The 57671-nt window shown below is 65.9% G+C and carries 44 protein-coding genes (1 of these 44 running past the window's edge); 15 read left to right on the top strand and 29 right to left on the bottom strand.

The window, feature by feature from the left end; all coding sequences use genetic code 11:
• A protein-coding gene (locus NS355_RS04705; protein ID WP_058744633.1) for an SDR family oxidoreductase crosses the window boundary here: on the bottom strand, positions 1–213 show its 5' portion. It extends 849 nt beyond the left edge of the window; only the first 213 of its 1062 coding nucleotides appear in the window; its start codon is at positions 211–213; its stop codon lies beyond the left edge, outside the window.
• A gap of 94 nt (positions 214–307) precedes the next feature.
• On the opposite strand from NS355_RS04705, the gene NS355_RS04700 reads away from it, so the two are divergent.
• Both NS355_RS04700 and NS355_RS04695 read left to right on the top strand, forming a co-directional pair.
• Positions 308–688, top strand: a complete 381-nt coding sequence (locus tag NS355_RS04700; protein WP_058744632.1) for a winged helix-turn-helix transcriptional regulator — start codon at positions 308–310, stop codon at positions 686–688.
• Between the two features lie 45 nt (positions 689–733).
• A complete protein-coding gene (locus NS355_RS04695) occupies positions 734–1006 on the top strand; it encodes a hypothetical protein (RefSeq protein ID WP_058744631.1) in 273 nt (90 codons plus the stop codon).
• Positions 1007–1020: 14 nt separating this feature from the next.
• On the opposite strand, the gene NS355_RS04690 is transcribed toward NS355_RS04695, so the two are convergent.
• Positions 1021–4260 (bottom strand): PAS domain S-box protein, encoded by a 3240-nt coding sequence (locus NS355_RS04690; protein ID WP_058744630.1) that lies wholly within the window; start codon positions 4258–4260, stop codon positions 1021–1023.
• A 198-nt stretch (positions 4261–4458) separates the two neighbouring features.
• Between NS355_RS04690 and NS355_RS04685 the strand changes: the two genes are divergently transcribed.
• Complete coding sequence (locus tag NS355_RS04685) at positions 4459–6294, top strand: cation:proton antiporter (protein ID WP_058744629.1); 1836 nt, start codon at positions 4459–4461, stop codon at positions 6292–6294.
• Positions 6291–6935 carry an OmpA family protein gene (locus tag NS355_RS04680; protein ID WP_058744628.1) on the top strand — a complete coding sequence of 215 codons (645 nt, stop codon included), beginning with the start codon at positions 6291–6293 and terminating at the stop codon, positions 6933–6935. The genes NS355_RS04685 and NS355_RS04680 overlap by 4 nt, the downstream gene beginning before the upstream one ends.
• On the opposite strand, the gene NS355_RS04675 is transcribed toward NS355_RS04680, so the two are convergent.
• The 3 genes from NS355_RS04675 to NS355_RS04665 all read right to left on the bottom strand — a co-directional run bounded on the left by NS355_RS04675 (position 6936) and on the right by NS355_RS04665 (position 12688).
• Positions 6936–7910 carry a DUF6607 family protein gene (locus tag NS355_RS04675; protein WP_058744627.1) on the bottom strand — a complete coding sequence of 325 codons (975 nt, stop codon included), beginning with the start codon at positions 7908–7910 and terminating at the stop codon, positions 6936–6938.
• Positions 7911–7923: 13 nt separating this feature from the next.
• The gene (locus NS355_RS04670) at positions 7924–10095 is read right to left on the bottom strand and encodes a TonB-dependent hemoglobin/transferrin/lactoferrin family receptor (RefSeq protein WP_058744626.1); all 2172 of its coding nucleotides are present in this window, start codon (positions 10093–10095) and stop codon (positions 7924–7926) included.
• Positions 10096–10432: 337 nt separating this feature from the next.
• On the bottom strand, positions 10433–12688 hold the full coding sequence (locus NS355_RS04665; RefSeq protein WP_058744625.1) for a glycoside hydrolase family 3 N-terminal domain-containing protein: 2256 nt from the start codon (positions 12686–12688) through the stop codon (positions 10433–10435).
• Positions 12689–12869: 181 nt separating this feature from the next.
• On the opposite strand from NS355_RS04665, the gene NS355_RS04660 reads away from it, so the two are divergent.
• The 4 genes from NS355_RS04660 (at position 12870) to NS355_RS04645 (ending at position 20566) form a co-directional block, all read left to right on the top strand.
• Positions 12870–13922 carry a LacI family DNA-binding transcriptional regulator gene (locus NS355_RS04660; RefSeq protein WP_058744624.1) on the top strand — a complete coding sequence of 351 codons (1053 nt, stop codon included), beginning with the start codon at positions 12870–12872 and terminating at the stop codon, positions 13920–13922.
• Between the two features lie 4 nt (positions 13923–13926).
• Positions 13927–17010 carry a TonB-dependent receptor gene (locus NS355_RS04655; RefSeq protein ID WP_244489557.1) on the top strand — a complete coding sequence of 1028 codons (3084 nt, stop codon included), beginning with the start codon at positions 13927–13929 and terminating at the stop codon, positions 17008–17010.
• Between the two features lie 62 nt (positions 17011–17072).
• The gene (locus NS355_RS04650; protein ID WP_084787514.1) at positions 17073–18548 is read left to right on the top strand and encodes a glucoamylase family protein; all 1476 of its coding nucleotides are present in this window, start codon (positions 17073–17075) and stop codon (positions 18546–18548) included.
• 164 nt (positions 18549–18712) lie between these two features.
• Entirely contained in the window at positions 18713–20566 is a 1854-nt protein-coding gene (locus NS355_RS04645; protein ID WP_058744623.1) for a PAS domain-containing sensor histidine kinase, read from the top strand.
• Between the two features lie 24 nt (positions 20567–20590).
• On the opposite strand, the gene NS355_RS04640 is transcribed toward NS355_RS04645, so the two are convergent.
• From NS355_RS04640 to NS355_RS04620, 5 genes are all read right to left on the bottom strand, one after another.
• The gene (locus NS355_RS04640; RefSeq protein ID WP_058744622.1) at positions 20591–22027 is read right to left on the bottom strand and encodes an efflux transporter outer membrane subunit; all 1437 of its coding nucleotides are present in this window, start codon (positions 22025–22027) and stop codon (positions 20591–20593) included.
• Complete coding sequence (locus NS355_RS04635; RefSeq protein ID WP_058744621.1) at positions 22020–23195, bottom strand: efflux RND transporter periplasmic adaptor subunit; 1176 nt, start codon at positions 23193–23195, stop codon at positions 22020–22022. The genes NS355_RS04640 and NS355_RS04635 overlap by 8 nt, the downstream gene beginning before the upstream one ends.
• Positions 23188–26409: an efflux RND transporter permease subunit gene (locus NS355_RS04630; RefSeq protein WP_058744620.1), complete on the bottom strand. Its 3222-nt coding sequence runs from the start codon at positions 26407–26409 to the stop codon at positions 23188–23190. Before NS355_RS04630 ends, NS355_RS04635 begins: the two co-directional genes overlap by 8 nt.
• Before the next feature lie 133 nt (positions 26410–26542).
• Positions 26543–27880 (bottom strand): sensor histidine kinase, encoded by a 1338-nt coding sequence (locus tag NS355_RS04625; RefSeq protein ID WP_058744619.1) that lies wholly within the window; start codon positions 27878–27880, stop codon positions 26543–26545.
• A 7-nt stretch (positions 27881–27887) separates the two neighbouring features.
• Complete coding sequence (locus tag NS355_RS04620) at positions 27888–28559, bottom strand: response regulator transcription factor (protein ID WP_058744618.1); 672 nt, start codon at positions 28557–28559, stop codon at positions 27888–27890.
• Between the two features lie 520 nt (positions 28560–29079).
• Between NS355_RS04620 and NS355_RS04615 the strand changes: the two genes are divergently transcribed.
• Genes NS355_RS04615 through NS355_RS04605 form a run of 3 tightly spaced genes read left to right on the top strand, consistent with a single transcriptional unit; the run spans position 29080 to position 32149 of the window.
• Positions 29080–30783: a pilus assembly protein gene (locus NS355_RS04615; RefSeq protein WP_430726994.1), complete on the top strand. Its 1704-nt coding sequence runs from the start codon at positions 29080–29082 to the stop codon at positions 30781–30783.
• Positions 30780–31376, top strand: a complete 597-nt coding sequence (locus NS355_RS04610; RefSeq protein WP_084787510.1) for a TadE/TadG family type IV pilus assembly protein — start codon at positions 30780–30782, stop codon at positions 31374–31376. Before NS355_RS04615 ends, NS355_RS04610 begins: the two co-directional genes overlap by 4 nt.
• 26 nt (positions 31377–31402) lie before the next feature.
• Complete coding sequence (locus tag NS355_RS04605) at positions 31403–32149, top strand: TadE/TadG family type IV pilus assembly protein (RefSeq protein WP_244489556.1); 747 nt, start codon at positions 31403–31405, stop codon at positions 32147–32149.
• Between the two features lie 70 nt (positions 32150–32219).
• Here NS355_RS04605 and NS355_RS04600 read toward each other — a convergent pair whose 3' ends face one another.
• The 4 genes from NS355_RS04600 to NS355_RS04585 form a co-directional block, all read right to left on the bottom strand.
• Positions 32220–34562: a bifunctional diguanylate cyclase/phosphodiesterase gene (locus tag NS355_RS04600; protein ID WP_058744614.1), complete on the bottom strand. Its 2343-nt coding sequence runs from the start codon at positions 34560–34562 to the stop codon at positions 32220–32222.
• Between the two features lie 283 nt (positions 34563–34845).
• Complete coding sequence (locus tag NS355_RS04595; protein WP_058744613.1) at positions 34846–35046, bottom strand: hypothetical protein; 201 nt, start codon at positions 35044–35046, stop codon at positions 34846–34848.
• 9 nt (positions 35047–35055) lie between these two features.
• Positions 35056–35280 carry a hypothetical protein gene (locus NS355_RS04590; RefSeq protein ID WP_058744612.1) on the bottom strand — a complete coding sequence of 75 codons (225 nt, stop codon included), beginning with the start codon at positions 35278–35280 and terminating at the stop codon, positions 35056–35058.
• A gap of 151 nt (positions 35281–35431) precedes the next feature.
• Complete coding sequence (locus NS355_RS04585) at positions 35432–36238, bottom strand: transporter (RefSeq protein WP_058744611.1); 807 nt, start codon at positions 36236–36238, stop codon at positions 35432–35434.
• Between the two features lie 296 nt (positions 36239–36534).
• On the opposite strand from NS355_RS04585, the gene NS355_RS04580 reads away from it, so the two are divergent.
• Together NS355_RS04580 and NS355_RS04575 are read left to right on the top strand one after the other, a co-directional pair.
• Positions 36535–37773, top strand: coding sequence for a DUF2254 domain-containing protein (locus NS355_RS04580; protein ID WP_084787526.1), 1239 nt, complete (start codon positions 36535–36537; stop codon positions 37771–37773).
• A gap of 332 nt (positions 37774–38105) precedes the next feature.
• Positions 38106–39938 carry a methyl-accepting chemotaxis protein gene (locus tag NS355_RS04575; RefSeq protein WP_345938789.1) on the top strand — a complete coding sequence of 611 codons (1833 nt, stop codon included), beginning with the start codon at positions 38106–38108 and terminating at the stop codon, positions 39936–39938.
• Between the two features lie 135 nt (positions 39939–40073).
• Here the strand turns inward: NS355_RS04575 and NS355_RS04570 are convergent, their stop codons facing one another.
• From NS355_RS04570 to adh, 11 genes are all read right to left on the bottom strand, one after another.
• Positions 40074–40841: an outer membrane protein gene (locus tag NS355_RS04570; RefSeq protein WP_058744609.1), complete on the bottom strand. Its 768-nt coding sequence runs from the start codon at positions 40839–40841 to the stop codon at positions 40074–40076.
• 223 nt (positions 40842–41064) lie between these two features.
• Positions 41065–41478, bottom strand: a complete 414-nt coding sequence (locus NS355_RS18910; protein WP_167345401.1) for a DUF333 domain-containing protein — start codon at positions 41476–41478, stop codon at positions 41065–41067.
• A gap of 186 nt (positions 41479–41664) precedes the next feature.
• Complete coding sequence (locus NS355_RS04560) at positions 41665–44055, bottom strand: TonB-dependent receptor (RefSeq protein WP_244489555.1); 2391 nt, start codon at positions 44053–44055, stop codon at positions 41665–41667.
• Complete coding sequence (locus tag NS355_RS04555; RefSeq protein ID WP_058744607.1) at positions 44052–44975, bottom strand: FecR family protein; 924 nt, start codon at positions 44973–44975, stop codon at positions 44052–44054. The genes NS355_RS04560 and NS355_RS04555 overlap by 4 nt, the downstream gene beginning before the upstream one ends.
• The gene (locus NS355_RS04550) at positions 44972–45490 is read right to left on the bottom strand and encodes an RNA polymerase sigma factor (RefSeq protein WP_244489554.1); all 519 of its coding nucleotides are present in this window, start codon (positions 45488–45490) and stop codon (positions 44972–44974) included. Before NS355_RS04550 ends, NS355_RS04555 begins: the two co-directional genes overlap by 4 nt.
• Before the next feature lie 136 nt (positions 45491–45626).
• Positions 45627–45956 (bottom strand): putative hemolysin, encoded by a 330-nt coding sequence (locus NS355_RS19275; RefSeq protein WP_244489553.1) that lies wholly within the window; start codon positions 45954–45956, stop codon positions 45627–45629.
• Between the two features lie 377 nt (positions 45957–46333).
• Positions 46334–46603 carry a hypothetical protein gene (locus tag NS355_RS04540; RefSeq protein ID WP_058744605.1) on the bottom strand — a complete coding sequence of 90 codons (270 nt, stop codon included), beginning with the start codon at positions 46601–46603 and terminating at the stop codon, positions 46334–46336.
• A 617-nt stretch (positions 46604–47220) separates the two neighbouring features.
• Entirely contained in the window at positions 47221–47733 is a 513-nt protein-coding gene (locus NS355_RS04535) for a GNAT family N-acetyltransferase (protein WP_058744604.1), read from the bottom strand.
• A gap of 60 nt (positions 47734–47793) precedes the next feature.
• Positions 47794–49308, bottom strand: coding sequence for an acetyl-CoA hydrolase/transferase family protein (locus NS355_RS04530; protein WP_058744603.1), 1515 nt, complete (start codon positions 49306–49308; stop codon positions 47794–47796).
• A gap of 50 nt (positions 49309–49358) precedes the next feature.
• Complete coding sequence (adhP, locus tag NS355_RS04525; protein WP_058744602.1) at positions 49359–50393, bottom strand: alcohol dehydrogenase AdhP; 1035 nt, start codon at positions 50391–50393, stop codon at positions 49359–49361.
• A gap of 68 nt (positions 50394–50461) precedes the next feature.
• Positions 50462–51973 (bottom strand): aldehyde dehydrogenase, encoded by a 1512-nt coding sequence (gene adh / locus NS355_RS04520; protein ID WP_058744601.1) that lies wholly within the window; start codon positions 51971–51973, stop codon positions 50462–50464.
• A gap of 186 nt (positions 51974–52159) precedes the next feature.
• On the opposite strand from adh, the gene NS355_RS04515 reads away from it, so the two are divergent.
• On the top strand, positions 52160–53197 hold the full coding sequence (locus tag NS355_RS04515) for a sigma-54-dependent Fis family transcriptional regulator (protein WP_017978493.1): 1038 nt from the start codon (positions 52160–52162) through the stop codon (positions 53195–53197).
• Between the two features lie 83 nt (positions 53198–53280).
• Complete coding sequence (locus NS355_RS04510; protein ID WP_017978494.1) at positions 53281–53817, top strand: hypothetical protein; 537 nt, start codon at positions 53281–53283, stop codon at positions 53815–53817.
• Here NS355_RS04510 and NS355_RS04505 read toward each other — a convergent pair.
• The 4 genes from NS355_RS04505 to NS355_RS04495 are packed head-to-tail and all read right to left on the bottom strand — an operon-like array spanning position 53814 to position 57434.
• Positions 53814–54524 carry a Crp/Fnr family transcriptional regulator gene (locus tag NS355_RS04505; RefSeq protein WP_058744600.1) on the bottom strand — a complete coding sequence of 237 codons (711 nt, stop codon included), beginning with the start codon at positions 54522–54524 and terminating at the stop codon, positions 53814–53816. The genes NS355_RS04510 and NS355_RS04505 overlap by 4 nt on opposite strands.
• Positions 54525–54581: 57 nt before the next feature.
• Positions 54582–54698, bottom strand: a complete 117-nt coding sequence (gene cydX / locus NS355_RS18115; protein ID WP_017978496.1) for a cytochrome bd-I oxidase subunit CydX — start codon at positions 54696–54698, stop codon at positions 54582–54584.
• A 14-nt stretch (positions 54699–54712) separates the two neighbouring features.
• Positions 54713–55852: a cytochrome d ubiquinol oxidase subunit II gene (gene cydB, locus NS355_RS04500; RefSeq protein WP_058744599.1), complete on the bottom strand. Its 1140-nt coding sequence runs from the start codon at positions 55850–55852 to the stop codon at positions 54713–54715.
• Between the two features lie 13 nt (positions 55853–55865).
• Positions 55866–57434 carry a cytochrome ubiquinol oxidase subunit I gene (locus NS355_RS04495; protein WP_058744598.1) on the bottom strand — a complete coding sequence of 523 codons (1569 nt, stop codon included), beginning with the start codon at positions 57432–57434 and terminating at the stop codon, positions 55866–55868.
• Positions 57435–57671 lie beyond the last annotated feature (237 nt).

Here is a 57671-nt window from a genome sequence, read left to right as displayed (position 1 = left end):
GGTGGTGATGAAGACCGCATCGGGGTTCACATCGCGCAGCGCCGCCGTCGTCGCGCTCGGGTCCTGAAGATCGGCGGCGACCGGATGCACGCCCGCCTGTGCGGTCGGCCGGCGGGCCAGGCCATGGACGGTCCAGCCCTGTTCCACCAGCAGCGCCGTCGTCGCGCTGCCGACGATCCCGCTCGCGCCCACCACCAATGCCGTCTTCGCCATAAAAGCCTCCTTTGTCAGGGGTTTCAGCTAGGCATGGGTGGACAGCACTTCCAGACGGCACCATCTGGGGCCCCAGGCACCAGAAGGTAACCATATGCAGCCGGGATCACGCGACGAGGAATGGCGGGAGGATTGCGCCCCGCGCCGCGTGCTGGAGCTGTTCGCGACGAAGTGGACCAGCATGGTGTTGCATACGCTGCATGCCCGCCATGGCGGCGTCGCCCGGACGGGCGTTCTCCAGCGCAGCCTGCCGGGCATCTCGAAGAAGATGCTGACCCAGACGCTGCGCGACATGGAGGGCAGCGGGCTGCTGACCCGCCATGTCCAGAGCAGCATGCCGCCGATGGTCGAGTACCGCCTGAGCGATCTGGGTCAGCGCTTCGTCGAGCCGGTGGAATTGCTCTATGGCTGGGGCCGCAACAATGCCGATGCGCTGGACAAGTTGGTGCCCCGCCCGCGTTCGCGCCGGGCCTGAGCGCCGATTTGCCTCGAGCCGGGATCGGGGGCAGCGTGCAGGGCGATGGAGAAAGCTGAGAAATCCGACGATTATGCACGCGGGCGGCGCGACGGCCTGCGGCTGGCGCTGTCGATCCTCGAGGCGGAGGAGGCCAAGTGGGAGGCGTTGCTCGGGGAAAGCCCGTCCTGGCGAACCAATGCGACCCGATCGATCCGGCACAAGGCGTATCAGGTCGCGCGCAAGCGGGTGCAGACGGCCCTGAACCGGCTGCTCCCCAAGGGTGACAGCGCGCTTCCGGTCGAGATCGCGACGATGATCGAGCGGGTCGGGCTATAGGGGCAGGGCGCGGTTCAGCCCGACAGCATCTCGCCGACGCGGCGTTCCAGTTCCAACACGTTGAACGGCTTGGTCAGCACCTCCATGCCCTCGTCCAGATGGCCAGCGCCGACCGCGGCATTGGCGGCATAGCCGGTGACGAACAGGATCTTGAGTGTTGGGCGAACCGCCCGGCCCGCATCGGCGACCTGACGGCCGTTCAGTCCACCGGGCAAGCCGACATCGGTGACGAGCAGGTCGATCCGTTCGTCCGATCGGAGCAGCGAGACGCCCATCGGACCGTTATCGGCGGTCAGCACGCGATATCCGGCATCGCGCAATACCTCGCCGACCAGATCGCGGATCGCGCCTTCATCCTCGACGAGAAGGACCGTCTCCCCGTCGTGCGCGCGGTGCCGGTTCGTGGCGGTTTCGTTTCGATCGGCCAGTTCATGCTCACCGGGCAGGCGGGGCAGGTATAGTCGCATGGTGGTGCCGGTGCCGACTTCCGAATGGAAGCGGACCTGGCCGCCCGACTGGCGGACGAAACCATAGATCATCGACAGGCCCAGCCCGGTGCCCTCGCCGATCGGCTTGGTGGTGAAGAAGGGGTCGAAGACACGCGCCATCACCTCGGGCGTCATGCCGGTGCCGGTATCGGTGACGCAGAGCGAGACATAGTCGCCTGCGGGCAGGTCCTGCGCCGCCGCCGCGCGGGCGTCAAGCGTCCTGTTGGCGGTCTCGATGGTCAGCCTGCCGCCCTCGGGCATGGCGTCGCGTGCGTTGATGCACAGGTTCAGCAGCGCGCTTTCCAGTTGCGGTGCGTCGACCAGGATCGGCCATACGCCCGGCGCGGAAACGAACTTTACTTCGATGGCCGGACCGATGGTGCGGACGATGATGTCCTCCATCCCTGCGATCAGGCGATCGACATCGGTGGGCTTGGGCGCCAGCGTCTGTCGCCGCGAAAAGGCGAGCAGACGCTGGGTCAGCGCGGCGGCCCGGTGCGCCCCGTTCTGCGCCATGGAGATATAGCGGTCGAGCTGGTCGTGCTGCCCCCTGGCGATCCGCATGGCGAGCAGTTCGAGGCCGCCCGTCACCGCCGTCAGCAGATTGTTGAAGTCATGCGCCAGGCCGCCGGTCAGCTGGCCTACCGCCTCCATCTTCTGCGCCTGGCGGAGCTGTTCCTCGGCCTGCGCCAGCGCGAGCGCCTGTTCCTTCTGCGCGGTCACGTCGCGGCCGGTGGCATAGGTCATGTCGCCGGCAGGCGCTGCGTTCCAGGAAATCCAGCGGATCGAGCCGTCCTTGTGACGATACCGGTTCTGCACCACCGGCTTGCCGCCGTTCGCCGCCAGTTCATAGGCATATACCGTGTCGTCATGATCCTCGGACACGACGAATTCGTTGACGTGACGGCCGACCAGTTCGGCCTGATCATAGCCCAGAAGATTGGTCCAGGCCGGATTGACCCGCCGGACCACGCCGTGGAAATCGATGACCAGCATCAGGTCGGGCGAGGTATCCCACATGCGGTCGCGCTCGGCGGTGCGTTCGGCGACCTCGTCCTCCAGCGTCTCGTTCATCCGCTGCAGCGCTTCCTCGGCCCGCTTGCGCTCGGTGATGTCGATCGACGAGCCGACCAGTCCGACGACATGGCCCGCCGCATCGCGGAACGGGGCCTTGGTCGACAGCCATGTCGCGTGCGTTCCGTCCGGGAAGTCGACCTGTTCCTCCAGGACTTCGGTCCGACCTTCGGCCATGACCCGCTGGTCATTGGCCATGACGATCTCCGCCTGCGCCCGGTCGTCCAGGAATTCCAGATCGGTATGCCCGATGATCGCCTCGATCGGCTTGCCGACCAGTTCGACGGTCCCGCGATTGGCGGCGAGCATCCGCCCGCTGCTGTCCTTGGCATAGACGACGCCCGGCACCGCCTCCATGACCGCCGCGAGCATGGCATTGGCGTGACGCAGGGCATCCTCGGCCTCGCGCCGGTCGGCGATGTCGATGACCGAGCCGATATAGCCCAGAAACTCGCCATCCGGGCCGAAACGCGGCGAGGCGGCATCGATCGCCCAGCCATAGGACCCGTCCGCCCGGCGCAGGCGATAGTCGATGCGGAACGAGGTATGCGTCGTATTGGCCTGGCCGAAGATACGCTCCGCCTCGGCCCGGTCGTCGGGGTGGGTGGCGTCGAGCCAGCCATAGCCCAGCGCTTCGTCACATGTCTGACCGGTATATTCGTACCAGCGTCGGTTGAGATAGGTGCAGACACCGTCCGCATCGGTGATCCACATCATCACCGGCGCATGGTCCGCCATGTTGCGGAACCGGTCCTCGCTGTCGACCAGCTCGACCCGCGCCCGCGCCAGCTCGGCGTCCCGGGCGCGGTCCTCGGTCTCGTTCCGGCCGATCTTCAGATAGCCGATGATCCGGTCGCCGCCGTCCCTGATCGGATGGGTCGTGCCGTTGAGCAGCACGAGCGCGCCGTCCGGTTTGCGGTGCCAGCGCAGGTCCGGCGCGCAACCCTCCGCGGCGGCACGGGCCATGTGCCGGACCGGAATGCCGTCGGCACGGTCCTGGGGGCCGTAAATCTCGTCGATGGAGCGGCCGATCGCGTCCCCGTCGCGCCAGTCGAAGATGGCCTGCGCCCCCGCCGACCAGCTGGTGATCCGCCGATCGGTGTCGGTCGCGATGATCGCATAGTCTCGCGCGCTGTCGAGGATCAGACGCATCCGTTCCTCACTGGCCCGCAGGGCCTCATTCTGTCGGTCGAGGTCCTGGACGGAGCGGCGCAGATCGAGTTGCGCCATCACCTGCCGCGCCAGCACGCGCAGCGTTTCCTGCTGCACATCGGTGAAGGCACGCGGCCGATGGTCGAGGACGCAGAGCGTGCCGATCGCCAAACCGTCCCCGGTCTTCAGCAAGGCGCCCGCATAGGCCCGGATATGCGGGGACCCCGTGACCAGCGGATTGCAGGCGAACCGCGCATCCTCGCGCAGGTCGGGCACGATCAGGAAATCCTCCTCCAGCAGCGCATGCGCGCAGAAGGAGCTGTGCAGCGGCGTCTCGCGCACGCCCAGGCCAACCTCCGCCTTGAAGAACTGGCGTCCTTCGCCGACCAGGTTCACGACCGCGATCGGCGTATCGCACAGCCTGGCGGTCAGCGCAGCGAGTTCGTCGAAAGTCGGCTCGCGCGGCGTGTCCATCACGCCATAGCGATCCAACGCCGCAAGCCTGCGTCTCTCGGGCGCGTCGCTGTCGTTACGGTCCATCGATGATCCGGCCATGGCGTTGAGGTGAAAGGGGCGCCGAAACTACCGTCTTGCGACGCCGGCGCAACTGTAGGCGGCGGACCAGCCCTTGGATATGCTTCAGGTCAAGCGCGCTCCCTTTTCGGCGGATCGTGCCCGGCGTGCCGCATTTGGCGGGGCGGCGGTTACCTTTGGTGGGCCCATGAGTTACACGGCACCATGGAACAACAAGCACTTGTTTTCGCGCTGATCGGTGTTCTGGGGATCGGTGCGCAGTGGATTGCGTGGCGGACGGGGTGGCCCGCCATCGCCCTGATGCTGGCCGCAGGCGTCATCGCCGGGCCGATCACCGGCCTCATCATTCCCGAACACACCTTCGGCGATCTGCTGGAGCCGATGATCTCGGTGGCGGTCGCGCTGATCCTGTTCGAGGGGGGGCTGAGCCTCAATTTCCGCGAGTTGCGCAAGACCGAAGGGGCCGTCACGCGGTTGATGGCGATCGGCATCCCGCTGGGCTGGGTATTGGGGTCGCTGGCCTGTTATTATGTCGCGGGGCTGGTGTGGCCGGTGGCGATCCTGTTCGCCGGTATCCTCGTCGTGACGGGGCCGACCGTCGTCATTCCCCTGCTACGCCAGAGCAATATCGCGGCTCGCCCGCGTGCGATCCTGAAATGGGAAGCGATCGTCAACGATCCCTTCGGCGCGCTGTGCGCCGTCATTACCTATGAATATCTGCGCCGCGTCGACGAGGGCGGCACGCTGGCGTCGGTCGTCATCGCGCTGCTGGGCGCGGCGGTGGTGTCGGGGCTGATCGGCTATGGCATGGCGCGCGCCATCGCCTGGGCCTTTCCGCGCGGCCATGTGCCCGAATATCTGAAAGCCCCTGTGCTGCTGGTGGCGGTGATCGGCACCTTCGTCCTGTCCAACCTGATCCAGCAGGAAACCGGGCTGCTGGCGGTGACGGTGATGGGCATCGCGATCGCCAATATGCGACTGGACTCGCTGCGCGACATTCATCCGTTTAAGGAGAATGTGACGGTCCTGCTGATCTCCGGCGTGTTCGTGCTGCTGTCCGCCTCGCTGGATTTCGAGGTGCTGCGCCTGTTCGAATGGCGCTTCGCCGCCTTCCTGTTCGCGCTGATGTTCCTGGTCCGCCCGGCGACCGTGCTGATCGCGTTGGCCTTCAGCAAGCTGCCCTGGAACGAACGGCTGCTGATCGCGTGGATCGCGCCGCGCGGCGTCGTCGCGGTGGCGGTGTCGGGTCTGTTCGCGCTGCGCCTCGACCAGCTGGGCTATGGCAACGGCAATATCCTCGTGACCCTGTCCTTTGCGGTGGTGGTCGCGACGATCATCGCGCACGGTTTCAGTATCCGCCATGTCGCGCGCTGGCTGAAGGTGACGGGGGCCACGCAAAAGGGGCTGCTGATCGTCGGCAGCACGCCGTGGAGCATCTCGCTCGCCCGCCAGATCCATTCGCTGGGCCTGCCCGTGATGATCGTCGACACCAGCTGGCAGCGTCTATCGGCTGCACGTCAGGCGGGGATCGAGACCTATCATGGCGAGATCCTGGCCGAGACGACCGAGGAGCGGCTCGACCTCACCCAGTTCCAGGTGCTGGTCGCGACGACCGAGAACGAGGCGTATAACGCGCTGGTCTGTAGCGAGTTCGCCCACGATATCGGCCGGGATTCGGTCTACCAGCTCGGCGGCAGCGGCGACCATGAGGATCATCGCCGCCTGCCCGAAGCCCTTCGCGGCCGCGCGATGTTCACCGCCGGGCACGGCGTCGAGGACATTCTGCGGCGCGAGGCGGCGGGCTGGACCTTCCGCAAGACGCGGATCAGCGAGCAGTTCAAGTTCGACCATGCCCGGTCGATCCTGCCGGACGAGGCCGACATGCTGCTCGTGCTGCGCAAGGACGGGGTGATCCGCTTCTTCACCCATGCCGCCCGGCCGGTGCCGCAAAATGGTGATATCGTCATATCCTACGGCCCCTCGCGTCACGGCGATCCGGACGCTAATCAGGTCCTCGAAACGGGAGAGGTAGTCGCATGACGATACCGACAGGAACCATCCGGTCCGCGCGCGCCGTCGCGACGGCCCTGATCGCGCTGGGCATCACCGCCTGTCAGCCAAGCCGCGAACCGGCCGCGAATGAAGTCGCCGAAGCCCCGGCCAATGTCGAGGCCGAGAGCAATATGACTGTGCCGGGCAACGCTGCGACAGCGGCCGAACCCGAAGAGGCCAAGAAATCGATCATCCGCCCGGATGTCGAACCTTCGCCCACCCCGACCCCGCCCGCCGAGCCGGTCGAACTGACCGTTCCGTTCCCGGCCAAGGGCGCCCAGCCGGATCCGGCGGGAATGGCCTTGCTCGACACGCTGGCCGCCGATCCCGTGCTCGCACTGGGCGGGCCGATCACCATCTGGGGACATAGCGACTCCTCCGGCTCGGATGCTTCCAACCTGATCGCCTCGCGCAAGCGGGCCGAGGCGGCGCGGGACTATCTGGTCAAGAAGGGCGTCGCGGCGGAGCGGATCACCGTCATCGCGCTAGGCGAAGCGCGGCCGATCGCTCCCAACCGCAAGCTCGACGGATCGGACGATCCCGAGGGGCGCGACAAGAACCGCCGGGTCGAGATCAAGGTGGACCTGCCCAAGGCCGCACCGGCGGCCGAGGGCAGTGATCCGTCCTGATCATCCAATCCGTCTGGTGTTCCGATCGATCAGCGCGGTCGCCTCGGCCGTTCCGGCCGCGCTGGTCATCTTGCCCGACCGGATGTCGTCGGCGATAGTCAGCAGACGACCGCTGATGACCGTCCCGGTTTCCGCCTGCTCCTGAATCGCGATGCCGCCCTTCGTGTCGGCCACCCGGCTCCAGGCCGCGCGCACGGCGGACCAGTAATCCTTCGTCTTGGCCCAGTAATTGTCGGCCGCCTTCCCATCAAAGCCATCGAAGCGATCATAGGTGTTCAGCACCGATTCCTGGACGATGGGGACGAGCTTGCCGTCCTTCAGGCCCATCTTCATATTGTCCTGCCAATGCACCCAGCCGGTCGGCGTCGGCTGGTGCCGGTTGATCGCGTAATAGCGGTCATAGACCGGATGGCGCACGGCATCGCGGCGGGCCAACGGCCGCCACGTCCAGTTGGATCGCCAGCGGCGGACACCGCCTTGCGTCTCGAACTGGCCCCATCCGGCATAACGCGGGCTGTCATCGACCTGATAGACCGTCTGCGACCAGCGCCCGGCGCGCATCCGTTCGGGCACGGCCTCCCACACCCATTTGCCCTGGCCCGCATAGACCAGCACGCGCGAGGGCTGGTAATCCCAGTCCTGTCGCCAATGCTTGATGACATGGGTTTCGCCGCCATGCTCGACCACCAGCAGATGCTGGAGCGCGATATGGTCGGGCGTGTCCTCGATCACGCGAACGACCTCGTTTCCGCCCGAAATCTTGCGGTCGAGGGGCGTATAGCCTGCCGCCCAGGGCGTCGTTTCCTGCATGTCGAAGCGGACCTTATAGGTTCCGGCCATCGCCAGGATGTCGGCGCGGTCGGCGGCCTTGGCGGCCTGTGCCTCGACGGCGGTCTGGCGGAGAGGGCCGTCAGCCAGGGCGGGGGCGGGCAGCAGCGCGAGCGCCGCGACGATCAGCATCGAACGGTTCTTCATCGGACAGACCTTTTCAGAAACGGAGGGTGAGCGAGGCGCTGGCATTGCGGCCAGGCTGGGTGAAGGCGATGGGCGGCACGTCGGAGGCGCCTGTGGGCAGGGGGCGCGGCACGCCGAGGCCCCGCACGTCGGACCACCAGGCATAGGTGGCGTTGGTCAGGTTGAAGATGCCTGCACGCAGCGTCAGCGCGTCCGTCACCCGGGCGAACAGCGTCGCGTCCAGGATCGTGAAGGCGGCGGGTCGGAAACATTCCGTACTGCACAAGCCGGTGGTGTCCCGGGCCGCCTTGCGCGTGCTGTGCGTCATGATGACCTGGCCGCCGAAGCGCCCATGATCCGGCTCGCGCCAGCCGATGCCCATCACCAGCTTGAGCGGATCGACGGTGGCGAGCGGCCTGCGGCTGTCATTGGCGGCGATCTGTTCGCCCTCGGCATAGGACAGGGCGATCTGCCCGGTCAGGCCGTTGCGCGCCCGCCCCTCGAAGCGGGCCTCCGCCCCCTTCACCTTGGCGCGGTCGAGATTGACGAACTGGTACAAGGCGGGGTCGGCGGGCGTGAAAGTGCCGCCCACGACCTCCTGGCTGATAAAGTCGCGATAATCGGCCCGGAAGACGCTGGCCGACAGGTCGACGGCCTCGCTGTTCAGGCGCAGTCCCGCCTCGATCGCCTCGCTGGTTTCCGGGCGAAGGTTCGGGTTGGGGATCGAGGTATAGCCAAAGGCCAGGTTCGAGAAGAACTGGTTGATCTGCCCCGGCTCGGGCGCGCGGAAACCGCGCGCATAGCTGGCGAACAGGCGCAAGGCGGGGGCGAGGGTCAGGACCGCGCCGATGCGCGGGCTCAACCGGTCCGCCGACTGCGCGGCGCCGACAAATCGGGGCAACAGCGGATCGCGATCGGGCGACAGGCGATACCAGTCGTAGCGTAGGGCGGGATGCAGCGTCAGCGGCCCGATTCCGATCTCATCCCCGACAAAGGCCCCGGCCAAGGTGAAGTCGGTCGTCGGAAAGGCGCGTGTCGGGAAGGTCTCGCCTGCCGGCGGGACCGTGCCGTCGCGCAGCCCCCGCTGGCGCAGCACGCTGATATCGGCACCCGTCACCAGCCGGTGGGTGACCGGGCCGGTCGAAAAGCCCAGCCGTATCTCGCCCGATCCGCCATAGACGCGGTTTTCCAGCGTATTGAGCCGGGTGCGGTCGGCCAGAGTCACCCGGTCCTCGGCGCTGAACTGGCGGTTGTCCGCGTCCTGTACATAGGCGGCCGCGCGCGCGGACTGGACGAGCCCGGCCCCGTCATAGGTCCAGTCCAGCCCGGCGCGCCACCGCCTGCCCGTGTCGCGCGCCTGCAATCCCGCGACATTGCGGTTGATGCCGGTCAGCACATCGGTTTCGATGCGGTTGTCGAGATACTCGCCGGTGGCGCGCAGGCGATGTCCGGGCGCGACGTCCCAAACCAGCTTGCCGAGCAGCGCATTGGCGCGGCCATCCTGCGGATTGGGCGCGGTCCGGGTGACGCCGGTCCCTTCGACATCGCCCTTGTTCTTCAATTCGGAAAAGTCGCGCCGCGTATAGGCCAGCATCGCCGACACCGCGCCCGAGCGCCCCGCGACGACCCCCGAATGGGCAAATTCCTCGTCCGCCGAACTATACTGCGTCCGCAGCGAGCCGCCGAACGCCTTGTCGCCCAAAATGTCGGCGGGATCGCTGGTGGTGAAACTCATCGCCCCCGCCAGACCATCGCTGCCGTACAAGGCGGAGGCAGGCCCCCGCAGGAACTCGACCGACTTGATCAGGCCCAGATCGACATAGTCGCCGCGCCCGACATCCTGCGCGCCGAAGCTGAAGCCATAGGGGACACGGACGCCGTCGACCTGGATCAGGACGCGGTTGCCACCGATGCCACGAACGACGAAGCCCTCATTTCCCGCGCGCCCCGTCGTACCCTGCGCCGCGCCGAAGCGGGTGGGTGCACGCCGGACGCTGATCCCCGGTTCGAAGCGGACCAGATCCTTGATGTCGGTCGCGAGTTCATCCGCCATCTCATCGGCGTTCTTGACCGAGACAGTCACCGGAGCATCCTGCACCTGGATCGGTATGCGGGTTGCGGTGACGACGACATCACGCTGCTCCGTCGCGTCTTCGTCGCGCACAGGCTGTCCCAGCGCTGCCATCGCGGCCAGCGTCAAAAACATGAATTACCCCTTTAGATATTAACAATCATTCGCATTAATCGGCGGCGGTGCAGCTGCGCAATCAAAATATGCGAATGAGTTGCATTATTCTTTGTGGGTTGTCGTTCTGCTTGGGTCGATATGCGGGGGCGAGCAAGACGACATGAAATGAACGCCCCCCCCGTCAGGGGAGGGGCTCGCGTCGGTTTTATGCAATGTCATCACGATCGGACTGGCGTCGGCTACGGCGTCTCGGGACGCGCTTCGGCGCATGGCGGCGGAGTGCCGCAGCGATCCGGCCCCTCTCCAACGCGGAGCGGCAAGCCAGCCCAGCGTTGGAGAGGGGAGGGCGACGCAATCACGCCAAGGTGAACATGCCCGCAAGCCCCTCGGCCTCGGCGGATGGCGCGACCCAGAGGCGGAAGACGCCGGGTTCGGTGGTCGGCTTCAGGTCGCGACCGGTGAAGGACAGGTCGGCGCGGGTAAGGGTGAAGGTCACCTCCTGTCGCGCGCCCGGCGCCAAGGTGACGCGGGTAAAGGCCTTCATCACGCGCACCGGCTGGGTCACGCTGGCCACGACGTCATGGATATAGAGCTGCACCACTTCGGTCGCCGTCATGCGACCGGTATTGGTGACGGTCGCGCGGATCGTCAGGGGAGTATCGCCCATTGTCGGGCTGCTGAGGCGCAGGTCCGAATAGGCCATGGCGCCATAGGTCAGGCCGTGCCCGAACGGGAACAATGCGCTGTTCGGATGATCGCGGAAGTGCGCTTTATAGGGCTGCAAGGCGCCCGGCGGATTGGGGCGGCCGGTGCTGTGGTGCGCATAATAATAGGGCACCTGCCCGTTGGCGCGCGGGAAGGATACGGGCAGCCGCGCCGAGGGCGACACCGCGCCGAACAGGATGTCGGCGATGGCGGGGCCGTCCTGCGACCCCAGAAACCATGTCACCAGCAGGGCAGGGGCCTTCGCCACCGCGCCGGTCAGCGCCAGCGCGCGCCCGGTGCGCAGCAGGACCACATAGGGCTTGCCCGTCGCTGCGATCGCCTCGGCCAGTGCCTGTTGCTCAGGGGGTACGGTGATCTCGGTGCGCGACTGCGCCTCGCCCGACATATTCTGTGTCTCGCCGATCGCGAGAACCACGATGTCGGCGGCCCGCGCCGTGGCGACGGCACGCGCCACATCGCTGCCATCGTCCAGGGTCGCACCGGGAAGCGCCTCACGCACCGCCGTGACCAGATCGACGGCCTCGCGGTCGGTGCCATAGACGTTCCATGGCCCGATCAGGTCATGCCCGCCGCCCGCAAAGGGTCCGATCAATGCGATCCTCTTGCCGGAGCGGGGCAGGGGGAGCAGGTCGCCCTCGTTACGCAGCATGACGATGCTGCGCGCGCCCGCCTCGCGCGCCAGCGCTAGTGTCGCGGGGGTGCGAATCTGCGTCTTTTCGCGCGCCGGGTCGATGCGGCGGAACGGGTCGTCGAATAGCCCGAGTGCGACCTTGAGCGCGAGCACGCGGCGCACCGCCTCGTCCAGTCGGGCCAGCGGCACTTCGCCCTTCTCGACCAGATCGGGCAGATATTTGAGATACAGGCCGCTCTGCATCGACATGTCGACCCCGGCCAGGAAGGCCAGCCGCGCCGCGTCGCGTCCGTCCTTGGCAAAGCCGTGCGCGATCAGTTCCTCGTCGCCGGTATAGTCGGAGACGACGAGCCCGCCGAACCCCCATTCCTTGCGCAGGACGGTATCGAGCAGCCATGGGTTGCCGGTGGCGGGTATCCCCGACAGATCGTTGAACGAGGCCATCACGGTCGGCGCTCCGGCCGCGAACGCCGCCTGGAAGGGCGGGAAATAAATGTCACGCAGCGTCCGTTCCGACACGTCGACGCTGTTGTAATCGAGCCCGGCCTCGCCCGCGCCGTAAGCCACGAAATGCTTGGCGCAGGCGGCGACGGCATCCGGCGCGGCGAGGCCGCTGCCCTGAAACCCCTGGACGCGCGCCGCCGCCATCAACCGGCCGAGCAGCACATCCTCGCCCGCTCCCTCTACGCCCCGCCCCCAGCGGGCATCGCGGGCGATATCGACCATGGGGGCAAAGGTCCAGTCGATCCCCGACGCCGCCGCCTCGACGGCCGCCGCGCGGGCGGTCCGGCGCGCCAGATCGGGATCGAAGCTGGCCGCGTCGGCGAGCGGCACCGGGAAGACGGTGCGCAGACCGTGAATGACGTCAGCGGCGAACAGCAGCGGGATCTTCAACCGCGATCGGCGCACCGCCTCGGTCTGCATCCGACGCGCCATTTCCGCGCCATTGCCGTTGAACACGCCGGTCAGTTCACCCCGGCGCACCATGCGCAATTGCGTGTCGAAGCTCGACGCCGCACCCGCCGGGTTGAGCGAGGTCGCCGCGCCCCCCGCCCAGGCGGCGGCCAGCAGATTGAGCTGTCCCGCCTTTTCGGCGAGCGTCATGCGCGGGATCAGCGCCTCGACCGTCGCGGGAAGCGGTCGTTCGGCAACGAGGGAGAGCAGGGCGCGGGCCGGACTGGCCGACCATGCCAGCGTCGCGCCCGCCCCGGCCAGCCATGCGCGCCGTGAAATCCGCCGATCCTGCCCGTCCATCCTGCTCCCTTTCCCTGTCATTTCCATGCCGTCTACGCCGTTGCCCGGATCATATTCCAGGCCGCCATCCAGATTTCGTTACGCCGGCCAATCGACCGATTGATTGTCATCTCCGCTTCATGTAAGCGGTTTCTGTAAGCGGTTACAAGCCTGCGATACAGAGAGGATGCTTCCAACGGCCATGTCGCCTGCCCGACCTGATTCTGCCCCGGCGACGCGCGGTGCCCATGCGACGATCCATGACGTCGCGCGGGTGGCGGGCGTTTCGGTCGCGTCGGTGTCGCGGGTGTTCAACGGGCGCGACCATGTCCGCGCGGAGATGCGGACACGGGTCGAGGACGCGGCGGCGCAACTGGGTTATGTCCCCCATGCCGGAGCACGCAGCCTGAGCATGGCGCGGACCGGCGCGATCGGCGTGGTGCTGCCCGATCTGCACGGCGAATTCTTCTCCGAACTGCTACGCGGCATGGACCGGGAGGCCAGCACGCGCCGGTTGGGGCTGCTGCTGACCGTGCTCCATGACGGGCGCGGGCTCGACACGCTGACGGCGCTGCGCGGGCAGGTCGACGGGCTGGTGGTGATGGCCCCCGAACTCGATCCGGATGTCCTGGCGCGGCATATGCCGCGCGGGCTGGCGGCAGTGTTCCTGGCCTGCGCGCCGCAGGTCGGCAGCCTGAACCTGCGCATCGACAATCGCGCCGGGGCCGCCGCCGCCGTGAGGCATCTGGCGGCGGGCGGGGCGAAGCGGATCGTCCATATCTCCGGCCCGGCAGGCAATCTCGATGCGCAGGAGCGCCGCGCGGGCGCCGAGGCCGCCGCCGCCGAAGCAGGTGCGACCCTGAGCGTGATCGAGGGCGACTTTCTGGAGGCCAGCGGCACCATGGTCGGCGAACGCGTCGCGGCGGGAACGCTGGAGGCGGATGCGATCTTCGCGGCCAACGACATGATGGCGATCGGCGCGATGATGGCGCTGAAGCGCCACGGCGTCGCGGTGCCGGAACAGGTGGCGGTCGCCGGGTTCGACGACATTCCATTGGCAAGGCTGGTGAGCCCGGCGCTGACCAGCGTCGCGATCGATATCGCGGCGATGGGTGCGCGCGCCGTGGCGCAGCTTGCCGCACGGATCGCGGGCGCGCGCGAGCAACCTTCGGGAGACGCATCCACCGGGGCGGACGAGGTCATCGTCCCGCATCTGATGGTGCGTGAGACAACAAGAGAAACGGACAGGGGATAGGTTTATGACACGGAACGCTTTCAGGCTGGCGCTTGCCGGGGCGACGATGCTGGCGGGGCTGGGGACCGCGATGATCTGGAGCGCGCCCGCCATGGCGCAGGCCGGGCAGGCGGCGCTGCGCGGCGTGATCCGCACCGCGCCCGACAACCCGCTGCAGGACGTGACCCTGGTCGAAGTCGACACCGGCTTCCGCCGCACGGTCGTGCCCGGCGCGGACGGCAGCTATAATTTCCCTTCGCTGCGGGCGGGCGCGTACCGGCTGGAGATCCGCCTTCAGAAGGGCACGCGCAATTCTGATCAGTTCACCCTGCGCGTCGGGCAGAATGCCGGGCTCGACCTCGACCTGACGACCGCCCCGGCACAGGCCCAGCCCGCGCCCGGCGACAACACTGCCGGTGAAACCGCGCCGCCGCCTGCCGAGGCGCAGCAGGGCGATATCATCGTCACCGGTAGCCGCATCCGTTCGCTGTCGGGTGGTCAGGTCGGCATCAACATCACGCCGCGCCTGATCGAGCAGCTGCCGCAGAACAGCCGCAACTTCCTGGCCTTCGCCGATCTCGCACCCGGCGTGCGCTTTATCGAAAGCTCGGACGGCAGCTCGCGCATCCAGGGCGGGGCGCAAGGGTCCAACTCGGTCAACGTCTTCATCGATGGCGTCAGCCAGAAGGATTATGTGCTGCGCGGCGGCCTGACCGGCCAGGACAGCTCGCCCGGCAACCCGTTCCCGCAGCTCGCGATCGGTGAGTATCAGGTGCTGTCGTCCAACTATAAGGCCGAACTGGACCAGGTCAGCTCGGTCGCGATCATCGCGGGCACCAAGTCGGGCACCAACGAATTCCATGGCGAGGGCTTTTTCGACTTCACCAATCAGAATCTGCGCGACCGTCGCCCGACCGAAATCTATCCCGCCAAGATCGCCAAGATCCCCTCGGAGGACAAGCAGTTCGGCGTCGCGCTGGGCGGCCCGATCGTCAAGGACGTCGCGCATTTCTTCGTCAGCTATGAGGGCAAGCGGCGGCAGGTGCCGATCGACATCCTGCCGACCAACGGCGTCGCGGTGTCCAGCCTGCCCGCGCAATATCGCGACATTTTCGGGTCGTTCAACTCGAGCTTCCGCCAGGACCTGTATTTCGGCAAGATCGACCTCGAGCCGACCGACAAGGATCTGGTCGAGCTGACCGGCAAGTATCGCAACGAGACCGGCGTGCAGATCGGCAACGGCAATGCCGCCTTCTCGACCCGCACCCTGAGCAAGGTGAACGAGAAGCGCGGCATGCTGCGCTGGCAGCATAGCGAGGACTCGTGGATCAACGACGTGCGCGTCTCCTATGAGGATGTCGCCTGGTCGCCGCAGCCCGCCGAGAACGGCATCGGCCAGCAGTTCCGCACCACGACACGCAACGGCAGCAGCGTGTCGACCTTCGACCTGTTCCGCACCGGGGCCGGGCTGGGCTTCCAGGACAAGGGGCAGAAGGGCTGGACCGTCCAGGACGACTTCACCTGGACCGGGGTCGAGAACCACACGTTCAAGGTCGGCGCGAAGGCGAAGTGGGTGACGCTCAACTCGCTGGAGCAGAATCTGATTAATCCGCTCTATCTCTATGACACGACCTTGCCCTCGGCGAGCGGGTTCAACGACCAGATTCCCTACAGCCTGCAATTCGGCGCGAACGGGAGTCTCGGCGATCCGCGCATCCGGTCCAAGAACTTCCAGCTCGGCCTCTATGCGCAGGACGATTGGGACGTGACCGACCGGTTGACGCTGAACCTCGGCCTTCGCTGGGATTATGAGCGGACCCCGGCCTTCCTGAACTATGTGACCTCCGCCGAGAACGTCAACGCGGTGTCGCCCGCCAACTATCCGAACCTCGTCAACGCCGATTACAAGATCAGCGATTATATCTCGACCGGTAGCAACCGGAAGGCGTTCAAGGGCGCATGGCAGCCGCGCGTCGGCTTCACCTATCGCCTGGACGAGCAGGGCCGGTTCGCGGTGTTCGGCGGCTATGGCCGGTCGTACGACCGCAACCAGTTCGACTTCCTCCAGCAGGAACTGTCGAATGGCCGTTTCCAGCGCCGCGAGTTCCTGTTCCAGGGTGCCGACACGATCAATCCGTGCACGCCCGGACCGAACTGCATCCCCTGGAACCCGATCTACCTGACCGAGGCGGGTCGCCAGCAGCTGATCGGCAATGGCAGCCCGGGCGGGCGCGAGTTCCGCTTCATCAACAACGACCTGAAGGTCCCTTATTCGGATCAGTTCAGCCTGGGGCTACGCGGGCGGTTCAATCCGGTCGAGCTGGAGGTCGGCTATACGCGGATCGTCAGCAAGGACGGCTTCGTCTATCTGCTCGGCACGCGTCGCGCCGACGGGTCCTTCTTCGCGCCGTCGCCGACCACCGGCGCGCCGCAGGGGCCGAACACCAGCTTCGCGCCCAGCGGTTACGGCGCGATCATCCTGGGCGACAACGGGCTGGAGACGCGTGCGGACTCGGCCTATGCCAAGCTGACCAAGGCCTATTCGGCGGCCTCGCCGTGGAGCATCGACGCCACCTATACCTTCACCGCGGCGGTGGATAACCGGCCGAACAACGACCAGTCGTCCTACTTCCTGCTCGATTTCCCCAAGGCGTCGGATTACCCGATGCTGCGCTCGGGCGTGGTGCCGCGTCACCGCTTCGTGGTGGCGGGCAGCGTCGACACGCCGCTGGGCGTGACGATGTCGGCGAAGTTCCAGATCGAGAGCCCGACCTTCCAGCGTGCATTGCTCGACACGGCGACCCCGTATCAGCGGACGCTGGTCGGCTCGGAAGTGTTCGGGCTGGGCGATCGCTGGGGCCGTCGCCAGCTGGACCTGGCGTTCACCAAATATGTGCCTCTGAAGTTCATTAGCGACGCAACGCGCATCCGCTTCCGCGTCGACATCATCAACGCGATGAACGACCGCAATTACGTCGACTACAACAACGACCCGAGCGACACGACGCGGACCCCGGGCTCGCCAAGCATCTACCGGGAAAGGTCGACCTACAGCATCGGCGGCAATCCGCCGCGTACGGTAAAGCTGTCGGCAGGCTTCAACTTCTGATGCGTCCTCCGCCGTCACCCCGGCCAGTGCCGGGGTGACGGTACAGATTCGAGAATAACCGCATGACGTTCGATCGACGGGATATCCTGCGCGCCACGGCGCTGGGCGGGGCGGGGTGGCTGGCGGGGTGCACCGCCGGGCCGCTTGCGCCGAAGCGGGCGCCGCTGCTGGCTTTTCCGGGAGAGCTGCCCAGGGTCGGCACTACGCCGGCAAGCGCCAGCGACCCGTTGATGGACGATATCCAGCGTCGGACCGTCAGCTATTTCTGGAACACCACCGATCAGGTGACGGGCCTCGCCCCCGATCGCTGGCCGACCCCCAGTTTCGCCTCGATCGCGGCGGTAGGCTTTGCGCTGACCACCTATCCGATCGCGGCGACGCGCGGCTGGATTACCCGAGCCGCCGCCGCGCAGCGCACGCTGGCCACGCTGCGCTTCTTCGCGAACGCCCCGCAAGGGCCGGACAAGGAGGGGATGACCGGCTATAAAGGGTTCTTCTATCATTTCCTCGGCGTCACCAAGGGGCATCGTTTCGCCAGGACCGAGCTGTCGACGATCGATACCGCGCTGTTGCTGGGCGGCGTCCTGTTCGCGCAGACCTGGTTCGATGACGAGGCCGATCCCGCCGAGCGGGAAATCCGTGGGCTCGCCGACCAGCTCTATCGCGCGGTCGAATGGGACTGGATCACGCCGCGCAAGCCGTTCGTCTCGATGGGCTGGCATCCCGAGAGCGGGTTCATCGGCTCCGACTGGAATATCTATAACGAAAGCCTGATCCTATACGTCCTGGCGCTGGGCTCGCCGACCCATGCGCTACCGCCGACGACCTGGGACGCGTGGACGGCCAAGTTCGACCCGTCCTGGGACGAGAAATACGACAATCCCTTCACCGCCTTCCCGCCGCTGTTCGGGCATCAGTACAGCCAGGTCTGGATCGACTTTCGCGGGCTGATGGACACCTATTCCAAGCGGCGCGGGTTCGATTATTTCGAGAATAGCCGCCGCGCGACCTATGCGCAGCGCCGTTATGCGATCAACAATCCGGCGGGTTGGCGCGGCTATGGCGAGAATGTCTGGGGGCTGACCGCGTGCGATGGGCCGGGGGATTTCGTCCGGGAAATCAACGGCCGCAAGCGTGAGTTCTTCTCCTATTCGGCGCGCGGTCCCGGCGATCGCGACGACGGCACGATCGCGCCCACCGCCGCGCTGGGCTCGGTGGCCTTCGCACCCGAAATCGTGCTGCCTGCCGCGCGGGCGATGTATTCGACCTATGGCACCGCCATCTACGACCGCTACGGTTTTCGCGACAGCTTCAACCCGACGCTGACCCTGACCGACGTCAAGCTGCAGCATGGCAAGGTGGTGCCCTATATCGGCTGGGTCGCGGACGACTTCCTCGGTATCGACCAGGGGCCGATCGCCTGCATGATCGAAAACTGGCGCAGCGGCCTGATCTGGAAGACGATGCAGAAGAACCCCTATATCCGCGCCGGGCTGGAACGGGCCGGGTTCAAGGGTGGCTGGCTTTCCCCGGCATAGCCGGTGTCTTTTTAGCGACCCCGGGCCCCCGTGGAGGCATCGGCGTGCCTGGCGGGTCGGTCGGGTTGCTTTATCTCTGGCCTGGGTTGGGTTAGTCCGTTCCCCCATAGGGTGGCAGCAAGCGCATGACGGCTTTCTGATCAACAGCCGGGGGCGGACGACATATGGATTTTGGCAAGGACGAAGGCAGACCGCCCGAGCATGGCCCGATGATGACGGAGCGGGTGCGCGCCCATGACTGGGCCGCCTCGTCGGTCGGTGCCATGGCGGACTGGCCGCAGAGCCTGTGCACCGCTGTCGACCTCATGCTCCATGCCGGTCAGGCGATGTGTCTGATCTGGGGGGCGGATCGGATCCAGATCTATAATGATGAATATACACGGATTTTGGGCGACCGCCATCCTGCCGCCCTGGGGCGGCCCGCCAGCGAGACATGGCCCGAGCGATGGGACGTCCTCCACCCGTTGATCGACCGCGCCCTTTCCGGCGAGCGTGTCGCCGTCCGCGATCAGCCGGTCACCATGACCCGGGACGGCGTCGACGAGCAAAGCTGGTGGGATTTCGCCTATTCGCCGGTTCACGATGAAAGCGGGCGAATCGCGGGGCTGTTGAACATCTGTTCGGACGCCACCGAGCGAGTTCGCGCCTTGCGCGATCGAGACATGGCGTTCGAGAATCTGCGGGAACGCGAATCCTTCACCGGCAGCGTCCTTGCCAGCTCGACCGATTGCATCAAGGTCCTCGATCTGGAGGGCAGGCTGGCCTTCATGAGCGATGGCGGGCAGCGGGTGATGGAAGTCAGCGACTTCAATGCCATCGTCGGCTGTCCGTGGCCCGATTTCTGGACGGGTAACGGCAATCGGGATGCCAAGGCTGCCCTGGAGGCTGCGCGCGCGGGCCAGTCCTCCAGCTTCATCGGTCGCGCCAGCACCATGAAAGGCAACTGGAAATGGTGGCATGTTGCGGTCAGCCCCATTTTCGACGCCGATGGGCGTTGGGACCGTATCCTGTCGGTCTCGCGCGACATCACCGAATTGCGCGAGAGCGAGGAAGAGCGCGACCGCTTCGTCCGGCTGGTGGAGAACAGCACCGATTTCGTGGCAATGGCCCATCTCGACGGGCGCATATTCTACATGAACGACGCCGCCCGCGGCATCGTCGGGCTGGAGGACGTGGACTATACCACGCTCTCGATCGCCGATTTCTTCCTGCCTGACGCCCTCGAAATCGTGATGCACGAAGCGCTCCCGGCCGTGGCCGAGCGGGGAAGCTGGTCGGGTGACGTGCTCTTCCGGCATTTCGGAACCGGCGAGCTGATCCCGATGCTCTATTCGGTTTTCCCCATCACGGATGCGAGCGGCGAAATGGTCGGATACGGGACGGTCACCCGCGACATTCGCGAGCGTAAGCAGGCCGAGGAGGATATGCGGTACCTCAACGGCGAACTGGCCCATCGCCTGAAGAACGTGCTCACCGTCATCCAGTCGATCGCGCAGCAGACGTTGCGCAATTCGCCCGATACCCAAACCGCCGGAAAGGCCCTGTCGGCACGCCTCGTCGCGCTGGGCGGCGCGACGGATATCCTGACCGGCAAGTCGTGGCGATCCGCCGACCTGCGCGAATTGGCGGAACGCACGCTGGCCCCGCATGGCGGCATCGGGGAACGGATCATCATCGACGGTCCGCCGATCGTCCTGCAACCGGAAGCCAGCATGGCCTTTGCCCTGGCGCTGCACGAGCTGGCGACGAACGCCGCCAAATATGGTGCCCTGTCGAACGATATGGGCATCGCGACGCTGCACTGGTGGGTGGAGGGACCGGACGACGACGCACGGCTGTCCGTGCAATGGTCGGAGCGTGGCGGGCCGCCTGTCATTCCGCCGCAGCGCAAAGGCTTCGGTTCCGTCCTGATCGAACGATCGCTCCGTTCCTATTTCAAGGAATTGTCCGCGACGGATTACCGTCCCGATGGATTGATCCTGAACCTGAGGGGGCGCCTGGCCGACGCCGCCCTCTGAACCGGGAGGTGAGCGACGCGCGGCCTATGCCGGTCGCGCGAACGACGATCCTCCCCCCAGCGCGCGGGCCAGGGCGACGGTGGCGGTCAGGCGTCGGGTCTGCAGGGACAGGGCGCTTTGCTGGTCGCGGAGCAGGCTTTCCTGGGCGGTGGCGACGTCCAGATAGGTCGCGGCGCCCTTGATATAGCGGTCCAGCGCGATGGCACTGGTGCTGGCGGCGGATCGTACCGCCTGATCCTGCGCGGCCTGGGCCTGGTCGAGGTGACGCAGCGTAGCGAGGGCGTCCTCGACATCCTGGAAGGCCCCCAGGGCACGCGTTCGATAGTCGGCGGCGGCGGCGTTCCAGTCCGCCCGCGCGGCGGCGACATCGGCGCGACGCTTGCCGCCGTCGAACAGGTTCAGGATCGCGCCCGGTCCGATCGCCCAAAAGATGTTGGGGGCCGCGACCAGTCCCGCCAGCGCCGTGCCCTGCAAACCGGCCGTGCCGCCCAGCGTGATCTGGGGGAAGAAGGCCGCCTTGGCGACGCCGATCCGCGCATTGGCCGCCGCCATGCGCCGCTCGGCCGCCGCGACATCGGGACGCTGGGCGAGCAGCGCCGAGGGGACGCCGACCGGAATGCGCGGCAGATGGAGCGGGGTCTCGCGATGCGGGATGGAGAAGACCGAGGCGGGCTGGCCGACCAGGCTGGCGATCGCATGTTCGGTCACGGCGCGGTCCGCCTGCAACGCGGCATATTGGGCGCGGGCTTCACCGAGCAGCGCACCGGCCCGACCGACATCCATCCCCGTCGCGATGCCGCCGCGAAAGCGGTTGCGGGTCAGCGCATCGGCCCTGGCCAAGGCATCGATGGTCTGGGCAAGCAGCGTAAGCTGCTGGTCCTGCCCGCGCAAACGCACGAAGTCGGCCGCAAGCTGGCCTTGCAGGGCGAGCTTGACCGCCGCCAGATCGTCGCGGCTGGCCTCGGCCAGTGCGCGGCCGGAGGCGACCGAATTGCGCACACGCCCCCACAGATCGGCCTCATAGGACAGGTCGCCACCCAGCGTCGCGGCGGTATAGAAATCCGGCTGGGAACCGCCCCGCAACGGACGCTCGTCCGACTGCCGGTTGCGCGAAAGGCCGGGCGTTAGTTCGACACGGGGAAACAGCCCCGAACGCGCGCCTGCGAGCGTGGCCTTCGCCATGTCATAGCGCGCCAGCGCCCCCGCCAGCGTGGGATTGTCGTTATCGATCCGGGCCTCCAGCCGGTCGAGCAGCGGATCGCCGAAGCCTGCCCACCAGTTGCCGGGCAGGGCGGTGGTCGCGGCGTCGACCGGCTTCCACACGGAGTCTGCGGCGGTCGGCATCTCCTTATAGGCGACGGGCGCGGGCAGGATCGGCGGGCGATAGGCGGGGGCCATCGAACAGCCGCCCAGCAGCGCGAGTGTCGCGCCTGCGACGCAGCGGCGGAGCGGTTTAGCCATGACGCGTCTGCCCCACCCGGACCAGCTCGCCCTGCGCCAGCGAGTCCGGCGGATTGTCGACGATCCGTTCGCCGGGGCTGATGCCCGACAGGATTTGCACGGTCGGGCCATTGTCCTGCCCGATATGGACCTGATGCATCACGACATGGCCGCGCGGGTCGACCGTGGCGACCTGTGGTCCGCCGGCACCGAACAGGATCGCGCTGGACGGCACCTGCGCCGCGCCCGGCTGTCCGGGCAGGGCGAACCGGGCCTGGGCATAGCCGCCGGGCTTCAACAGCCCATCGGGATTGTCGGCGAGCAATTGGACCCGGAAGGCGCCGGACTGCGGATCGACCGCGCTCGACAGGCCCGCGACCGTTGCGGTGAATGAGCGGCCCGGAAAGGCGGGGACGGTCAGCGTCGCGGTCATGCCCGGCTTGATCGTGGCCGACAGCGATTGCGGCACGTTGACATAGACGCGGATGCGGTGCGTGTCGGCCACGCCGAACATCGGCGCCTGTGCCGCCGCGCCGGGGCCCACCAGATCGCCGACCTCGGCATTGCGTGCGGTCACGACCCCGGCGAAAGGCGCGCGTATCACGGCATAGCGCTTCATCGTCTCCAGCCGCGACAGGGCGGCACGCGCCTCGGCGACGCCTGCCGCCTTGACCGCGAGATCGCCGTTCTTCTCGTCGACCTCCTGCCTGGACACCGAAGAGGTAGTCAGCAGGTCGCTCCAGCGGGCCGCCGTACTGCGCGCCAGCGTCTCGCGCGCGACGGCACTGGCCAGCGCGGCGCGCGCCTGGCCGATCTGCTGGTCGAGTTCGGGCGTATCGATCACGCCCAAGGCCTGTCCGGCCGCGACATGCGCACCAATATCCTGCGACCAGCTGCGCACATAGCCGCCGACACGGGGGAAAAGCCGCGCGGCTTCCCAGGCCTCCAGCGTGGCGGGCAGGTCGAGCGCGTCGCGCGCTGCACCACCCTTGACGGGGATCAGGTGGACGGTCGGGATGGCGTTGGTCGTGGACCAGCTGGCCGCCGCCGCGACGTCATGGCTTCGGGCCAGGGTTCCCACACTCACGGTGCCGATCGCCAGGACGGCGGCGGCAAGGCCTGCGATCTTCAGGCCCTTGGGCGTGGGCGTGTCGGCCGACACAGCGGGGGCCGGGGCGGCGTCATGCATGGATGGCTTCTCCGATGGGCATCAGGGGGGAGGGCACGGTCGCCTTCCGGCGGCGGTGCGCGATGGCGAAGACGACGGGAACGAAGACCAGGGTGGCGAGCGTGGCGCACAGCAGCCCGCCGATGACGGCGCGGCCGAGCGGCGCATTCTGCTCGCCGCCTTCGCCCAGGCCCAGCGCCATCGGGGCCATGCCGATCATCATCGACAGGGCGGTCATCAGCACCGGCCGGAAGCGGGTGGCGCCCGCCTCCATCGCGGCCTGTATCGCGTCGCCGCACACCGCCAGTCGCTCTCGGGCGAAGCTGACCACCAATACGCTGTTGGCGGTCGCCACGCCCATGCACATGATGGCCCCGGTCAGCGCGGGCACGCTGAGCGGCGTGTGCGTCGCGAACAGCATCCACACGATCCCGGCGAGCGCGGCGGGCAGGGCCGAGACGATCACCAGCGGATCGATCCAGCTCTGGAAGTTCACGACGATCAGCAGATAGATCAGGACGACCGCGCCCGCGAGGCCGAGGATCAGGCCGGTGAAGGCGGTGTTCATCGTCTCCACCTGTCCGCGCATCGCGACCGTGGCGCCCTTGGGCAACTGGCTCTTGGTCTGGGCGAGCACCCGGTCGATGTCGGCGGCGACCGCGCCCAGATCGCGCCCCTGCGGAGTCGCATAGACGTCGAACACCGGCTGCACCGCATAATGCGAAACCAGCGCGGGGCTGGGTTCGCGGTGCAGCGTGCCCAGCGCCTGAAGCGTCTGGAAACTGCCCGGCGTCGTGCCGGTGATCGGCAGATTGTCGAGCTGTTCGATGGTGCCGGCGCGATATTGCGGCGACTGCACCACGATCGGATAGGATACGCCGTTCTTGGGGTTGAGCCAGAAAGTCGGCGCGACTTGCGAACTGCCCGCCAGATTGACCGACAGGCTGCGGGTCACGTCATTTTCGGTGATGCCCAGTCGGCTGGCCTGCGCCCGGTCCACGTCCACGGCGTATTCGGGATAGTTGGATGCCTGTTGCAGGCGGACATCGGCCAGCCCCGGCACCTTCGACAGGCGGGCGACGAGCAGCCGGGCATAGGCCTCGTTCCCCTTCATGTCTGGCCCGGCCACCTGCACGTCGATGGGGGCGGGCGAGCCGAAGTTCAGGATCTGGCTGACGATGTCGGCGGGCAGGAAGGCGAAGGACGAACCGGGGAAGTCCCGGGGCAATTGTTCGCGCAGCGCCTTGGCGAAACCGGCGGTCGGGCGGTGGCCTTCCTTCAGCGTGACCAGGATATCGCCGTCCTGCGGGCCGACGCCGCCGGTGTTGGAATAGGCGCGGTTGATGCCGCTGACCGGCAGGCCGATATTGTCGACGATGGTGTCCAGCTGGTCGGCGGGAATGACCTGTCGGATGCGGTTCTCGATATGGTCGAACAGCGCCGCCGTCTCCTCGATCCGGGTGCCGACGGGCGCGCGGACGTGGAGGCTGATCTGCCCCGCATCGACCGCGGGGAAGAAATTGCGGCCCAGCATCGGCACCAGCGCGAACGACATCAGCACCACGATCATGAAGCCGATGACGAAGGGCCGCCGCCGGGCGAGGGCGAAGGCGAGCAGCCCGGTATAATAGCGCCGCACCGCCTCGAACCGGCGCTCGAAACCATGCTGGAACCGGCGCAGCGGATTGCGGCTCTCCGGGCGTCCGGCCTGTGCGTCGTGGCTGACCATCACCTCGGCGGTGTGCGGTCCGGCGTGATCGCGCAGCAGATAATTGCCCATGGTCGGCACCAAAGTGCGCGACAGGACGAACGAGGCGATCATCGCGAACACCACCGCCATCGCCATCGGCGCGAACAGGAAGCCCGCGACCCCCGGCAGGAAGAACATCGGCACGAAGGCGATACAGATGCACAGCAGCGAGACGAAGGCGGGGCCGACGATCTGTTTGGCGCCGTCCAGGATCGCGTCGCGCACCGACTTGCCCTGTTCGAGATGCCAGTTGATGTTCTCGATCGTGACGGTCGCGTCGTCGACCAGGATGCCGACCGCCAGCGCCAGCCCGCCCAGCGTCATGATGTTGAGCGTCTGCCCGGCCAGCGCCAGTCCGGCGATGGCGGCCAGGATGGCGAGCGGGATCGAGGCGGCGATGATGACGGTCGACCGCCAAGAACCGAGGAACAGCAGGATCATCAGGCTGGTCAGCGCGGCGGCGATCACGCCTTCGCGCATCACGCCCGACACCGCCGCCTTCACGAAGACCGACTGGTCGGAAAGCGGCTTGACGCTCAGGCCCGGCGGCAGCGTCGCCTCCAGCCTGGGCATCAGCGCCTTCACCTGATCGACGATGGCGATGGTCGAGGCCGACCCGCTCTTCAGCACGGTCATCAGGACCGAGCGCGCGCCGTCGACGCGCACCTCATTCCGCTGCGGCGGCGAACCGTCGCGGACATGCGCCACGTCGCGCATCATGACGGTGGTCCCGTCAATCGTCCTGATCGGCAGGTCGTTGAGCGCGTCGATCGCGTCGGGGCTGTTGTTCAAGCGGAGATTATATTCGTACTGGCCGATTTTGGCGGTCCCGGCGGGCACGATCTGGTTCTGCTGCGCCAGTGCGTTCGCGACATCGGTCGCCGACAGCCGATGCGCCTGGAGCGCGGCGGGATCGAGGTCGATCTGGATCTGGCGTTCCTTGCCGCCATAGGGGGAGGGGATCGCCGCGCCCTGTACCGAGGCCAGCGCCGGGCGGATCATGTTCTGCCCCAGGTCATAGATCTTCTGCTCGGACAGCCCCTTTCCCGACAATGCGAGCTGGAGGATCGGCACGGTCGAGGCGTTGTAGTTCAGGATCAGCGGCGGGGTGATGCCCGGCGGCATTTGCTTCAGCACGGTCTGTGAGGCGGACGTGACCTGCGCGGTGGCGGTGCGGATGTCGACGCCGGGACGGAAGAAGATTTTCACGATGCCGACGCCGGACAGCGACTGGCTCTCGATATGGTCGATGTCCCCGACCGTCGAGGATAGCGAGCGCTCATAATAATAGATGACGCGCCCCGACATGTCGCGCGGCGGCAGGCCGCGATAGGTCCATACCGCGGCGATCACGGGGATGCGGATGTCGGGAAAGATGTCGGTCGGTGTCTCGACCGCCGCGATCCCGCCCCCCAGCACGATCAGGATCGCGAGGACGACGAAGGTATAGGGCTTGCTGAGGGCGAGCTTGACGAGCTGAAGCATGGGCGTCCCGGTGACCGTCAGGGATGGGCGGTGTCGGCGACGGCGCGGGGATCGAGGGGGTGGGGAACCCGCTGCGCGCCGCCGACGGGGGCTCCATCGCGCCGATCGTCGGCGCAGGCGACTTAAATGAATTTCACGCCGACGCCGGGGGCAACGAGATGCGCACGCACAGGCCCGGCGTCGCATCGGACAGGCTGAGGCGGAAGCCGTGCAGGTGCAGGATCGCCACGACCAGGCTGAGGCCCAGGCCGCTGCCGGGAATGCCCTGCATATCCTGTCCCCGGTGGAACCGGCGCAGCACCGCATCGCGTTCGTCGGGCGGGATGCCGGGGCCGTCGTCACGAACCTCGATCGCGCGTCCTCGGGCGTCCTCGACCAGGGCGATCGCGACGTGACCGCCGGGGCGGCCGAACTTGATGCCATTGTCGAGCAGGTTGCTCAGCGCCTCGAACAACAGCTTGTCGTCACCGTTCACCGACCATGGCCGGGGCGCGACCGACAAGGTGATGCCGCGATCCTCGGCCAGCGGTTCGTAGAGCTCGGCAATCTGCGCGACGAGGGTGCCCAGGTCGATGGTGCGGAACCCGGCACGGCGTCGCCCCGCCTCCAGCTCGGAAATACGCAGCAAGGCGGCGAAGCGCTCCAGCACCAGATCGAGATCGGCGGTCGCCTGCCGGATGCCCGTCGCCACCTCGACCGCATCATGCGGCCGGTGATGCAGCGCGTTCAGGGTCGCGCGGACGCGGGTGAGGGGGGTGCGTAGATCGTGGGCGATGGCGTCGGTGGCACCCTTGACCTGGGCGACGACGCGACCGACCTCCTCGACCGTCGCATTCACCGTCGTCGCGAACTGGTCCAGCTCGTCATGCCGCCCGGCGATCGGCATCCGGACCGAGAAGTCGCCCGCCGCGATCTCCCGGCTGGCGCGTTGCAGCGCCCGGACCCGGCGGAGCGGTGCCCGGCTGAACCAGATGGCGGCGGTGGTGACGCATAGCAGGGTCAGCAGGCCGCTGACGATCAATGTCTCCAGGATCGTCCGGCGCAGGTCGCGCAGCAGGCTGATATCGCGCCCGACCAGCAGCGTCTCCCCCTCACGAGTGCGCAGCGCGACCAGTCGCAAGGGGCCGCGCGATCCGTCCTCGACATCGACGGGCAGGCCGGGCGGCAGGGGGCGCAGCAGGCGGATATTGCCGATGATCGGGGTGCCGTCGGCGGCGATCAGCGCCAGATAGTTGAAACCGGCGCGATCGCGGCGCAGCTCGTACCGGATACGGTCGGGCAGTTGGTCGGCCGGGACCTGCAACAGGCGCTGCGCGGCGGCATGAAGGATCCGATCGCTCCGCGCCGTCAGATCGCGGGCGGTCGCGGCATAGACGACGCCCAGCATCGCGATCAGCCCGATGACGAACACCGCCCCCAGCATGGCCGAAAGCCGGAACGTACTGATCCGGATGATATCGCGCCAGCGCATCGGCGCGTCAGCCCTCGAAGAGATATCCCTCTCCCTTCACCGTCAGGATCGGGGACGGTCGGCCCGGACGGTCGATCTTCTTGCGCAGCCGGGCGATATGGACGCTGATGAGATTGGCGCCCGGATCGAAATAATAGCCCCAGACGCGCTCGAAGATGATCCGCCGGGTCATGACCTCCCCGCGATTGCGCATCAGGAATTCCAGCAAACGGAACTCCATGTGGAGCAGCCGGACCGGCTCGCCATCCACCTTGACCGTGCGGCGGACGAGGTCGCATTCGAGACCCCCTCCGCGCAACACCACCGCCTCGGCCTGTTCGCGCCGCCGGAGCAGAACCTCGACCCGCATCGCCATTTCGGCGAAATCGAACGGCTTGGTCAGATAATCGTCGCCGCCCGCGCGCAGCCCTGCGATCCGTTCGTCGACATCGCTCAGCGCGCTGAGCATCAGGACGGGGATGGCGATGTGCCGCTCGCGCAGCCGCGCGACCAGGGTCAGGCCGTCCAGTCCGGGCAGCATCCGATCCAGCGTAATCGCGTCAAAGGCCTCGCGGGTGGCCATGTCCAACCCGCTGTCGCCATCGGCGGTCCGGCTGGCGCTGTGTCCGTGCCGATCCAGCTCCGCCATGATCGCCGCAGCGGTGGCGTCGTCGTCTTCGATGACCAGAATGGCTGCCATGGCGTATGGCATAACCCCATGGTCACGGCGTGGCCAAGCCGCATCGCCGCAGGTGAAATTCATTTAAGTCGGCAGGCGTGACCTTTGGGACGACAGAGGCCCTCTCACGGACTCGGTTCAAAAGGGTTTCGCATGCGCCGCTTTCGCCCATGGATGATCGTCATCCCGCTCGGCCTCATCGCTTCTCCCGCCATGGCTTCGCGAAGCGAGAGGGATATGGGCAATGACTGTTTCGACATGGCGGCGCCCATGGCTGAGGCGACACCCTGTTTTGAACCGGGTCGTCACACCCGCCACCATCACGCTCGCCACGGTCGAAACGCACCTGACATGGCCGCGAAAACGAGCGGTGCCACAAGCAACGGCGCGCGTCGGAACCCGTCCGGATAACCATCGGGCGGACATCCGCGCCCTTCCGTCGAGGGCCCTCTGTTGAGCGCGAAATAGGGACGCTGATAGAAGGAGTTATGACCGTCTTGTCATAAACCTGACCTTTACATTCTGCCGATAGGGCGACGGGATGGATTGTCGGTCTCCCTGTCATGGAATGTCTCGACGACGGCATCGCCCGTCACGTTTCCCGGCATCCGGCCTTCTTGCCAGACTTGCCGCCGATCGGCGCGGAAACGTCATGATGCTATGGGCGTTTTTCCTGATCCCGCTCGTGGCCCTTGTGGGGTCGGCCATCGACCTCGGCACCGAATATGTGGCGCGCAAGCAGATGCAGATCGCTTGCGACGCGGCGGTGCTGGCCGGTCGGCGCGCGATGACCAACGGGACCGTCGACGACGGCGTGCGGGCCGAGGCGGCCAAGTTCTTCAACTTCAATTTTCAACAGGGCATGTTCGGATCGAAGCCGTTCACGCCCTCCATCTCCAGCGCCGCGACGGCGAAGACGACCGTCGTCATCAATGCCGCCACCACGATCCCGACGTCGCTGATGCGGATATTCGGCTTCGTCGAACTGCCGGTGAGCGTCAGTTGCAACGCCTCCCAGGATTTCGTGAACACGGACATCGTGTTCGTGCTGGATACGACCGGCTCGATGCGGGACAAGGCGACGTCCAGCGATTCCCAGACCAAGATTGAGGCGCTGCGTTCGGCGGTGCTGGCGCTATATGATCAGCTGTCGCCGGTGCAGAAACAGCTGGAAGCGTCCGGCATGCGTCTTCGCTACGGCGTCGTTCCCTATGCCAGCGCCGTGAATATCGGGGCGTCGATCCGCGCGGCCAATCCCAATTACATGCTGTCCGGTCCATGGACCTATCAATCCCGGCAGGTCGTGACCGCGAGGATGAGTTCCAGCGATTGCGATTATTACTATGGCAGCTACAGTTCATGGTCCGGAGTCTGCACCTATTTCCGGTATCTGCCCCGGACTTTCGACACGTCGCAATATGTGTCGGGAGCAAGCGTCGATGTGGCACAACTTGTCGGCACCGCCGATTATAGTGGCGATACGCCGGCCAAGACGACGCCCAAGAACGTCACTTGGGCGGGATGCGTCGAAGAGCGCCAGACGGTGCGCATGGGATCAAGCGCTTCGGCGATCCCGTCGGGCGCCACGGATCTGAATATCGATCTGATACCGAACAGCGATGCGACGAAGTGGAAACCCTATTGGCCGGAAGTAGAATATACGAGTTATATGCTGCGATATAATAGTAATCGCTTCAAGCCGCAGGTTGCGTGCCCATCACCAGCCGCATCCATGCAGGGGTGGACACGGGACGATTTGAACAATTACCTCAATACGCTTGTCCCGGACGGTGGAACCTATCACGACAACGGGATGATGTGGGGCGCGCGCTGGGCTTCGTCCGGGGGTATCTTCGGCAGCAATAATCCCGAAAAATACAATATGATGCCCGTCAAGAAGTACATCATCTTCATGACGGATGGGCTGTTCGAAACCGGCTATGCTGGCCTCTATTCATCCTATGGCGTGGAGCGGCTCGATGGTCGCGTCACGCCCGGTGGCGACTATTCCGACCAGAACGACCAGCTTGCCCGCCACAAGCAGCGCTTCAACCTGCTCTGCTCGCAGGCCAAGTCCATGGGATATTCCATCTGGGTGATCGGTTTCGCCACGTCGCTCGACGCGTCGCTGACCAACTGTGCGAGCACGCCCAGCCAGGCGTCCACCTCGTCGAACCAGGCGGCGTTGATGGCGCGTTTCGTGGAAATCGGCAAGAATATCGGCGCCTTGAGGTTGACCCAATGAGGGCGGGAGGTGGCGGCGTGCTGCGCCGTATCGGCCGCGATCGCGGCGGCGCCTCGATCGTCGAGTTCGCGCTGATCTCGTTGCCCGCCATCGTGATCATGTGCGGCCTGTTCGATCTGGGATACCGCCAATATGTCGCCACGCAGGTCCAGGATGCGCTGGACCGTGCAGCGCGGCGGGTCACGATCGGGACCGGCACGACTTCCGCCCAGTTGACCGCCATGGTCTCCGACAGCGTCAAGGCGATTTCACGGGACGCCAATGTCGTCGTCGTTCCCACCAGCTACGGAAAATTCCAACAGGTGGCCAAGCCCGAGCCGATCACCACCGACACGCCGCCGCTGGGCCAGTATAATGCCGGGGACTGTTTCCTCGACATCAACGGCAACGGCGTCTGGGACGCTGACGGCGCGCGTGCGGGCACCGGCGGGTCCGACGATGTGGTGCTGTATACCGCGACGGTGACCTATCCCGAGATCGTGCCGATGAGCCGCTTGGTCGGCTGGAGCGCCCTGACCAGGCTGACCGCCACGACCATGCTGAAAAACCAGCCCTATGCCTCGCAGGCCGAGCCGGTGACGCTGTGCCGATGACGGGTCTTGCCAAACGGTTCATACATGTGACGCGCGATCGGCGCGGCGTCGCGATGATCGAATTCGCGCTTGCCGCGCCGGTGATCCTGTTCATCGGCCTTGGCGGGGTCGAGGTCGGCAACTACGTTACGGCGAACCTGCGAATTTCGCAGATCGCGATGGCGGTCGCCGATAATGCGGGCCGGGTCCGCACCACGATCGACGAAGCCGATGTGACGGAGATCATGATCGGCGCGATGAAGATGGGGGAGCCGCTCTCCCTGGCATCCAAGGGGCGGATCATCCTGTCCGATCTCGAACAGCGGACGTCGACCACCGGAACGGGGGGCAAGGGACCGGTGTCGGCCACCAACCCCAACGGATACCGTCAATGGTTCCGGTGGCAGCGTTGCGCCGGCGCGCTGGCGGCGTCGTCGTCGACCGGCGGTCCGATGAACGATGCCGGTGCCCCGATCACCAATCTGGACGACAAGACGAATGACGATCATGGCGCTGTGGAAACCGCGTCGACCATCGACGGCGTCGGCAAGTCGGGAAGCCAGATCGCCGCTGCGGGCGGTACGGCCGTGATGGTGGCCGAGGTCGTCTATGATTACCAGCCCATCGTGCCGGTCAGCCTGATCACAACCGCGTTCGGCAAGCTGACGATCAGGCGCCTCGTCGCCTTCAACGTCCGCGAGCGAAACAGCTATTCCCTGCGCAATGACGGCAATCTGACCGGGGCCAAGCGCGCGGACTGCCAGCTCTACAGTGCGGCGGCTCCGACGGTGTGAACGCCGCGCCGAAACCGGTCTGGGCGTCCGGCGGGATGAATTCGATCCGCCGGACGCCCAGGCCGAACGCCTAGGCGGCGTGTTTGGCGGATCCCGGCTTCTCGACGCCTTGATCCGGGTTCATCAGTCCGGGGCGGCCCAGCAGATAACCCTGGGCTTCGTTGCATCCCTCGGCGCGAAGGAATTCGAGCTGCGAACGCGTCTCCACACCCTCGGCCAGGATGGGGATGGCCAGGCTTTCGCCCAGCGCCAGCACCGCCCGGATGATCGCGGCCGATTGCGGCGCGATATCCAGTTCGGTCATGAACGAGCGGTCGAGCTTGATCTTGTCGAAGGGGAAGGAGCGCAGCGTCGATAGCGACGAATAGCCGGTGCCGAAATCGTCCATCGCGATCGACACACCCAGCGATTTCAACTGACGCAAGACATGCGTCGTGCGCTCCGGGTCCGTGATCATCGCCGACTCGGTGATTTCCAGTTCCAGTCGGGTGGGGGCCAAGCCGGTCTCGATCAGTATCTGATGGACGAGCCGGGGCAGGTCGACGTGGCCGAGCTGCACGGGGGACAGGTTCACCGCGATCTTCCACGGGACGGGCCAGGCCGCCGCTTCTTGACAAGCACGCCGCAGGACCCACTCGCCGATCGGCAGGATCAGGCCCGTCTGTTCGGCAATGGTGATGAACTCAAACGGCGAAACCTTGGTGCCATCGGGTTTCGTCCAGCGCAGCAGCGCCTCATATCCGGTGATCTCGCCCGTCTCGACCGAGGCCTGCACCTGCCAATGGATGGCGAACTGGTCATGGTCCAGCGCGTCGCGCAGTTCGGTGGCGATGCGACGACGGGTGCGGACCGTCTGGTCCATTTCCTCCTCGTAAAAGCAGAAGTCCGTCGCGATGCTCGATTTCGCCCGGTACATGGCGAGGTCGGCATTGTTGATAAGCGCTGAAATCTCGTCGGCATCCTGCGGCCACAGCGCGACACCCACGCTCATGCCGCAGCTCAGCGTCGAGCGGTCATATTCGACGGGCAGGGTGATCGCGGTCCGCAGGCGATCGATCAGGTCGATCGCATCCTCGTGATTGTCGATGCCGATCAGCGCGACGAATTCGTCGCCGCCCAGGCGGGCCAGGAACTCGCCGGGCCGCGCCAGCGCCTTCATCCGCATGCCGATCGTCGCCAGCAGATGGTCGCCAGCGGCATGGCCATGGGTGTCGTTGACTTCCTTGAACCGGTCGAGATCGATCGACAGCAAGGCCAGCGGACGCCCCGGCCCTTCCGGTGCCGCCTGGCGATGCGACCATTCCAGAAAGGATGCGCGATTGGGCAACCCGGTCAGGCCGTCATTGCGCGCCAGATGCGCGATGCGCCGCTCCTGCGCCAGTCGCTGACGCACGTCGCGAAGGGCGTAGATCATGTAGGATTTCGTCTCGCTCGTATCGACGCGAAGGGCGACCTCGACGGGGATGGGGGAGCCGTCGGCGGCTTGCAGCGCACGCTGCGCCAGGGAACCCGGCTCGACCGACCCGATGTCCGAAACCCAGCGGTCCAGCGATTGGCCCAGGACATCGTCGTCCGTGCCCAGAAGCTCGGTGAAGGCACCGTTCGCCGCGACGATCACGCCGTCGCTTTCCACGATCATCGCATCGACGCTGCCCTCCATCACCTGGGCCAGGCGACGCTGCGAGGCGATATGCGCCGACGTATCCAAGACCGAGGTGGCAAAACCCGTGCCGAGCACCAGCAGCCCGACCGCCGCGACCGCAAACGCCATGACCATCGTGGCGCTCTGGCTGTCCACCTGGCCCGGTTCCGGGGCGACGGGAATGACCGTCAGGGCCGCCATGCCCGTGAAATGGAGCAGGACGATACTCGTCACCATGAGCGCGGTCGCGGGCCAGGGATTGCCCCGCTTGCCATGCGACAAGGCGCGGCGGAACGCCACCGCACCGAAAAGGATGGAGAACAGGATCGACGCGGCCACATAGGCGGATGACCATTCCACCAGCCCCCTGGCTGCGAAAGCCATCATGCCGGTATAGTGCATTGCGGTGACCGCCAGGCCGAAGAGCATGCCCCCCGCCGCCGGGGCGAACGGCCGACGATGGGCCGCAACGGCCAGGGCGATGGAACTGCCGAAGATGGCGATGACCAGTGAAAGCGCGGTGAGCAGCGGGTCGTAGGCCACCGCCACCCCCGGCTGATACGCCATCATCGCGATGAAATGCGTGCACCAGATGGTTGCGCCGGTCGACACGCCGCCCATGAACACCCAGGCCGGACGAGTGCCAGGATCCGCGGAGCGCAGCCGTTGAAGCAGTCTGATCGTGATCGCGGACCCCGTCAGGCAGAATATCGCGGCAAGCACGACCAGGCGGAGATCATGGTCATAGGCGAGGCAGGTTAGAAAGCGCATCGGTCCTCCAGACCGGCTGCACTAGAAACATAAGTTAAATCACTGCCTAAAATGGACAGTTAAGGAACGTGGTTAATTTTCCCCGATGGGCGGCGGCCGGCACGTTCCGAACCAACGGCAAGGGCGAATTGCGGTGGAATGTCATGATGAACGGGAGGGGCGTACCGAGCCCTCCCGTTCTCCTGATCGTTAACGCGAAGCCCGCAGCGAGGCCGCATCGACGCGGACCGCTTTGCGCGACGACCCTCGACGGTTTTGCTCCAGAAGCCGTCCGGTGTCGGCGCTAACCCTCCCGGATGTCGGGAAAGCTGTAGGGGGAGGGTTTGTCCTCCGATGTTCCGGTTGCAAAAACCGCCATGTCGTCGGGCTGTATCTCCAGTTTCGCCCAGCGGTCCCAGCCGATATGGATGAAGTCCGGCGGTCCGAAGACCCGCACCGCGCGGGCATATTCGTCACCGCGAAAACCCACGAAGTGCAGGGCCATCGGAGTGGCTCAGGCGCCTTCGCGTCGCGCACCGATGATCATGCGCCGCGCAATCTCCCGAACCGCCGCGTCGTCCTTGTCCGGCCCGTCCGAAGGATCGCCCAGATGGTCGAGGCTCGCTTCCAGAAAGTCGAGCAGGCCGGGATGCCGGGCCTCGACATATTCCATCGTCTTGAACAGCAGATGCTCGGTCGCGATCTCGCGTCGGCGGCTCTGGGCGGCTGAATCCATCATCCTATCCTTCTTCGGCGTTTCGGAGCCGGGTGAACGCACGACCTTCGCGATCGGGCAAACGCATCCGTATCGAACAGCCTTACGCCGCCACCCGGCGTCGGCGGATCGCCCGAGCCTCTTCCGGGAAACGGGATGGGCGAGGACGAAAGGGTCAGAACAGGATGGCGCCGCCGGTAACGAGCCGCAGATGGGGCGCGGCGGCGTTGAGGCCGGTCGCCGCCAGAATGTCGAATTGAAGGACCTTGGTCGGCCGCCAAGCCGCCGACAAGGCGGCCAAGGCCGTCGTCTCATGCTGATCGGGTTCGTCGTCACGCTCCAGCGACAGCTCGGCCGTGGCCGTAACCGCCTCGGTGAATTTGTAGCGCAGGCCGGTAATCTCACTATAGGCCAGATGCCGCCCATGGCCGGACTGGTTCGCCGCCGCATCGGCTTCGCCCGTCACGGCGATCGCGAGCTTTTCGGTCAGGTCATATTGGACCGGGATGATGACCCCCGTCGACCAGCTTCCCGCACCGATCGGATAGCGGCCCGTCGGCGCGGTCACGAAGGCCTGTATGCCTGCGGAGAACGGCTTTCCTTTTTGCCCGGCCAGATGCTGGCGGATGGCGAAGGTCATATCGCCGGTGCCGGTCGCGGTATCGATCAGGGCCGTGGCCTTGTCTCGCGTCCGGTCCCGACCATAGCCGACCCATTCGAGTTGAAGCTCGGTATTCTTGCCGATCCCCAAGCGGGTCAGGATGTCGGCAGTCACGAAACGGTCTTCACGCTGATCGGGCTGGTCGTCGCGTTGCCAATCCAGCGCAGATATCTCGAAATGCACCCGCCCCGGCTCGGTCGTGCAACTCGAACCCCCAAGACTGGGCCTGGTGGGGCAGAAGCGGGGTTCGTCTTCGGCATGGACAGGGACCCCGATCGTCATCATCGCGGCGCCCAGCAGCCAACCCCAAGCCTTCACCATTGCCGCCCCCCTGTAACTCTCTGATCCATAAGCCTTGCATCGGTTTGTCGGCGCGATGCAACGGTAAAGCCGTCCACGGTTTCCAGGGAAACGCGCCCGGCGCGCCATGGGGAAATTCACCCATCGAGCGAAGACCCGTGAGCCGAACACCCGCGCCTTGCGTATTAGCTGCCGAACGCCCGACAATTCACTGTCGGCCTTCGATTGCGTCCGCCGCTGCGGGAACCCATGGCGGAGGAATGGCGATCATCTTCAACCAGGGCCGCACCGGCGGCGAAAGGAGACGAGGGGCCCCGATGATTTCCAAGGCTCGGATCGCATGGCTGCTCCATCGTATTGCCCGGAAGATATGGTTTCGCGCGGCCGTCATCAGCTTGGCCAGCGTCGTGGTCGCCGCATTCGCCGGCATCGTCGCACGCGCGGTGCCCTATCATTTCACCGGCGACATCGGACAAGACGCGGTCGGTACGGTCCTGCAGATCATCGCCTCGTCGATGCTGGCCGTGACCACCTTTTCGCTGACGGCGATGGTCAGCGCCTATTCGTCGGCGACCCAGTTGGCGACGCCGCGCGCGACGCAATTGCTGATCTCCGATCGCATGTCGCAAAACGCGCTGTCGACCTTCCTGGGGGCCTTCATCTTTTCCGTCGTCGGCATCATCGGCCTGCAGACGCGTCTTTATGGCGGGCAGGGGCGTGTGCTGCTCCTGATCTCCACGGTTCTGCTCGTGGTGCTGGTGGTCGTGACCCTGTTGCGCTGGATCGCCCATCTCGCCGCCTTCGGCCGGATGTCGGACGTGATCGACCGGGTAGAGGATGCGGCGCGATCCGCGATCGTGACGTTCGCAAAAGACCCCCATCAAGGCGGAAGACCCGCGGTCCCGGTGCCCGCCGACGCCCGATCGGTATTCCCGCAGAGCATCGGCTATGTGACCCATGTCGATATCGGGCACCTCGCCGACGTGGCGCGGGAGCATGACATCATCGTGCATGTGGAAGCGATTCCCGGCACGCTGGTACACAAGGGGCGTCCGCTGCTCCGGGCGGTCGGGGCGAGCGCGGAGCTCGATGGCGAATTGTCACGTGCGTTCGTCATCGAGCGGCATCGCGATTTCGATCATGATCCGCGGCTGGGGCAGATCGCACTGGGCGAGATCGCCGGACGCGCGCTGGCGCCCGCCACCAACGATCCGGGCACCGCGATCGAGGTCATGAATGCCCTCCTCAGAACCCTGAGCGAACTTCCGGCGCAGGCGTCGCCACCGGATGAGGAATTGCCGCCGGTCTATGTGCCGAGACCCTCCGTGGACGAACTGATCCGCGCCGGTTTCGCACCGATCATACGTGAGGGCGCCGGAGAAGAGGAGGTGGCCGTTCGCGCCTTCAAGGTGCTCCACGCCTTGGGGGAAGCCCTGCCTCACGCCCTTCCGACCACCCAGGCGCTAGGAAACGAACTGAAGCAGAATATCGAGCGCGTGATGCTCGACCAAGCCGCACTGGCCAGAACGCTGGCCGTTTATCACGACCATGGGTGATGGCGGCAGTTTTCGATCGCCCGGCCAATAGTATTCTCGATGCTTACAATTGCAGTGGAGTATCGGGCCGGTTGCATTCGACCAAATGTGGAAGGATTTTAGGCAAGGGGTGCGGAATTCACGAAGCTACATTTGGTTCCCAGCAAGTAAAGTTTTTTTCAAAAAGCCCGATTGCTTGAAGCGGCAAGGAATTTGCAAATTGTATACGGGTTTTTAACGGGTGTGTTCCTATTCAATCGCGCGTCATGGCTGTATCGATGCCTTGTATAAATACTTTGGCATTACGAATATTAAATATTATTGGTCATGATATGTTGTAGGCTTGTCGCCAAATGCCCGCGTATGGCACGAGGCGAATATCATCGGATTATGATCTTATGCGCTTTTTCGATAACCTCACGATGGTAAGGAAGCTTGCCCTGTGTCTGGGAGTTATTCTGGCGCTAACCTTGGCGACGAACTTCGTCATATACACCAAAAAGAATCAGGTTCGCGAAACGACGAATATCAACGAGCATACGTACAAGGTCATCATGGCCTCCAACAAGCTCGTCGAGGCGATGATCAATCAGGAGACGGGCCTTCGCGGCTATCTCTTGGCGGCAGACCGGAATTTTCTGGCCCCTTATGAGCAGGGGGCGTCGGACTTCGACCGTGCCATGAAGGAAGCCCGTCAATTGACCCGCGACAATCCGGGGCAGCAGGTCCGCCTGACCGATGTCGGGGCGCTGGCCAAGCGCTGGCGCGACGAGGTGGCGCAGCCCAATATCGCCCTGATGACCGCGCCCGCGACACAGGCCGAAGCGCGGGCCAGCGCGGCCAGAGGACTGGGCAAGGCGCTGATGGACCGGCTGCGGGCGCAGGCGGGGGCCGTGATCGCCGCCGAAAACCGGCTTCTGGCCGAAAGACAGGCGTCGCAGGAGGCGGCCTTCGTCATGATTTCCCGGGCCATTTTCGGGGGGATGCTGATCAGCCTGTTGCTGGCCGTCGCCATCCTCATCCTGTTGGTCCGCCAGATCGCCCGGCCGGTGAACGCGGTCACCCATGGCCTGACGGCGTTGGCGAGCGGGAACATGGCCGTGACCTCGATCGATGCCGACCGGCGCGACGAGGTCGGGCAGCTGGGCGCCGCGCTCGACAATCTGCGTGGGCGATTGCTGGCGGCGGACGAGGCCAAGACCGCACAGGCCAGCCTGATCGTCGATAGCGTGGGGGCGGCCCTGTCCAGATTGGCGGAGGGCGATCTGTTGTCCCGGCTGGAAAGCGATCTCGACGGCCCCTTCGCCGCGATCAAGCGCGACTTCAACCGGGCGGCGGACGCGCTTCAGGCGGCCATGGCCCAGGTCTCGGCCTCGACCAGCGGTATCATCGATGGCACTTCCGACATCCGGCAGGCCTCCGACGACCTGTCGCAGCGGACCGAGCAACAGGCGGCCAGCCTGGAGGAAACCGCCGCCGCGATGGCCGAGATCACGACCACCGTGCGCAAGACGGCTGATCAGGCGGGGCTGGCCCGCCAGATGGTCGGCCAGGCCAAGGAAGAGGTCCAGCATTCCGGCCGGATCATGGAGGATGCGGTGGCGGCGATGAACGGGATCGAGCGCGCCTCGACCGAAATCTCCGACATCATCTCGGTCATCGACGGTATCGCGTTCCAGACCAATTTGCTGGCGCTGAACGCCGGGGTCGAGGCGGCACGGGCGGGCGATGCCGGAAAGGGCTTCGCCGTCGTCGCCTCGGAGGTTCGCGCGCTGGCGCAACGATCGGCCGATGCGGCCAAGGACGTGAAGGCGCGCATTTCGGTATCCGCCGAGCAGGTCGATGCGGGTGTCGGCCTGGTCAACGAAACGGGCCAGGCGCTGGCGCGTATCGTGACGCGCATCACGGAGATCAACCATCTGGTCAACGACATCGCCGTCTCGGCGGAAAACCAGAGCAGTGGGCTTCAACAGGTCAACATCGCGGTCGGCCAGATGGACATGGTGACGCAGCAGAATGCCGCCATGGTCGAAGAAGCGACGGCAGCGGTCCGCAGCCTGGCGGGGGAGGCCGACGAACTCTCCCGGCAAATGGCCCGCTTCTCGATCGCCCATCATGCAGCGCGGGCCGCGACGAACATCGCCAGCCTGGACGACCATCGTTATCGGCGCACCGCCATCGGATAGGAAGGCTTTGGCGGCGAGCTACAGACGAGCGGGGCGCGGCCGATCGGTGATCGGCCGCAAACCTACGCTTCGAGCAAAGCGAAAGCGCCGCTCCCGCCATGGGAGCGACGCCTTCATTCGGTACGAGGTTCGGTTTCAGAACTTCTGACGGACACCAACCATGATCGAGGTCGACGTGTTCTTCAGCTTGTAATCGACCGTCTGGCGGGCCAGGTTTTCGTCGAGGGCCACGGCCTTCATCTTCAAGCCCGCGGTCTGCGAGTAGCGACCCAGCAGTTCGATCGAGGTCTGCGGCGTCACATCATAGCTTGCACCGGCGTCGAGGTGCCAGCGGAAGCCCCAGTCCTTGCCCGTGATTGCGACCATCGGCTTCTGCGTTCCGGGGGTCTTGTCGATCATCAGGCGGTTGATCGAATAGTCGACGCGCGAGGCACCGATGCCGCCACCGATGAACGGCTTCAACGGACCTTCGCGGACCAGATCGACATAGGCGGCGACCCCGAGATCGAACGACTTGGTGCGCCCGGCGCCAGAATATGTCTTGGTGCTCAGCGCCTTGGCGTTGACCTTGGCGGTGTCGTAGCCCGCCGTTCCCTCCACGCGGATGCCGCCGAAGTCATAGCCCATGCCGAGTTCGCCGGTGAAGCCGCCGTCATGGTCGATAGTCTTGGGCAGGGTCGGCGTCGTCTTGGAGACGGTCTGGCCCTTGGCCAGAACCTGGGTCGGTTTCACGTCGGAGTCGATCTGCGCACCGGCGCGGGCGACGGCATAGGTGCCTGGCTCGGCCTTCTGCGCGGCCGCAGGGGACGCCACGACGATCGCTGCGGCGAAGCCTGCGAACAGGGCGGCAGAGTTCCGGCGCGCACCGCGATAGGCGGGCACGAGCGTGCTAACCAGGGTCATGGAAATCGGTCCTTCGAATTGGAATATTTGGTCGAGTGGGTCGCACCAGTTCGCGTCCCCCTACATCCACAAGACGTCACCCTGTCCGAATTGCCTTGGGTGCCGCCGAAATTTTTTTTGAAACGATGTCAGCGAGTATTCTGGCAAACAATATCAGAGGAACAGGCTGCTTCGGCCAACGCATGAGCCGCGCTCTTTCGGACGCGGCTCACGGCACTGATATTTAGCGGGCGCGGCCGACCGGCTGGGCGCGGAAGAGTTCCCACTCCTCGATGATCCGTCCGTCCGGCAGATGGCAATAATTCTCTTCCTGGCTCACTTCGATCGTCCCCTTCTGCTTTTCGCAATAGGCAGAGGCGGGGTTGGCCAGATGGGCATTGGTGCGGCGCTTGGGCGACCGCTTCTGGCTCTTGCGGAAGAGGGCCCATTCTTCATGGACCCGACCGTTGGGCAGGCGGCAATAGCCGACATCGCCCGATGGCGTCTTGCGCACGAACGACTTGCCGCCGATCGATCCGCAATAGACCGATGCCGGATTGGCCAGGCCTACCTTGCCCGGGGCCGCCTGCGCAGGAACAGGCAGCGTAGCCGCCGCTGCCGAGGCGAGGCCGGTGGTCATCAATACTACAAACTTCATCTCATCGTCCTTACTGGCGAAGCCGGATCGATCGTCCGGTTCGGTTTGCAAGTTGAGCAGCCGAAACGTTCCGTCATCGGCATGGCCGATGCCTGAACATGCCCGCCGCCTTGCATGGCACGCTCACCACGCGATGGTGCCAGCACGACGATGACGAAGCCGAGCGCCCGACACCGTAGAATTTTTTCAGAAGGCCGTGTCCAGTCCGATGCGGATGGTGCGAGGACGAATGGGCGTGATCTGCTCCTTGCCCGTGACGAAGGGCGTGCCCATCGCGAAACGGTTGCCCCGCGCGTTCAGGATATTGGTCACGCCGACGGTTACGCCGAAGCGGTCCCAGCCCATACGCGCGGTCACGGCGCTGTCGGCGTAATTGCCCTGTTCATCGCCCAGCAAAGGGCCGAGCCCCAGGCGCGACAGCCCGATATAGCGAAGCCAGCCATCAATCTTCAGCCGCGACCGGTCGCCGAGCGCGGTCTCATAGATCATGCCGATCCTTGCCGTGATATCCGCGATGTTAGGAATGGGACGCAGGCTTCCCGCACCGCCGGCGGATGCATCCTGCAAGGGCAGGTCGTTCGGACCGCGTTCGTTGACGCTGCTGTCGTTGAGCGAGACGGCTCCCTCCATGCGCCACCCCTTTGCGAGGCGGATCGCCCCGGATGCCTCCACGGTCCAGACGTCGCCATTGCCGATATTGGCGGTCGACGGCAGGTTCCCGCTATCGAGAAAGTCCGCCTGGATATTCCGCCAATCGGTATGGGCGATGGTGAGCGTCAGGGCGAAGGGATCCCGCGCCGCGCGGCCGAAGCGATAGCCGGCCTCGATCGTCGAGACCCGGTCGCTGTCGAACCGGCGGATATAGTCGTCGTCGACCGCCAGACCGCCCGGCCGGAAGCCCTGTTGGTAGCGCAGGAACGCGGATGCGCCGCCATGCAGGTCGACGAGAAGCGAGGCGGAGGGCAGCACGGACCATTCCTGCCGCGTCGCCGCGGTGGCGGACACGATCGGCATGATCTGCTCGCGGGGATCCTCCGCCGCGCCGGACAGCACGGACCGGCTGATCCGTGCGCCGCTGGTCAACAGGATCGCCGGGGTCAGCCGGACGCTGGCCTCGCCATAGGCGGTGAGTTCGTGCAGCCGATTGGACACGCCGGGTAGCGGGTAGCGCTGACCGGGCTGGACGAAGGAGCGCAACAGCCGGGTGCGATTGCCAGTATAGCTCACGCCCAGAAGCCATCCCGATCCGTCGGCATGCGTGACCCAGGCGCGTGTCTCGTTGGCGACCATGCGGGTGCGGTTGGTCTGGACGAAGAGCGTCGCGGGATCGCCGGGGATCGTCGCGTCATAGCGCTCGGTCAGGTCCAGCGCGGTAAGGCCGGTCGACGAGCGCAACCGGACATCGCCGATCCGGCCATCCAGCACGAACTGCCCCTGGCCGAAATCATTGCCGAACGCCTCTACCACGCGCGTCCTGCGCGTGAGGAAGGGGGCATCGCGATCCGCATATTGGCTGTCCGCCCCCCGGATACGCTGCGCGATCCCGATCAGCTCCGCGCTCCAGCCATCGGTGATGTTCAGATGCACGGTGCCGCGCCAGCCCGCGATACGGGTCGTATTGACGTTGCGGCGACCGAGCAGCGGCTTGTCGATATAGCCACCTTCCTCAACCGCCGTGGCGACCAGCCGCATTCCCAGTCGATCGGTGACGACCGGGAGGTTGAGGACGGCCTGTGTGTCGAAGCCGGGTGCGCCATGGGCCGTGGTGGATGCCCCGATCGCCACCGAACCGCCGGTCCGGTCCAACTCGACGGGATTGGGAACGAGGCGGATCAACCCGCCCATCGAACCCGCCCCGTACAGCGTGCCTTGTGGTCCGGCCAGCACCTCGACTGCCGCCAGATCGGCGAGGCGCAGGTCGGGGTCGGGCGCGTTGTAGCCGAGCCGCAGGTCGCCATAATACTGGCCGACGGTCGCCTGGCTGGGACCCGAGAAGCTGGAATCGGCGATGCCCCGGATGAACAGCTTGTTCCGGCCCGCCCCCAGGCTGGTCGAGGCGATCGTCGTCAGCCGTGACGTCAGCCGTTCGGTTCCACCGGCACCACCGAGTTCGAGATCCTGCCCCGACACACGCATGACCTGCCCGGCGGTCTGCCCGAACGGCAGATCGCGTTTGCTGCCGATGACGATGATGTCGGGCGGAGGAGCCTCGGGCGTCTTCGCCGCTTCGGGCTGGGGGTGAGGGCGGTGCGGCGTCGGAGGAGGTGTCGGGGTGCGTCTGGGGACGATCCGGTACAACAGGCTGTCGATCGCCTCGACTTCGCCGCCGCAGCGCGCCGCGATCAGGCGAAGGGCGACGACCGCGCTCATCCGTCCGCGCAGGCGCGGCACCGGCTTCGACCAGAGGCGGGGGTCCGTCACCACGACGCTGATCCCGCCAAGGCGGCCCAGCGTCGTCACCTGATCGCGGACGCTGCCCGCAGGCAGGTCGATCGACAGGCTCTGTGCCTCCGCCGGAGCCGCCGCCATCATGGCGAGCGTCAATCCTGTCGCCACCGCAGCCGCACCGAACGTCACCGATCGTCGCCCAGCACCCATGCCTCGCCATCGATGCGGACCGATACGCCCAGCAAGCGACCCAGCCGCGCCGGATCGTTCCGCAGGCTGCGGATATCGATCGTCCCGCTGAACGGTCTGTCGGCCAGTGCAGGGTCGGCCCGGACGGTGCGACCCAGCTCGCGGGTGAGATCGCGCGCGACGTCGGACAAGGGCGCGTTGTCGAACGTCAGCCGCCCCTCACGCCACCCGCCGACATCCGTCGCGGATTGTCGACGCAGTTCCCCGCCGCTCGCCACCACCGCCTGCCCCGGATCGAGCCGCAGCTTCGCGCCGTCCGGAGCGACCATCACCGCCCCCTCCGCCACGGCGATGCGCACCCGTCCCGGATCGCGCGTGACGTCGAACACCGTGCCGAGGTCGACCATCTGCGTGTCGCCTGCGGTCACCCGGAACGGGTGCGCGGCGTCATGACGGACGCGGAAGAGCATCTCGCCGCGCTCGACGCTCGCCACCCGCGCATCGGCCCGGTCCAATGTCACGCGCGAACCGCCGGCCAGGACGACCTCGCTGCCATCGGCCAGTTGCACCGTGCGCTGTTCGCCCGGCGCGGTTTCGACCGCATAGGGCTGGCTGCGCTCGCTCCAGACGGATACGCCGACGACCGCGACGAGCATCGCGGCGGTGGCGCTGCCGCCCCAACGCCAAAAGCCGTGGCGTACCGGCCGTTCGTCATTGGCGGCCACCGGCGCGGTCTGCACGGGCATGGCGGCAACGCGATCGCGCGCCTCCGCCATGGCGGCCAGCGCATCGTCATACCGGTCATGATTGCCTGGATCGGCCTCCAGCCATCCGGTCAGCCCGTCCCAGTCGTCAAAGAGCGGATCGGCGGCGCGGATCGCCCATTCCAGCGCCTGTTCGTCGACCTGTCTGCCGGTCATTGCAGTTCATCCTTCAATTCGATCAGTGCACGGGTGGCGATCCGCAGATCGGCCTCTACCGTACTCAGGCTGACGCCCAGTTCCGCAGCGATCTGCCGTTGCGACACGCCGTCGATCCGGGCGCGCCGGAAGATGGCTTCCCGGCGTGCTCCCAGTCGGGCCAGGACCGCGGCGACCTTCGCCACTTCCTGTTGTGCGCCGATCACCCGCTCGCCCACCGGCTCGGACGAAGCCTCGCCACTGCCGCGAAGCTCGTACCAGTCCTGCTCCCGCTTCTCCCCCTGGCGTTTCGCCCGGTAGCGGTCGATCATCAGCGTATCGGCCGCCCGGAACAGGTATGACAGGGGATTGGCGATCGGACCCGATGACGAAGAGGTTGATATCTTTAGCCAAAGATCATTAACCAAGTCTTCGGCCGCATCGCCCGCACCACGCGCGGCAAGAAACCGGACGAGTTTGTCGCGATTGGCAAGATAAACAGCTTCAAGCCCGTTTGACGACATCGGCACCGACATTGATGGAATGGACCATGCCGATGCCCTTACAGGATGAATCGTGAGAAATGAATTTCGACTGTCCGTATTTCGCTTGTCCGAGCGGGAGATCGTCTGTCGACGTCCGGAGGCTATCACCGCCGTCCCTCTGGCGACGTTAGCGACCACGGAACAATGCCCATTCCTCGACGACGGCTCCGTTCGGCAGATGGCAATAGCCCGTCTGGCCAGCGGGACCGTTTACCACCTCCACGCGCCCGCCATATCGCTCGCATTGGACGCTGGCGGGATTGGGCATGACCGCACGCCGCCGCCGTCCAAACATGAGCAGCCGCTGATCGACCACCCGTCCATCTAGCAGGCGGCAATAGGGCGCGCCATTGACGACGACGCCAATCCCGCCCGTTCGAAGACAGGCACCAGTCCCGCCAATCTCGATCTCCGCCTGTGGCAGAGCCTCGGCGGTCGTCATGATCAGCGTTGGCACGGCTGTACATATCAGAAGCGCAGTGACGCCATAGGCCGTTCGATACATCACGCCACCATTCCCCATTCGCGTGCCCTGGCCAGCGCCCAAATCGTTCGCTCGACCTGCAATAGACAGACGGAGCAGAATGACTTTCACCTTGGGGAAGGCCATTGCCTTCAGCGAACGTATCGACCCATGGAAGCGACTTCGCCGGTACAGGTCGTTGAATAGGCTCGGCGATTGGCGTCACGTCTCAAGTGAAGCGCATTCGCGCGCGAGGCTATGGCAGGGGGCCTTGAGGTGCATTGCCGGATCGTGATGCCTCTTGCCGTCGGCCTCCGCAGCATCGCTGCGAAACAGCCGACCGGCAATGGTATCATAGTCGAAGCTCCAGCCTATGAACCCTTCAAAGCCTCGCGCCCGAAATCTGTTTCCAGACCCGCACCAACCCGACAGAGTTTGGTCAGGAATTCGGCAAACAGGAGCCCGTTTTCGATATCGCAAGAAGGCGGATGCGAGATCGTCTCCAGGTGATCGAGCCATTCGCGGGTTTGCGCACGGTAGATATGAGCGCACTCCCCCTCGGCCAGCGCGCTCGCGATGGCGACGGCCTGTACCGAATAATGGTGTTCCTCAAAAGCCGAAGGTCCACGCGTCGTTTCCATTTTCGCTCCATTCCATTTGTTGGAGATGAAGACGGATACGGTGTCGCGATGCCTTGGGTGTCGCGGACAAAGGACGGCCGGAGCAGAGCTGACGCAAGGCCGACGAAGCCGATATAGGTTGCGGCCGTCGTGCCGTACCGGGTAACGACCCGTTGCCAATCCTTGAAATCGCTGCATAGTCGTTCGATCTGATGGCGCCAGGTCGAGCGCAAACTCCGGCGCATCCGGATCACTGGCGCGGAAGCATCGGCGCTGTGCGGCAGCAGCGTGCTTACCGGTCCAGCACAGTCAATCGAACCCTCATTTCGCGCCACCGGGTGGGCTGAGCGTCGCTGGAATGTATTTGAATTCGCCGATTTCCGCCAAAAAAGGCAGGGAAATGGTGACCCCTACGGGAGGGATGTCACAAACATAAAAGGCGCGGTTTTCCGGGCTTTTTGTGTTTCACGATCAGCCACGCTGTACCTACTCGCTGTACCAACGCGGTTGAAAATGATGGGATGTAAATACGATCGGAAACGTCAAATTCAACCGCTTTTGGCGTTCATATGTACAATGGGAGAAGGGGTGAATGGCATCGTATTCGGGTAGGATCTTATCGAGGCGGCGCGCGTCGATCAGACGATATCGCGCGTTAGCCTGACCAGCATGGGATCGCTCTCGACTGGATGAGGGATAAAACCCATTTCCTTCTCGATCGTGATGGCGGATTGGTTGTCGCGATCCTCTAGCGCTTCGATCGTGTGATATCCCTTTCGTTTTGCATGACCGACCAGATGGTCGAGCAACGTCCAGCCGATACCTCGCGCCTTCATGTCGCGCCGGATGGCGACGGCGACCTCTGCGGTTTTCGCGATGTCGTTCCCGGCCAGCATCGCCGCCGCAACGATCGATCCGCCGTCGTCAAAGGCGATCAGGCTTTCGCTGGTTGCATCATTGGCACGGATCATGCCGGACAGCCGCTCGTGACTCACTACACGCACGCTGGTCAGGAAGCGGAAGCGCAGATCCTCGGGCGAAACCTTCGCGAAGAAGGCGGCGAACGCGGGCTCGTCCTCTTCGCGGGCGGGCCGGACGTGCAGCACTGTGCCGTGGCGGGTGACGAGCATCTCGGTATCGGCGGCGATCATGGTGTCCTCCTGGGTTGCCGTACCGATGAATCGGTGGCACGCGTGCCGCATTGACCGCGGTCAAGAGGGCAGCATCGTCCCCGTTTCCATGAAGCGCCGATGCCAGGACAATGCCTCGCCAGGAAGCGCGGGGGCATGGAGGCCATAGGAACCGCCCTCGGCCCGCATCGCATAGTCGGCGAGCATCGGGCGGTAATCGGGATGGGCGCAGCGTTCGATCACGGCCCGTGCGCGCTGGCGCGGCGACAGGCCGCGCAGATCGGCGAGGCCCTGTTCGGTCACGATCACCTGCACGTCCTGCATGATGTGATCGACATGCGAGGCCTGCGGCACGATGGCGGAAATCTTGCCGCCCTTGGCGGTCGAGGGTGTCATGAAGATCGAGACATAGGCGTTGCGCGCGAAATCGCCCGACCCACCGATGCCGTTCTGGATGCGCGATCCCATCACCAGCGTGGAATTGACGTTGCCGTAGATGTCCGCCTCGATCAGCCCGTTCATCGCGATGCACCCCAGGCGACGGACGAGTTCGGGATGGTTGCTGATCTCCTGCGGACGCAGGATCATGCGGTCCCGGTATGCGGTCATGTTCGCGTTGAGCCGCGCCGCCGCCTGCGGGCTGAGCGAAAAGGCGGTGGCCGACGCCATGCGCAGGCGCCCGGCATCGAGCAGGTCGAGCATGCCGTCCTGGATCACCTCGGTATAGGCGGTCATCGGGTCGAACGGCGCGTCGACCAGGCCGGACAGCACCGCATTGGCGATATTGCCGACGCCCGACTGAATCGGCAGCAGGGCGGGGGGCAAGCGCCCGCGCGACACCTCATGGGCCAGGAATTCGATGACGTGCCCGGCAATGGCGCGGGCGGTGTCGTCGGGCGCGGCGAAAGGCAGGTTGCGGTCGGGGGCCTCGGTTTCGACGATGGCGACGATCTTGCCGGGATCGCAGGCCAGATAGGGCGTGCCGATCCGGTCGTCCGGCCGCACCAGCGGGATCGGCACGCGCTCGGGCGGCAGGCGGGTGCCGTAATAGATGTCGTGCATCCCCTCCAGCGCTGCGTCCTGCCAGCGATTGACCTCTAGAATGACGCGCTTTGCACGGTCTGCCCAGGTCTTGTTGTTGCCGACCGACGACGAGGGGATGAGCGATCCGTCGGCACGGATGCCCGATACCTCGATGATCGCGGTGTCGAGCGGGCCGAGTACGCCTTCCCAGGCCATCGGTGCGACCTGGCTGAGATGCATGTCGAGATAGTCGATCTCGCCCCGGTTGATCTTCTCGCGCGCGACCGGGTCGCCGCTATAGGGCAGGCGCTGGGCGATGCCGTCGACCGCCGCCAGCGCGCCGTCCAACTCGGGGCCGGTCGAGGCGCCGGTCCACAGATTGACGCGGAACGGATGCCCCGCGCCATGGGACTCGGCGATGTGCCTGGCCAGCGCCTGGGGCACCATCTTGGGATAGCCGGAGCCGGTGAAACCGCTGGTCGCCACCGTTTCGCCGGGGCGGATCAGGGCGGAGGCGGTGTCGGCATCGGTGATACGCGAACGAAGGGCGGCACAGGCGATACGGTCGGTCATTGTTTCTCCAACGCTGGCGGGCGGGGCCGGAGCCACCGCCCGCCGCGATTTCAGGCCGCCAGGTCGAGGACGATGCGGCCCTCGATCTGGCCACGGCGCATCTGGTCGAACACCTGGTTGACCTCGGCGAGCGGCGCGGTGGCGACGGTTGCCTTGACCTTGCCGTCGGCGGCGAAGTCGAGCGACTCCTGAAGGTCGAGCCGCGTACCGACGATCGATCCGCGCACGGTGATGCCGTTCAGCACCAGCCCGAAGATGTTGAGCGGAAAGTCGCCCGGCGGCAGGCCGTTGAGCGCGACGGTGCCGCCCCGCGCCATCATGCCCACGGCCTGCGCGAACGCCTTTTCGCTGACGGCGGTGACGAGCGCCCCCTGCGCGCCGCCGCCGGTCTCGCGCTTGATCGCCGCCGCCGGGTCGGCCTCTGTCCGCGCATTGACGGTGACCTTCGCGCCCAGCCGCCGGGCGAGGTCCAGCTTGGCGTCGTCGACATCGACCGCCGCGACGTTCAGCCCCATGGCGACCGCATATTGCACGGCCATATGCCCAAGCCCACCGATGCCGGAGATGACGACCGTATCGCCGGGCTTGGTATCGGTCATCTTCAGCCCCTTATAGACCGTCACCCCGGCGCACAGCACGGGCGCGATCTCGGTAAAGCCGATATTGGCGGGCAGGTGGCCGACGAAATTGGGGTCGGCGATGACATAATCGGCGAAACCGCCATTGACCGAATAGCCGGTGTTGAGCTGGCTCTCGCACAGCGTCTCCCACCCGCCCAGGCAATGCACGCAGTGGCCGCAGGCAGTGTAGAGCCAGGGCACACCGACCCGGTCGCCTTCCTTGATGTGCTTGACGCCCTTGCCGACCGCCGAGACATAGCCGACGCCCTCATGCCCCGGAATGAAGGGCGGGTTGGGCTTGACCGGCCAGTCGCCCTCGGCGGCATGCAGGTCGGTGTGGCACACGCCAGAGGCCTGGATCGCGACCTGGATCAGGCCGTCGCTGACCTCGGGCACGGGGACTTCATCGATGGTCAGGGGTTGGCCGAATGCCCGCACGACGGCGGCCTTCATCGTCTTCGCCATGGTGTTTCTCCTGTCGGATGTGATGAGGCAGGGATGGGCGCCCGCGCCGGTCCCTGCCTTGACCGCCGTCAAAAAAAGCCGAGCTTCTTGGTTGAATAGCTGACGAGCAGATTCTTGGTCTGCTGGTAGTGATCCAGCATCATGCGGTGCGTCTCGCGCCCGATGCCTGAGCGTTTATAGCCGCCGAACGCCGCGTGCGCGGGATAGGCGTGGTAGCAGTTGGTCCACACGCGGCCCGCCTGGATCGCGCGGCCCATGCGATAGGCGCGGGTGCCGTCGCGCGTCCACACGCCCGCGCCCAAGCCGTAAAGCGTGTCGTTGGCGATGCGCAGCGCTTCCTCATCGTCCTTGAAGGTCGCGACCGAGACGACGGGGCCGAAAATCTCCTCCTGGAACACCCGCATTTTGTTGTGGCCGCTGAGCACGGTTGGCTTGACGTAATAGCCCTCCAGCCCTTCGGGCCGGTTGCGGGTGCCGCCGGTCAGCACCTTGGCCCCTTCGTCCCGACCGATGTCGAGATAGCCGAGGATCTTGTCCATTTGCTCCTGCGAGGCCTGTGCGCCGACCATCGTGGCGGGGTCGAGCGGATCGCCCTGGATCATCGCCTCGACCCGCGCGACCGCCTTTTCCATGAAGCGGTCGTAAATGGACTCGTGCACCAGCGCGCGGCTGGGGCAGGTGCAGACCTCGCCTTGGTTTAGCGCGAACATGGCGAAGCCTTCGATGGCCTTGTCGAAGTAATCGTCGTCCTTGGCGGCCACGTCGGAAAAGAAGATGTTGGGGCTCTTGCCGCCCAGTTCGAGCGTGACCGGGATCAGGTTTTCGGACGCATAGGACATGATGAGCTGCCCGGTCGTCGTCTCGCCGGTAAAGGCGATCTTGGCGATGCGCGAGTTCTGCGCAAGCGGCTTGCCCGCCTCGACGCCATAGCCGTTGACGATGTTGAGCACGCCCTCAGGCAGCAGGTCGGCGATCAGTTCGGCCAGCACCATGATCGAGGCAGGGGTCTGTTCGGCGGGTTTCAGCACCACGCAATTGCCCGCGGCCAGCGCGGGCGCCAGCTTCCAGCAGGCCATCAGCAGCGGGAAGTTCCACGGGATGATCTGACCCACCACGCCCAGCGGCTCGTGGAAGTGATAGGCGACGGTATCGTGGTCGATCTCGGAAATCCCGCCTTCCTGAGCGCGGATGCATCCGGCGAAATAGCGGAAATGGTCGATGGCCAGCGGCAGGTCGGCGGCGGTCGTCTCGCGGATCGGCTTGCCATTGTCCCAGGTCTCGGCGGTCGCGAGGAGCGACAGGTTTTCTTCCATCCGGTCGGCGATGCGGTGGAGGATCAGCGCACGCTCGGCGACACTGGTGCGGCCCCAGCCGTCCTTGGCCTTGTGCGCGGCGTCGAGCGCCAGTTCGATATCGGCCGCCTGACTGCGCGCGACCTGGCAGATAACTTGCCCGTCAATCGGCGATCTATTGTCGAACCAGCGCCCATCGACCGGATCGACCCAGCGGCCGCCGATGAAATTGGCGTAGCGTTGTTTGAACGGCGCGGTGCGGGCCTTGATGGCTTCCTGGATCGTCATGCAACCTCTCCTTCGTTTCGTATGAAACAAAGGCTCTGCCTGTCCCCAGCCGACGACAAGCCGATCCGCGACGAAGTGTCTGTGCGATGATGGACTTTCTGCGGGCTAAGCGTAGCATGTGTCGCATGGCGCAACGCGAAGGCGCGCCAGTGTCGCAACTTGCGACAGTGGGAGAAGGATGCGGCGATGGACGGCGCCGGAATAGAGCAGGGGCGACGCGCCTATTTCGACGAGGGGCAGTTGCCGCTGGAAAGCGTGCGCCAGCCGGTGTTGCGCTCCTGGTTACGATGCACCGACATGGGCCTGGCGCAAGGACGGCGACGTGATGGCGGTCCGCTGACCGAGAGCGACCTCACTGCGCTTCGCCAGCGGCGAGAGTCGCTGCGCCGTCTGTGCCGCCCCGAACTGGAGATGCTGGCGGGCGAGGCGCGCGATACGGGCAGCGTCGTGATCCTGGCCGATGCGGACGGCATGATCCTGGACAGCATCGGCGACACCGGCTTCCTGTCGCGCGCCGCGCAGGTGGCGCTACGCCCCGGCGTGTCCTGGACCGAGGCGAGCACCGGCACCAACGCGATCGGCACCGCTATTGCCGAGCGTCGCCCGATTGCCGTCCATGGTCCGGAGCATTTCTTTGCCGAGCATGCGGTATTGAGTTGCGCTGCAACCCCCGTACTCGACCCGCGCGGCGCGATCGTCGGCGCGCTGGATATCTCGGGCCCGTCGGTAAATGGCCATGGCCATGCGCTGGGTCTGATCCGGCTGGCGGTCGATCAGATCGAGCATCGCCTTTTCCGCTCAGGTTTCACCGATTGCCGCGTGCTGCGGATGCACGACGATGCGGCGATGCTGGGCACCGCGCGGGAGGGGATATTGGTGTTCCGCGACGAGCAGTTGGTCGCCGCCAATCGCCGTGGCCTGTCGCTGGTCGGGCGCAGCTGGGAGGCGTTGGACGATACCGCGCTGGGCGAGCTACTTGATATGCGCGGTCAGGCGGCGCGGGGACATCTGCGCCTGACGAATGGCGCGACGCTGATCGGTGGTTGGGACGCCGATGTTCGGGGCGGCGGCATCGAATTGTCGGTGGCGCGCCCACTGGCCTTCGAGCGGGCGGAGGCGATCGACGCGGCACTGGCGGCGCATGACGGCAATGTCTCGGCGGCGGCGCGGCAACTGGGCGTCCATCGCAGCACCATCCACCGGCACCTCGCCCGCCAGCGCTGAGGGCTGCGGCCCGGTGCTTTGACCATCGTCAATGCGGGGTGCACCGCCCTTCGTCATCAGGGGGACGAAGGAGAAGACCCGCGATGGATCGCAACCCGCTTCAAGGCAGCGTCGTGTCGTTCGCGCGGCGCTGGCACGTCATTCAGGAAATCGACCTGATCCGCCTGGTCCAGGAGCATCGTCGTCGGCTGGCGCTGTGCGGGCAGGCGGAGGCGATGGCGGACGCCTTGCCCGATCGTCCCGACGCCGCGACCATGACGCTGTTCCTGCAGGCGCTGGAGGCGCTGGTGACGCGGGGGGCGCAGGCGGACGGCGTCTATCTGGAGGCGATGCTGTCCAACGGACGGGCCGATCCGCTCACCGACACGCTCCTCGACCATGTCCGCCACCGGCATGAGGCGGATGCGGCAGCGGCGCGCGAAATGGTCGCGGCCTTTGACGAGGCGGATGCCTTCGCCGCGCCCGAGACGCTGGGCCATATGCTGCGCAGCTTCTTCACCGGATGTCGCCGCGCGGTCGATTTCGAGCAGTTGGCCATCATCGCGCTGGCGGGGCACCGGCTGACCCCGGAGGCGCGCGGCCTGCTGGTCGATGCGCTGGCGGAAAGTTTGGCGGCTTAAGCGGCCTCGGCACGTGCCGCCAATGCCTCACGGTCGCTGATCGTGATGGCGCGGCCGCCGGGCAGGCCGATCACGCCGCTTTGCTTCATCCGAGTCAGCTGGCGGCTGACCGTTTCGATCGTCATACCCAGCACATCGGCGATCTGCCCGCGCGTTAGCGGCAGATCGAACGTCACCGGCCCGTCGCGGCTGGCCCGGCACCCGCTGGCCCCGGCGCGTGCCGCCATGTCGAGGAGGAAGCCCGCCAGCTTCTCCCCCGCCGACTTGCGCGCCAGCATCAGCATCCGCCCGCGCGCCTCGTTCAGCGATTCGAAGGTGCGCTGGAGCAGCAGGCGCTCCATGCGCTGATGATCTTCCAGCACCCGCTCGAACGCGGCGCGGGGAAAGACGCAGAGTTCCGCCTCGGTCAGCGCGGTCAGGGTGAAGTCGACATCGCCCGCATAGGGCTGTCCGAAGAAGTCGGCGGGGTAGAGCAGGCCGACCGTCTGCTCGCGGCCGTCGGCGGTGGCGGCGACCAGCTTCAGCACGCCCGTCAGCAGGTTGCCACAGATCACCGCCTCGTCGCCTGCCCAGGCGATGGTCTGGCCGCGCGCGACCCGGCGGCGCTGGCCGATGGCGTTCAGGGCGAGCAATTCCCGGTCGTCGAGGCTGCCGCACAAGGCCCGGTCGCGCACCGCGCAATCGGCACAGATGTCGTTCGGGATCATGGCCTTGCCCTATAGCGCCGCCATGATCCCCTGTCGTCGGACGGATTGTCCTATCTGTCAGTGTCGCGGTGACACGTCGTCCTCGTGCGGCAGATGGAATTCGTGCCAGATGCCGTTGAGGATGCCGAAGCCGATCGCCAGGCCGAGGCCCAGGACCCAGGAGAAATACCACATGGGTCGTTCCTTTCTCAGTAGAAGTCGGGATTGGTGCGCACCGCGTCCGCCGTCACGCGGCCGAACATCACCCGATAGGCCCAGGCGGTGTAGGCGAGCACGATCGGCAGGAAGACGAGCGTGACGAACAGCATGATGCCCAGCGTCTTCTGCGTGGACGAGGCGTTCCACACCGTCAGACTGCTATGCGCGTCGATGCTCGACGGCAGGATGAAGGGGAACATTGCGCAGCCGACGGTGGCGATGATCCCCGTCGCGGCGAGCGACGATCCGGCAAAGGCCAGCGCCTCACGACCGCTGCGGATACCAATCAGCGCCAGCGCGGCCCCGGCGAAGCCCAGTGCGGGCAGCGCCATCATCCAGGGATAGGTCGCATAATTGTCGAACCATGCGCCGCCCGCTTGCTCCGCCGTCATGCGCAACGGGTTGGACGGGCCGAGCGGATCGACCGCGCCGACGATCCGATAGCCCATATCGCCCCATGCGACGAAGGCGAAGCCGACCGCGAACAACAGGATGGAGGCGATGGCCGCCGCCGTACCGAACGCCCGCGCCCGGTCATGGACGGGACCATGCTCGACCTTGATCGACAGCCACGCCGCGCCGTGCAGCACCAGCATCGCCACCGACAACAGCCCGCAGACCAGCGTGAAGGGCGTGAACAGCCCAAGCAAAGTGCCGTCGTAAAAGGCGCGCAGGTCTCCATCCAAGCGGAAGGGCGCGCCGAGCAGCACATTGCCGACCGCGACGCCGAAGACGAGGGCTGGCACCAGTCCCCCGACGAACAGCGCCCAGTCCCAGCGGGTGCGCCAGGCCGGGTCCGGCCGCTTCGAGCGATATTTGAACCCCACCGGCCGCAGGATCAGCGCAGCCAGCACCAGGAACATCGCGAGGTAGAAGCCCGAAAAGCTGACCGCATAGACGAACGGCCAAGCCGCGAAGATCGCGCCGCCGCCCAGGATGAACCAGACCTGGTTTCCCTCCCAGGTCGGCCCGATGGAATTGATGACCATCCGCCGCTCGGCATCGCTCCTCGCGACGAAGGGCAGGAGGGCGGCGACCCCCAGGTCGAACCCGTCGGTCAGCGCAAAGCCGATCAGCAGCACGCCCAGCAGCGCCCACCATATCAGGCGCAACATCTCATAGTCGAACATGTCCTGGCCTCCTTCAGGCGGTGACGGGAGTGGCGGCGGGGATCGGTCCGGGTGCGGGCTGGTCGTCTCGCTCCTCTGGGCCGTGTGCGATGGCGGCGAGGATCAGGCGCACCTCGATCACCGCCAGCACGCCGTAGAGCGCGGTAAACCCGGCCAGCGTGGTCCACAGCGCCCCGCGCGACAGCGAGCTGGTCGCGAGGAAGGTCGGCAGCACACCCTCGATCGCCCAGGGCTGTCGTCCCAGTTCGGCGACCAGCCAGCCGAGCTCGATCGCCACCCAGGGCAACGGGATCGCCGCCACCGCGAGGCGGAGGAACCAGCGGGCATCCATGTGCATCCGGAGCGAACACAGGATGAAGGCGGTGGCGAACAATGCGATCATTGCAAAGCCGATCGCGGCCATGATGCGGAAGCTCCAGAAGAGCAGGCCGACATTGGGGACCGTGTCCCAGGCCGCCGCCTCGATCTGCTTCGCAGTCGCGGCGCGCGGGTCGGCCATCTGCCGCTTGAGCAGCAGCGCATAGCCCAGGTCGCGCTTGTGGGCCTCGAACCGGGCGCGCTGGGCGACGTCGTTCGGGTTCGCCTTCAGCTGCTGCACCGCGTCATAGGCGATCACGCCCGAGGCGATGCGCTCCTGCGCCTTGAGCACCAGTTCGGACATGCCCGCGACCGTCCCGTCCAGGCTGCGCGTCGCGATCAGGCCCAGCACCCAGGGGATTTCGACCTTGTAGCGCGTCTCGCGCGCCACTGTGTCGGGCAGGCCGAACAGGGTGAGGCCCGAGGGGCCGGGCTCGGTGTGCCAGACCGCCTCGATCGCGGCGAGCTTCATCTTCTGGTTGTCGGTCAGCGCATAGCCGCTCTCGTCACCCAGCACGACGACCGATAGCGAGGAGGCGAGACCGAACGCCGCCGCCACCGTCATCGACCGGCGCGCGACGGGCAGGAAACGGCCCTTGAGCAACCAGAATGCCGACACGCCCAGCACCACGACCGAGGCGCAGACATAGCCCGCGCTGACCGTGTGGACGAACTTCGCCTGCGCGACGGGATTGAACAGCACCGCGCCGAAGTCGCTCACTTCCATCCGCATCGTGTCGGGATTGAAGCTCGCGCCCACCGGGTTCTGCATCCAGCCATTGGCGATCAGGATCCACAGCGCCGATAAATTGGTGCCGAGCGCCACCATGAAGGTGACGATCAGATGCCCCAGCTTCGACAGACGATCCCAGCCGAAGAACATCAGCCCGACGAACGTCGCCTCCAGGAAGAAGGCCATCAGCCCCTCGATCGCCAGCGGCGCGCCGAAGATGTCGCCGACATAATGCGAGAAATAGGACCAGTTGGTGCCGAACTGGAACTCCATGGTCAGGCCGGTGGCGACGCCGAGTACGAAGTTGATGCCGAAGATCTTACCCCAGAAGCGCGTGGTCACGCGCCACACCGGGCGGTTGGTCATGACATAGACCGATTCCATGATGACCAACATCATCGACAGGCCGAGCGTCAGCGGCACGAACAGGAAGTGATACAAGGCGGTGGCCGCGAATTGCAGTCGCGACAGGTCTACGACGCCGGGGTCCATAGCATGTCTCCATAATAGGAGCCGCCCCCGGCCCCTTGCCGAGCGACTCGCTAGGCCTGGCGCGCCGTGCCGACATTGACCGCGGTCAAAGACAGGTCGGCCAGTCGCGGCGACGGTCGGGCCATGACGACGATCGCCCATGACGCCTCGACCCCCGGAATGCGGAACCGCTGGTTGAAGGACGCGGCCGGGGGGCGGGACGGGGCGGTGGGCCTGTTGCTTCTCGATACGCTGGCC

This window comes from Sphingomonas yabuuchiae (assembly GCF_001477495.1).
Lineage (GTDB): Bacteria > Pseudomonadota > Alphaproteobacteria > Sphingomonadales > Sphingomonadaceae > Sphingomonas > Sphingomonas yabuuchiae_A.
The sequence above is the reverse complement of the archived record's forward strand: the minus strand, read 5'-3'. Positions and strand labels throughout refer to the sequence as shown.

Coding starts and splice junctions, on each gene's coding strand:
- NS355_RS04700 (WP_058744632.1), top strand. CDS start 308: ATGCAGCCGGGATCACGCGACGAGGAATGGCGGGAGGATTGCGCCCCG.
- NS355_RS04695 (WP_058744631.1), top strand. CDS start 734: ATGGAGAAAGCTGAGAAATCCGACGATTATGCACGCGGGCGGCGCGAC.
- NS355_RS04690 (WP_058744630.1), bottom strand. CDS start 4,260: ATGGACCGTAACGACAGCGACGCGCCCGAGAGACGCAGGCTTGCGGCG.
- NS355_RS04685 (WP_058744629.1), top strand. CDS start 4,459: ATGGAACAACAAGCACTTGTTTTCGCGCTGATCGGTGTTCTGGGGATC.
- NS355_RS04680 (WP_058744628.1), top strand. CDS start 6,291: ATGACGATACCGACAGGAACCATCCGGTCCGCGCGCGCCGTCGCGACG.
- NS355_RS04675 (WP_058744627.1), bottom strand. CDS start 7,910: ATGAAGAACCGTTCGATGCTGATCGTCGCGGCGCTCGCGCTGCTGCCC.
- NS355_RS04670 (WP_058744626.1), bottom strand. CDS start 10,095: ATGTTTTTGACGCTGGCCGCGATGGCAGCGCTGGGACAGCCTGTGCGC.
- NS355_RS04665 (WP_058744625.1), bottom strand. CDS start 12,688: ATGGACGGGCAGGATCGGCGGATTTCACGGCGCGCATGGCTGGCCGGG.
- NS355_RS04660 (WP_058744624.1), top strand. CDS start 12,870: ATGTCGCCTGCCCGACCTGATTCTGCCCCGGCGACGCGCGGTGCCCAT.
- NS355_RS04655 (WP_244489557.1), top strand. CDS start 13,927: ATGACACGGAACGCTTTCAGGCTGGCGCTTGCCGGGGCGACGATGCTG.
- NS355_RS04650 (WP_084787514.1), top strand. CDS start 17,073: ATGACGTTCGATCGACGGGATATCCTGCGCGCCACGGCGCTGGGCGGG.
- NS355_RS04645 (WP_058744623.1), top strand. CDS start 18,713: ATGGATTTTGGCAAGGACGAAGGCAGACCGCCCGAGCATGGCCCGATG.
- NS355_RS04640 (WP_058744622.1), bottom strand. CDS start 22,027: ATGGCTAAACCGCTCCGCCGCTGCGTCGCAGGCGCGACACTCGCGCTG.
- NS355_RS04635 (WP_058744621.1), bottom strand. CDS start 23,195: ATGCATGACGCCGCCCCGGCCCCCGCTGTGTCGGCCGACACGCCCACG.
- NS355_RS04630 (WP_058744620.1), bottom strand. CDS start 26,409: ATGCTTCAGCTCGTCAAGCTCGCCCTCAGCAAGCCCTATACCTTCGTC.
- NS355_RS04625 (WP_058744619.1), bottom strand. CDS start 27,880: ATGCGCTGGCGCGATATCATCCGGATCAGTACGTTCCGGCTTTCGGCC.
- NS355_RS04620 (WP_058744618.1), bottom strand. CDS start 28,559: ATGGCAGCCATTCTGGTCATCGAAGACGACGACGCCACCGCTGCGGCG.
- NS355_RS04615 (WP_430726994.1), top strand. CDS start 29,080: ATGGATTGTCGGTCTCCCTGTCATGGAATGTCTCGACGACGGCATCGC.
- NS355_RS04610 (WP_084787510.1), top strand. CDS start 30,780: ATGAGGGCGGGAGGTGGCGGCGTGCTGCGCCGTATCGGCCGCGATCGC.
- NS355_RS04600 (WP_058744614.1), bottom strand. CDS start 34,562: ATGCGCTTTCTAACCTGCCTCGCCTATGACCATGATCTCCGCCTGGTC.
- NS355_RS04595 (WP_058744613.1), bottom strand. CDS start 35,046: ATGGCCCTGCACTTCGTGGGTTTTCGCGGTGACGAATATGCCCGCGCG.
- NS355_RS04590 (WP_058744612.1), bottom strand. CDS start 35,280: ATGATGGATTCAGCCGCCCAGAGCCGCCGACGCGAGATCGCGACCGAG.
- NS355_RS04585 (WP_058744611.1), bottom strand. CDS start 36,238: ATGGTGAAGGCTTGGGGTTGGCTGCTGGGCGCCGCGATGATGACGATC.
- NS355_RS04580 (WP_084787526.1), top strand. CDS start 36,535: ATGATTTCCAAGGCTCGGATCGCATGGCTGCTCCATCGTATTGCCCGG.
- NS355_RS04575 (WP_345938789.1), top strand. CDS start 38,106: ATGCCCGCGTATGGCACGAGGCGAATATCATCGGATTATGATCTTATG.
- NS355_RS04570 (WP_058744609.1), bottom strand. CDS start 40,841: ATGACCCTGGTTAGCACGCTCGTGCCCGCCTATCGCGGTGCGCGCCGG.
- NS355_RS18910 (WP_167345401.1), bottom strand. CDS start 41,478: ATGAAGTTTGTAGTATTGATGACCACCGGCCTCGCCTCGGCAGCGGCG.
- NS355_RS04555 (WP_058744607.1), bottom strand. CDS start 44,975: ATGACCGGCAGACAGGTCGACGAACAGGCGCTGGAATGGGCGATCCGC.
- NS355_RS04550 (WP_244489554.1), bottom strand. CDS start 45,490: ATGTCGGTGCCGATGTCGTCAAACGGGCTTGAAGCTGTTTATCTTGCC.
- NS355_RS04540 (WP_058744605.1), bottom strand. CDS start 46,603: ATGGAAACGACGCGTGGACCTTCGGCTTTTGAGGAACACCATTATTCG.
- NS355_RS04535 (WP_058744604.1), bottom strand. CDS start 47,733: ATGATCGCCGCCGATACCGAGATGCTCGTCACCCGCCACGGCACAGTG.
- NS355_RS04530 (WP_058744603.1), bottom strand. CDS start 49,308: ATGACCGACCGTATCGCCTGTGCCGCCCTTCGTTCGCGTATCACCGAT.
- adhP (WP_058744602.1), bottom strand. CDS start 50,393: ATGGCGAAGACGATGAAGGCCGCCGTCGTGCGGGCATTCGGCCAACCC.
- adh (WP_058744601.1), bottom strand. CDS start 51,973: ATGACGATCCAGGAAGCCATCAAGGCCCGCACCGCGCCGTTCAAACAA.
- NS355_RS04515 (WP_017978493.1), top strand. CDS start 52,160: ATGGACGGCGCCGGAATAGAGCAGGGGCGACGCGCCTATTTCGACGAG.
- NS355_RS04510 (WP_017978494.1), top strand. CDS start 53,281: ATGGATCGCAACCCGCTTCAAGGCAGCGTCGTGTCGTTCGCGCGGCGC.
- NS355_RS04505 (WP_058744600.1), bottom strand. CDS start 54,524: ATGATCCCGAACGACATCTGTGCCGATTGCGCGGTGCGCGACCGGGCC.
- cydX (WP_017978496.1), bottom strand. CDS start 54,698: ATGTGGTATTTCTCCTGGGTCCTGGGCCTCGGCCTGGCGATCGGCTTC.
- cydB (WP_058744599.1), bottom strand. CDS start 55,852: ATGTTCGACTATGAGATGTTGCGCCTGATATGGTGGGCGCTGCTGGGC.
- NS355_RS04495 (WP_058744598.1), bottom strand. CDS start 57,434: ATGGACCCCGGCGTCGTAGACCTGTCGCGACTGCAATTCGCGGCCACC.